This window comes from Corallococcus sp. CA054B (assembly GCF_003611625.1).
In the GTDB taxonomy this organism is placed as follows: Bacteria; Myxococcota; Myxococcia; order Myxococcales; family Myxococcaceae; genus Corallococcus; species Corallococcus coralloides.
Genome location: NZ_RAVY01000053.1, coordinates 1 through 49621, shown reverse-complemented (window position 1 = coordinate 49621; position 49621 = coordinate 1). Strand labels below are relative to the sequence as shown.

Below are 49621 nucleotides of genomic sequence, written 5' to 3'. Positions count from 1 at the left end.
CCTCCCGCCCCCCGGTGCTCGCGGAGTCCGACAAGCCGCCCATCCGGGGAGGCTCCGTCTCCGACGCGGACCGCCCGCCGCAGCTGCCGCCCCGCGCCGCGGCGCCGCCGCCCGTTCCTCGCCAGGGGCCGCCGCCCCGGCTGAACCCCACGCCGCCCGTGCTGAAGCCCTCCGCGTCATCCGACGACGAGCCGGAGGAGATCGCCGCCGACGAGGCCCAGTCCCTGGACGACGACGCCGGCAACACGCCCTCCAACGCCAGCGCGGCGCTGGACGAGGCGGAGGAGATCGCCGCCGACGAGGTCCACGACGCGGACTCGCTCGAAGTGGAGGCCGCGGAGGCCGTGGATGAAGGGCCTCCCCCCGCGCCCCCCGACTCCACCCTCAACCCGTGGTTCGCCCAGCTGGCGCACGGGTACTGTCCCCCCGAGGGCGCCCGCTTCGCCCGGCACACCCCGCCCACCAACTTCCCCGGGCGGGATCCGGAAGCAGACGTGCCCCCCGGGTCGGTCCCGCCTGTCGGGCAGGGAGCGGTTCGCGGCAAGAACTCGTGAGGCAGCCGACCGAGCACCGCTCGGAAACTTCCCAAGCCTTGCGCCCGCCCGATAGGATGTGGCGGTTTTCACTGCACTTTTTGCTGGGTGAAGGGCTTCATGGAGCGTCGCGTCCTCATCGTCGAAAGCCAGAACGACTTCGCACTCAGCATGGCCTCCGTGCTCAAGAGCGCGGGCTACAACACGGCCATGGCCACCACTGCGTCAGACGCGCAGCGGGAATTGGAGAAGCGCCGACCGGACCTCGTGGTCGTGCGCGCGGAGCTGCCGGACCAGTCCGGCTTCGCCCTCTGTGGGCAGATCAAGAAGGGCAAGTGGGGCCAGAACCTGAAGGTCCTCCTGCTCTCCTCCGACTCCGGTGTGGAGGGTCTGAACAAACACCGTGAGACGCCGGCCGCCGCGGACGGCTACCTCGTCATCCCATTCGAGATGGGCGAGCTGGCCTCCATGAGCGCTGGCATCGTGCCGCCCGGCTCCGACGAGTCCGACGCGGACCTGGACGCCGCGCTCTCCGGTGCCCCGCGCGAAGCCCCGCCGCCCATGCCCGGCGTGCGCACGGGCGCTCCGCCCAAGCTGCCCAAGCGCGAGCGCCGCAGCGCGATGACGGACGAGGACAAGTCCTTCATGGACCGGGCCTTCTCGTCCATCGCGGACCGCAAGGCGGAGCTGCTGGCGGAGTCGCGTCAGCTGAAGCGCCCGCCCCCGCGCCGCGAGCTGATGGGCACGCCCGAGGGCAAGATCCAAATCCTCCGGGACGAGCTGAAGACGCGCGAAGCCCAGCTCGCGCGCCTGTCCGAAATCTGGAGCGTCCGCGAGCGCGAGCTGCTCTCCGTCGAGGACCGCCTCCACGAGAAGGACGTGGAGCTGCAGGGCCTGAAGATGCAGGTCGACGACCTGCTCAGGCGCTTCAATGACGCGCAGCAGTCCATCGTCCAGAAGGAGCGCGAGCACGGCGCCACCGTCGACGACCTGCTCCTCCAGAAGTTCTCCTCGGAGAAGGACCTCATCGAGGTCGTCGCCTCCAAGGAGAAGGACATCAACGTCCTGCGCAAGGAGGTCAACCTCCGCGACGAGGAGCTGTCCCGGCGCGGCGCCGACCTGGAGTCCTGGCGCAACGAGTTCGACAAGCTGGAGAAGCACCTCGGCGTCGTCACGCTGGAGTTCGAGGTCAAGGAGCAGAAGCTCCAGGACACCGTCCGCGCCAACGAGGCGGACATCCTCCAGCTGCGCGAGCGCGGCGACCAGTTCGAGTCCGAGCTGTCCCGCACCGTCAGCGAGCGCGACCAGCGCTATGCCGAGCTGGACGGCGAGCTTCAGGCCCTCCAGGAGCGGCTGACGCAGACGGAGCAGGAGCGCGACGCCACCGTGCGCGGCCTGGAGGCCCGGGCCACGACGGCGGAGGAGCACGCCAGCCGCTCGGACGCGGAGATCGAGCGCCTCAACGCCGAGCGCGCCGCGCTGGAGCAGCGCCTCAACCAGCAGGTGGCGGACCTGGAGTCCGACATCGCGCGCGTGACCGGCGAGCGCGACCAGCTCCGGCTGGACAAGGACGCCCTGGAGGCGGACCTCACGCAGCGCGTGGAGGAGCGGGAGGCGAAGATCTCCGCGCTCGACCGCGAGCTGCAGGAGACCATCGCCCGCAACGAGAACAGCGAGGCGGAGCTCAACGCCACCATCCAGCAGCACCGCGAGCGCATCGGTGAGCTGGAAGGCGAAGTCGAGGCCGTCAAGACGCACCTGGAGGACCGCGAGAACGAGCTGAACGCGGAACTCCAGGCGCTGCAGCAGGCCAAGGACGCGCTGGAGCAGGACCTCACCAGCCAGCTGGAGGACCTGCGCGCGGCGAAGGACGCCCTGGAGGCGGACCTCAACGGCCAGATTCAAGCGCTCACCGAGCAGCTGGACGCGTCCCAGCGCCAGGGCGAACAGCTCTCTGCGCGCGTGGCCTCGCTCGAGGACACCGTCGCCCAGCGCGACGGCACCATCGAGGGCCTGCAGACGGACGTCTCCGACCGCGACGCCCGCATCGCCGAGCTGACCGGCAACCTGGAGGCCACGAGCCAGCAGCTCTCCGAGACGCAGAGCACGCTCTCCAGCACGGAAGCCACCCTCGCGGAGACGCGCGGCGAGCTGGAGGCCACCAGCCAGCAGCTCTCCGAGACGCAGGGCACGCTCTCCAACACGGAGGCCACCCTCTCCGAGACGCGCGGCGAGCTGGAGGCCACCAGCCAGCAGCTCTCCGAGACGCAGACGCGCCTGGCGCAGACGGAGGAGACGCTCTCCACCACACGCGGCGAGCTGGAGGCCACCAGCCAGACGCTGGCCACCACCGAGGCGACCCTCGCGGACACGCAGGGTACGCTGGCGCGCACGGAGGCCACGCTCGCCGACACGCAGGCGACCCTCTCCAGCACCGAAGGCTCGCTGGCCGAGACGCGCGGCGAGCTGGAAGCCACCAGCCAGACGCTGGCGGAGACCCAGTCCAAGCTCGCGCAGACGGAGGAGACGCTCTCCACCACGCGCGGCGAGCTGGAAGCCACCAGCCAGACCCTCTCCGACACGCAGGCCACGCTCTCCAGCACGGAGGGCACGCTCTCGGAGACCCGTGGCGAGCTGGAGGCCACCAGCCAGACGCTGACGGAGACGCAGGCCAGGCTCGCGCAGACGGAAGGGACGCTCGCGTCCACCCAGGGCGAGCTGGAGGCCACCAGCCAGACGCTGGCCACCACCGAGTCCACGCTCGCGCAGACGCAGGACACGCTGGCGCGCACGGAGGCCACGCTCTCCGAGACGCAGGCGACCCTCTCCAGCACCGAAGGCACGCTCGCGGAGACGCGCGGTGAGCTGGAGGCCACCAGCCAGACGCTGACGCAGACCCAGGAGACCCTGGAGTCGACGCGCGCCGACCTGGCGAAGGTCACCCAGCACCGCGACGAGCTGGACGCGGAGCTCCACGAGACGCGCGACCTCCTCCAGGAGACCAACGGCCTCCTCGCCCGCACCACCGAGGAGCGCGACGCGCGCATCGCGGACCTGGCGGCGCTCAACGCGGCGAAGGACGCGCTGGAGCAGGACCTCACCGGCCAGATTGGCCAGCTGCACGCGGACCTGTCGGAGACCCAGGGGCTCTACGACGCGGAGCGCACCGCCCACGCGGCGCTCGCGGAGGAGACCACCGCGCGCATCAACGCCCTCACCGGCGAGCGCGACAACCTGACCGCGGAGCTGAACGCCACCTCGCAGCAGCTGGCCGACACGCAGGGCCAGCTCGCCAGCACCCAGGACGCGCTGGCCCGCGAGGAGCAGGCCCACGCGCAGTCCCGCCAGGCCGCCGCCAGCACCCAGGCGGAGCTCACGCGCCAGCTCACCGAGGCCCAGGCCAACGGCGAGGACCTGGCCGAACAGCTCATCGTCACCAAGCACGAGCTGGGCACGCGCGTGTCGGAAGTCACGCAGCTGTCCTCCACGCTCGCGCAGACGGAGGACGCGCGGCACCACCTGGAGGACCGCCTCCAGACGCTCACCCACGAGTCGCAGCGCCGTGAGGAGCTCCTCCAGAACGAGGTCGACACCAAGGGCAAGGAGCTGTCGGACACGCTCCGCAAGCTCACGCACGTGACGCAGGAGAAGATGCGTCAGGCGGAGGTGCTCAACCGCGAGGTCTCCACCCGCACGGAGCAGGTGAAGCAGCTGGAAGGCCAGCTGGAGCACCAGGCCTCCGAGGCGAAGAAGCAGGCGGACGCACTCAACCAGCAGCTCGCCAACGTCTCCGGCGAGCTGGACGGGGCGCGCAAGGCCATCGCGGACCGCGACGGACAGCTCCAGCAGGCCGCGAACCAGCAGAAGAAGCTCACCAGCGAGCGCGACGGACTGGCCGGCCAGCTCCAGCAGGCCCAGGCCCAGGCGCAAGCGCAGGCCCAGCAGGCGCAGGCCGCCGCCGCCGAGGCGAAGAAGCAGGCGGACGACCTGGCCGCGAAGCTCGCGAAGGCGGACCAGCGCATCGCCCAGCTCTCCCAGGAGGCCCAGAAGTTCGCCGCCGACACGGAGGCGAAGCTCAAGGACGCCCAGGCCCAGCTGCAGGCCCGCACCAAGAAGGCCCAGGACCTGGAGCTGGCGCTGGAGAACGCCCAGAGCACCCGCGCCCGCGCGGAGAAGGACCTCAACGCCCGCGTCGCCGCGGCGGAGACCAAGGCCAACGAGGCGGCCGCCCGGCTCGCCACGGCGCAGAAGGAGCGCAAGGACCTGGAGGCCCGTCAGGCCAAGGAGCTGGAGGACCTCAACGCCAAGCAGAAAGCGGAGCTCGAGCGCCGCGAGGCCATCAAGGCGCAGGAAGTCGCCCGCCTCCAGACGTCCGTCCAGGAGAAGAGCAAGGCGCTCAAGGTCGCCGAGCTGGAGCTGGCCCGCTACAAGACCAAGGCCCCGGCCGCCGCCCCCGCCGCGAAGGCCAGCGCCAAGGCCTCCGAGGAGGAGCACCTGGCCGCCACCGTCCAGGCGAACCCGGTCATCCCGGCCGCCGCCAAGCCCCCGGCCAAGGCCGCCAAGCCCGCCGCGAAGAAGGCCGCTGCCGCGCCCACCCCCGTCCCCGTGGACGAGGAGGCCCCGGAGCGCACCATGGTGATGCAGCTGCCCACCGCCCCTGAAGCCGGTGAGGACGACTGGACGGCGCTCGTCGACGAGCTCGACAAGTAGCCTTGCGCCAGGGCCCTCCCCTCACCCGGGAGGGCCGCACCGCCGGAAACGACAAGGGCCCGCGCACTCCGTGGAGTGCCGGGCCCTTCGTCCATCTCAAGACGGTCCCTGCGTCGCTTACAGCGCCGTGGCCGCCCGCGCCTCACGGATGAGGTCCCGGAAGTGCAGCGCGCCCACCACGTCCCGCACCACCGACACCGGGCGGCCCTCTTCCCGGGCCTGCGCCTGCGCCACCCGCCAGCGCTCCAGCAACGTCCGTGTCGCGATGTACGCCAGCACGAGGGGGAAGCCCCCCGGCATCACCACCACCAACACCGCCATCGCCAGCTTCAGCCACGCCCACATGACCCGCGACCTCGTCGTCCTGAGATACGCCCGCATAGATGCACGGTGCATGCCCGCGGTGCGAAAATAATTACGCACTCTGATTCCGCAGGGTTACAGCTCCCACGGCCCTCAAGAGTGCGGACGGCGCCCCCACAACCCTGGCATTTTTGCCGCAGTCGGCGGGAAACCGTCGGTTAAGTTGACGCGCGTGAGCCCCCCTCAACTGACTTCGGAGATCCGCTCGTTCACCAGCGTGGAGGACGCGGCGCGTCGCCTGGAGGCGGTGGGCTACCTGTCGTCCCCTGAAATCGCCACGGCGGTGTTCCTCGCGGACCGCATGGGCAAGCCCATCCTGGTGGAGGGCCCGGCCGGCGTGGGCAAGACGGAGCTGGCCAAGGCCCTGGCGCAGGCGCTGGATCGGACCTTCCTCCGCCTCCAGTGCTACGAGGGCCTGGACGAGGCCAAGGCCCTCTACGAGTGGGAGTACGCCAAGCAGCTGCTCTACACCCAGCTGCTCAAGGACAAGATTGGCGAGCTGACCCAGGGAACGTCCACGCTGGCGGAGGCCGCGGACCGGCTCGCGTCCGGGGACGCGGTGTTCTTCTCCGAGCGCTTCCTCCTCCCCCGCCCCATCCTCCAGGCCCAGCTGTCGGACACGCCGGCCCTGCTGCTGGTGGACGAAATCGACAAGGCGGATCCGGAGTTCGAGGCCTTCCTCCTGGAGGTCCTCTCTGACAACGCTGTCACGGTGCCGGAGCTGGGCACCATCCGCGCGAAGCATGTCCCGCGCGTCATCCTCACCAGCAACAACGCCCGCGAGCTGTCGGACGCGCTCAAGCGCCGCTGCCTCCACCTGCACATCGACTTCCCGGACCGCGAGCGCGAGCTGCGGATCGTCCGCTCGCGCCTGCCGGAGGTCCCCCAGGTGCTGGCCGAGCAGGTGGTGGAGGCCATCGCCGCCATCCGCGCGCTGGACTTGAAGAAGGCCCCGTCCATCAGCGAGACGCTGGACTGGGCGCAGAGCCTGGCGCTGCTCAACGCGGAAGCGCTCAGCGCGGACGTCGTCGCCGCCACGCTCAACCTCGTCCTCAAATACGAAGGCGACATCGAGAAGGCCCGCGCCAACCTGCCCACCATCGCGCAGGCCTGACGCAGAGCGCCGCGGATAAAGGGCACCGGACAGGCGATCGTTGGCGTTTCACGCTTTGCGCTCCCGATGTGCCTGGGTACAAGTTCCTCAGCTGTCCCACACCTAGCCCGAGAGGAACACCCCGATGAGCTCGACCTCATCCACCGTGCTGCGCGCCGAACACATCTGGCTCGATGGGAAGCTGATGAAATGGGACGAGGGCAACGTGCACGTGATGACGCACGCCCTCCACTACGGCCTGGGCGTCTTCGAGGGCATCCGCGCCTACAAGACCCATGATGGCCGGCTCGCCGTCTTCCGGCTGCGCGAGCACATCCGCCGCCTGCTCGACTCCGCGCACATCATCATGCTGCAGATTCCCTACAGCGAGGATGAGCTGGTCGAGGCCACGGTGGACCTGCTGCGCAAGCAGAAGCAGCAGTTCGCCAACGGCGCCTACCTGCGCCCGGTGGCCTTCATGGGCGACGGCGCCATGGGCCTGGGCGCGGTGAACCCCACCCGCGTGGGCATCACCGCCTGGGACTGGGGCGCGTACCTGGGCGACAAGGGCATCAAGGAAGGCATCCGCGCCAAGGTCAGCTCGTTCACGCGCAACCACGTGAACGTGAACATGGTGCGCGGGAAGATCACCGGCCAGTACGTGAACTCCATCCTCGCCAAGCGCGAGGCGGTGCTCGCCGGCTATGACGAGGCCATCCTCCTGGACATCAGCGGCTTTGTCGCGGAGGCCTCCGGGGAGAACATCTTCCTCGTGAACAAGAAGGGCGTCATCAAGACGCCGCCCCTCTCCTCCCCCGTCCTGGACGGCATCACCCGCGACACGGTGCTGAAGCTGCTACGCGACGCCGGCCACACCACCATTGAAGAGGTCACCGTCACCCGTGACGCCCTCTACATCGCCAACGAGGTCTTCTTCACCGGCACCGCCGCGGAGATCACCCCCGTGCGCGAGGTGGACAACCGCCAGATTGGCGACGGCAAGCCCGGCCCCATCAGCAAGTACGTCCAGGACATGTACTTCCGCGTCGTGCGGGGCCAGGAAGCCCGCTATGCGGACTGGCTGACCTACGTTTGAGGACAGTCGGCGGTCGCGAAGTCCCGGCGGACGGGGGAATCGGGTAGAACCCGTACCCGATGCCTCCCGCCGGCTACGCGTACGAAGACAATCCCTTCAAGCTGGAGAACCCGTCCGTCCTCGACATCGCTCCGGGTGAGCCGAAGTCGCTGGAAGACACGGGACTGAGGATGGGTCTGCTCGCGGACCTGGGCCTCAAGTTCCTCTACTACGCCGGCACCGGGACGGGCGTGGCCATTGCCGAGAGCATGTGCCTGCCCTGGTCCGGCGTGGTGGAGCACGTGGTGGACTTCCTCGCCGCGGAGAAGCTGGTGGACCTGCGCGGCGGCAAGGGCTTTGGCCGCGCGTCCGTGGAGTTCGCCCTCACGGAGAAGGGCCGCGAGTACGCGCGTGACGCCCTCACCCGCTCCACCTACGTGGGCCCCGCCCCCGTCCCCATCGAGCAGTACAACGCCCTCATCGGCAGCCAGACGGAGGAGACGCCCGTCGTGGGCCAGGAGGACCTGGTCGCCGCCCTGGGCCACCTCACCGTCTCCGCGGAGCTGATGGACAAGCTGGGCCCGGCGGTGAACTCCGGCCGCTCGCTCTTCCTCTACGGCCCGCCCGGCAACGGCAAGACGAGCCTGGCGGAGGCGATTTCCCACATGTTCGGCGGCGAGGTCTTCGTCCCGCACTGCCTCGAAATCGACAACCAGATCATCAAGGTCTTCGACCGCATCATCCACACGCCCGTGTCGCTGGAGATGGGCCGCGACGCCAACGGCCGCCGGCAGACCTTCGAAATGGACAAGCGCTGGTCGCTCTGCCGGCGCCCCGCCGTGGTGGTGGGCGGCGAGCTGACGCTGGAGACGTTGGATCTCATCTACTCGGAGAGCACCCGCTTCTACGAGGCGCCGTTCCAGGTGAAGGCCAACGGCGGCATGCTCCTCATCGACGACTTCGGCCGCCAGAAGGTCCACCCCACGGACCTGCTCAACCGGTGGATCGTCCCCCTGGAGAAGCGGGTGGACTTCCTCACCCTGCACACCGGCAAGAAGTTCGAGATTCCGTTCGATCAGCTGCTCGTCTTCTCCACCAACCTGGACCCCAAGGAGCTGGTGGACGAGGCCTTCCTGCGGCGCATCAAGTACAAGATCGAGGTGGGCAATCCGGACGAGGAGTCCTACCGGGAGATCTTCCGCCGGGTGTGCGAGGCGGCGGGCATCCCCTACGTGGACCAGGCCATCACCTACCTGGTGGAGCACTATTACAAGCCGCGCAGCATGGAGATGCGCTCCTGCCACCCCCGGGACCTCGTGTCGCTCATCCGGGACGCCGCCCGATACCGGCAAATCCCGCCAGCCCTTTCAAAAGACCTGCTGGACCAGGCGTGCGAGGTGTTCCTGGTGAATCTCTAGTCGGGTTTTATTTGTTCCAACCGCGCGGAATTTCTAGACTCCGCGTGCCGTTGTACCTCCCGGCGCAGCCTCTGAGAACCAGCGCCCGGGGCGGGCCGGAGCGAGAAGGAGCCGCAGTCCGTGAAGGAACGCTACCAGGACATCGACGAGAAGAACGAGCAGCTGCGCGAGTACCTTGAGATCTACAAGGGCAAGCCGCCAGCGCGTGAGTACCTCGACCGCTTCGAGATGTCGTGGATCTACCACGACGCCGCGCTCGAAGGCGTCGTGTACACGCACCAGGAGCTGATGGCCGCGCTCTTCCCGGAACGCACGGCGGCGGAAGCCTCCATGATCCCGGTGGTGCTGGAGATCCGCAACCACAAGGCGGTGGCGGACTTCATCCGCGAGGAGGCCGCGGGCGCGAAGAAGCAGTCCGCGCTCACGCTCACCACCATCAAGCGGATGCACGACCTCTTCCTGGGCAACACGCCGGAAGCCCTGGCCGAGCGTGCGCGCATGGAGCGGCGCGAGCGCACGGAGAAGGAGCTGGCCAAGGAGCGCGACCGCGCGGGGCTGCGCAAGGACATGCCCCTGCACCGCACCTACTTCCACGACATCACCCAGCCCGCGAAGATCCAGGCGCGGCTGGAGAAGCTCGTGGACCACACCGCCAGCGCGGAGTTCCGCGAGTTCCACCCCATCAAACAGGCGGCGGTGGTGCAGCACGAGTTCCTGCAGATCTTCCCCTTCACCGAGCACAGCGGGAAGGTGGGGCGCATGTGCAGCAACCTCATCCTGCTGCGCAACGGCTACATGCCCGCGGTCATCCACTCCATCGACCGGCAGCGCTACTACGAGTCCTTCCGCGCGCCCGTGGCCACGTTCCGCACGGTGCTGATGGACGCGATGGAGAACTCGCTGGACAACGGCGTGAAGTACTTCCGCGACCTCGGCCGCAAGTACAAGACCGTCGAGTAGCGGCCGAAGAGGGACGAAGTCGAAGCCGTGCGCATCGGGGCTCACGAATCCATCGCCGGAGGCGTGAGCCAGGCCTTCCAGCGAGCCGAAGCGCACGGCGCTCGCGCCCTGCAGATCTTCACGAAGAACGCGCGGGGCTGGAGCGCCCCCGCCCTGACGGACGCGGAGACCGAAGCCTTCCGCGCCGAGGCCCGCCGCACGGGCCTCCCCGTCATCGCCCACGGCAGCTACCTGGTGAACCTGGCCGGTGAGGCGCCGGAGGCCCGCGAGAAGTCGCTCGCGTGCGTCACCGAGGAGCTCACCCGCTGCGAGCGCCTGGGCATCCCGCTGCTCATCCTCCACCCCGGCTCCCACCCGGACGAAGCGCGGGGCCTGCGCCTCATCGCCGAAGGGCTGGACGAGGTGCACCGCCGCTGCCCCGGCTACACCGCCCGCGTCTGCCTGGAGGTGACGGCGGGCCAGGGCAACGCGCTGGGGTGGCGCTTAGAACACCTGGAGGAGCTGCTCTCGCGCGTCGCGGATGAAGCGCGACTGGCGGTGTGCCTGGACACGTGCCACCTCTTCGCGGCGGGGTATGACTTGCGGACGCCGAAGGGCTACGCGGCGGTGATGGACGAGTGCGACCGGCGCGTGGGCCTGCACCGGGTGCGCGCCTTCCACCTCAACGATTGCAAGAAACCCCTGGGTTGCCGGGTAGACCGGCACGAAGAACCGGGCAAGGGGGCGATCGGCCTGATGGCCTTCCGCTGCCTCATGAAGGACGCGCGGTTCGTCGACACCATTGGGGTGTTGGAAACACCCTTTCCGGAACGTTACGGGGAGAACATCCGACTTCTCGAATCCCTGTGCCGGAGGAAGTAAAAGAAGAGTCCCCATGCCTGTGACCCCGTCCCTCCAAAGCCGCCGCGCCCAGCTTTCCGCCGGGAGCGAGCTCACGGAGCCTCCGCCAGCGCGGTTGGCGAAGCTGCCCGCCGCCGACAAGCTGGCCCGCCTGCTCCAGGTGGCCAAGGGTCACCGCCGGGCGCTCATCCTCACGCACGACAACCCGGACCCGGACTCCATGGCGGCGGCGGTGTCGCTCGCCCACCTGCTGGAGCGCAAGGCCGGCATCGAGGCCCACGTGGGCTACGGCGGCATCATCGGCCGGGCGGAGAACGTCGCCTTCGTGCGCGTGCTCCGGCTGCCGGTGTCGCACGTGTCGCAGATCGACTTCAGCCAGTACGACCTCTTCGGCCTGGTGGACACGCAGCCGCCGGTGCGCAACCACTCCCTGCCGGCGCGCTACCGCGCGGACCTGGTGGTGGACCACCACCCGCTGCGCGAGGAGAGCCTGCTGGCCCCCTTCGCGGACGTGGGCGGCGACTTCGGCGCCACCTCCACCATGCTGGTGGAGTACCTGCGGGCCGCCCGGCTGGAGCCGTCCGTGGAGATCGCCACCGCGCTCTTCTACGGCATCAAGGCGGACACGCGGGACCTGGGCCGAGAGACGACCCAGACGGACGTGGACAGCTACCTGTGGCTGTTCCCCCGCTGTGACAAGCAGCTCTTGGGACAGATCGAGCACCCGGAGCTGCCGGCGCGCTTCTTCCAGCTGTTCCACACGTCCATCGAGAAGGCGAAGGTCTACGGCACCGCCATCATCACCGACCTGGAGGAGGTCTACTCCCCGGACCTGGTGGCGGAGGTCGCCGAGCGGATGATGTACCTGGAAGGGATGAAGTGGTCCCTGGCCTACGGGACGTACCGCAACCAGCTCTTCTTGAGCCTGCGCGTGAAGGACCGGCGCATGAACGCGGGCCGCCTCATCCGCGAGCTGTGCGAGGACCTGGGCGGTTCGTCCGGCGGCCACGGCAGCATGGCGGGCGCGCGGCTGCCCCTGTCCGGCAGCGCGAGCAAGCGCAAGGCGCTCAAGCGCGAGGTGGTGTCGCGCTTCCTCGAAGCCTTCGGTGTCTCCGAGGAGCGGCCGGTGTCGCTGCTGTCCGCGCAGGACACGTGATCTACTGGGACCACAACGCCGCCGCGCCGGTGCGCGCGGAGGTCGGCGCGCTGCTCGCCAGGGCCTTCACGGAGGGCGGCTTCGGCAACGCGTCCAGCGTGCACGGTGGCGGGCGCGAGGCCCGGGCCCGCTTGGACGCGGCGCGAGCGAAGGTGGCCCGCGTCCTGGGCTGCGAGCCGAAGGAGATCACCTTCACCGCGTCGGGCAGCGAGGCGGATGCGCTCGCGCTGGTGGGAGCGTACGCGGCCCGCCCGGTGAAGGACCGCCGCCGCGTGGTGTCCACCACGGTGGAGCACCCGTCGGCGCTGGGTGCGCTCGCGCAGCTGGAGAAGGACGGCGCCCAGGTGGTGCGGCTGTCCCCTGACGCCAGCGGCCGTGTCCCGCTGGAGGCCGTGCTGGAGGCGCTCACGCCGGACACCGCGCTGTGTTCGCTGATGTGGGCCAACAACGAAACGGGCGTGCTGCAGCCGGTGGCGGAGACCGCGCGCGCGTGCCGTCAGCGAGGCATCCTCTTCCACACGGACGCCGTGCAGGCCGCGGGCAAGGTGCCGCTCACCTTGCGCGAAGTGGACGCGGACCTGCTCTCCCTCTCCGCGCACAAGTTCGGGGGCCCCCAGGGCGTGGGCGTGCTCGTCGTGCGCAAGGGCGTGGACGTGCGGGCACTGACGCCCGGACACCAGGAGGGAGGCCGCCGCGGAGGCACGCAGAACGTGCCCTATGCCGAGGCCCTGGCCCTGGCCCTGGAGCTGGCCGCCGCGGATCAGTCCAGCACCGCCGCGAGGGTCGCGGACCTGCGCGACACCTTCGAACAGCAGGTGCTCCAGCGGCTGCCCGGCGTGACGGTGAACGGTGCGGGCGCGCCCCGGGTGCCCAACACCAGCAACCTGCGCTTCGAGGGCGTGGAGGGCGAAGCGCTGTTGATGGCGCTGGACCTGGAGGACATCCGCGTCTCGTCGGGAGCGGCCTGCGCCTCCGGCACGCTGTCCCCGTCCCACGTGCTGCGCGCCATGGGCCTCTCCCCCGCCGAGGCGCGCGCAAGCCTGCGCTTCAGCCTGGGCCCCAGCACCACCGGCGCGGAGGTCTCCCGCGTCGTGGACGCCCTGTGCACGCATGTGCCCCGGGTGCGCGCCCTCGGAGGCTGAGTCCCTCGGGACAGCTCACCACTTCTGGTCCGGCAGGTTCTTCTCGCGGACTTCCGGGTCGGGCTGTCCGTAGCCGGGCATCCCCTCCTTGGCCTCGTCGGCCTTGGGCGGAAGCCGCTCGTCGCCATGCCGCGTCTCGCGGGTGGGCTGCTCCTGCTCGGGCTGCTGCTGCTTTCGCTCGGTCGCCATGGATTCCTCCCGGTGCATGTTCGCGGGAGGAAAGGTCATCATCCGGGGCAGGCGCCGCAGCGGGCCCCACCGGCTGGGAGCCCGAGTGACAGGGCCCTGCCCGCCTGGCTACCCGTTGTCGTCGGAGGAGGGGCCGTTGGGCGGCGAGCCCCGGTACGCGGGCATCTCGTCCGTGGTGCCGAACAGGCCGCGCACCACCGCCGCGATGGCCAGCGGCGTCCCCACGTTCTCGTCGAAGTGCGGCGACAGCGCCTTCGCGTACTCCTCCGCGGACGGGAAGCGGTCCTCGGGGTTCTCCGCGAACGCGCGCGCCAGCACGTCGTCCAGCGCCTGCGGGATGTCCGGACGCACCGAGCGCAGGAGCCGGTACTTGCGCGACAGGATGCCCGCGAAGACCTCTTCCGGCGTCGAGCCCACGAAGGGCCGGCCCAGCGTGAGCAATTCGTAGAGCACCACGCTCGCGGCCCACAGGTCCGCCTCCGGCGTGACGGCGCCCTGCAGCGACTCCGGGGACAGGTAGTACGGCTTGCCCAGCACCTCGCCGCCCTGGAGCTTGCCGTCCACCAGCACGCGCGACACGCCGAAGTCGCCCAGCTTGATCTCCCCCACGCGGGAGATGAACAGGTTGGACGGGGACACGTCGCAGTGGACGATGCCCAGCGGCTTGCCGTCCGGGCCGGTGGCGGTGTGCGCGTAGGCGAGCGCCTCCAGCAGCACCTTCGCCAGGTACACCGCGAAGTCGACGGGGAGCGGAATCCCGCGCGCCTTGCACCGGCGCAGGATGTGGCCCAGGTCGCGCCCGTCCACCAGGTCCATCACCAGGAAGGACACGTCGTCCAGCATCCCGGCGTCCAGCACCTTCACGATGTTCGGATGGTCCAGCTGGCGCGACAGCTGCGCCTCGCGGCGGAAGAGGTCCACCGACGCCGGGTCGCGGGTGAGCGCGGGCAACAGCCGCTTGAGCGCGACCGTCCAGCCTTCGTAGGGACCGGAGCGCACGCGCGCGCGGTACACCTCGGCCATGCCGCCCTTGCCCAGCAGCGATTGGATTTCGTAGTTGCCGAAGACGCGGATGGGCTTCGACACGGGAGTCGGCGCGTTCACGGGCTGGCGCTTCCAGCTCCTTGCGGATCACGGCCCTGGACCCGCTTGCGACCGCGGGCCAGCTTCAACTGCGCCTCGTACACCGCTCCCTCTTTGGCGAACTGCTGGAGCTCGCGCTCCACCAGCGCATTGCCCTCCGGCGGAGACCAGCCTTCCGTCAGCGCCCGCCGCAGCGCTTCCTGGGCCACCCGCGTCTCCTGGGCCGCGCGCTTCACGCACGCCATCCAGAACCAGGCCTCCGCCCGCGCCGGTCCAGGACCCACGCTGCGCGCCTGCTCCAGGTACTTGAGCGCCTCCGGCTGCTGCTTGCGCAGGTAGTGCGACACCCCCATGCCCGTCAGCGCCCAGGCGTTGTTCTTCTCCTTCTCCTGGGACAGCACCAGCTGGAACTGCTGCGACGCGCCGATGGCGTTCTGGGACGCCAGCATCGACTGGCCCAGCTTCAGGGTGGCCGCCGCGTCCAGCGGCTCCAACCGGCGCTGCGCCGCGATCTGCGCGGCCCCACCGGACGGAGGGGGAGGCACGGGAGCCTGCGCCTGACGCTGCTCAGGTGCCTGCGCCGACGCGGGCGTCAGCGTCGGAGTCAGCGCGGCCCCCTGCTCCGTCGCCCGGAGCACCAGCATCCGGTTCTTGGGCAGGGCCGGGGAGTCGCAGCTGTCCTCCAGCTTCACCACGCCCCCCAGCGCCCGCTCCTCCACGTTGTAGACGAGCATCACCGGGAAGCTGCGCGACGGGGTGCAGGTGTCTCCCGTCTGACAGAGCGTGAGCTCGCCCAGGAAGACGTTGCCCTGGAAGTCTCCGGTCAGGATCTGCTCGGCGACCGGGCGCTGGCAGGGCCCCCCGGCCGGCGCCGTGCCGACGAGATGCTCCCCGTCCGAGCGCAACTCGATGGGGCCGAAGGCATCTGCCTGGTAGGTACTGTTCATCTGCGGACCCGCCCAGGCGAATCCGGAGGCGAGGCAGGCTACCGCCGCGAGAGCCAATGTTGGGGTCGGGAGCGACATGTCGGGGACCCGGGCATCATAGAAGTCCACGGGGCGGCTTGTAAACGCGCGAGGACGGCTTGACCGCACGCTTCTCCATCCTTATCATTTTCCCAGAACGCCCTGGGATTTTCCCAGTAATTCTAAGGACTTGCAGCACGATTTGAGTGGTAAAGGTCTGTTCCCTGCGGGGTGCGTGATGCCCAGCAGAAATTCGAACCGATACGTCCATTCCGGGGTCCGTTTCGGTCGCCATGTGCAAGCCCTCCCCCTTCACCGGGGATGAGGGAAGCCTGCGGTGACATGATTTCGGTCCCCACCTGGCTTCTAAGGGTTCAATGGACGCTGGACACACGGCTCGGCGGGGGACTCTTTCTTTGGAGCGGCGGCGGTGAGCGAGACGGCGGTGGATACGGCGGCGGCGGCGGAGAAGAAGGTAACGCTTCGTGAGGAACTGACGGCGCGCCGCAAGGCGATGACCAATGACCTCATCGACGAGCGGGGCCTCAAGGTCCAGTCTCGATTCCTGGCATCGCCCTATTACGACAAGGCGCGGACGGTGGCGCTCTACGCCCCCATCCGGGGCGAAGTGCCCACCCGGGACATCCTCATCGCGGCGTTGCAGGACGAGAAGATCGTCTGCTACCCGCTGTCCCACGTGCACGGGCGCATCCTGGCCTTCCGGGCCATCAAGTCGGAGAGCGAGCTGGAGCCGGGACGCCTGGGCGTCCGTGAGCCCACGAACTCCTCGGACCTGATTCCGGTGGATCAAATCGACCTGTTCGTGGTGCCCGGCCTGGGCTTCAGCCCGGACGGCAAGCGGCTGGGACGCGGCGGTGGCTACTACGACGCCACCCTCAAGGCGGCCAGTGCGCGCAGCCGCCGGGTGGGCCTGGCCTTCAACGATCAGATCGTCCAGGCGCTGCCCACGACGAGCGACGACGTGGACATGGACCAGATCGTCACGGAGAGCCAGACGCTGCGCGGCCTCTACCGCAGCTTCGACTTCCTGGATACCTGACGACACCTGAGCGGTACCCGGGTCCAGGACAGGCAGGGTGACAGCCACGGGTGGGGCGGACATGGAAGTCCCGCCCTGCCCGTCGTCTTTTTTGGGCTAGTGTCCGCGGCGCCATGAACCCGGACGCACTGCGCAAGGCGACCCCCGAAGAGCAGTTCGAAGAAGTCACTCGCGGCACCGTGGATTTGCACGTGCCGGAGGACCTGAAGAAGAAGCTCCAGCGCTCGTATGACAAGGGCAAGCCGCTCATCATCAAGGCGGGCTTCGACCCCAGCCGTCCCGACCTGCACCTGGGCCACACGCTGCTGCTCACGCGCATGCGGCGCTTCCAGGAGTTCGGTCACACGGTGGTGTTCCTCATCGGTGACTTCACCGCGCTCATCGGGGACCCGTCCGGCAAGAACGCGGCCCGGCCTCCCCTCACCCGCGAGCAGGTGAAGGTCAACTCGGAGACGTACAAGCAGCAGGTCTTCAAGGTCCTGGACCCGGACAAGACGGTGGTGAAGTTCAACTCGGAGTGGCTCGACGCGCTGGGCACCGAGGGGATGATCCGCCTGGCGGCGCGCTACTCCGTGCAGCGCATGCTGGAGCGCGACGACTTCAAGAAGCGCTACCGGGAGAACACCTCCATCGCCATCCACGAGTTCCTCTACCCGCTCCTGCAGGGCTACGACTCCGTGGCGCTGAAGGCGGACGTGGAGCTGGGCGCGACGGATCAGCTCTTCAACCTGCTCGTCGGCCGTCAGCTGATGAAGGAGGAGGGCCTGGAGCCGCAGGTCATCATGACCGGCCCCATCCTGGAGGGCCTGGACGCGAAGCTGGTGGACGGCGTCATCACCGGCAACAAGATGTCCAAGAGCCTGGACAACTACGTGGGCATCGACGAGCCGGCGGACAACATCTTCGGCAAGTTGATGAGCATCACCGACGACCTGATGTGGCGGTACTACAAGCTCCTCTCCTCCATGCCGCTCAAGCAGGTGCTGGAGCTGGAGGAGAAGACGAAGTCCGGCGAGGCGCACCCCAAGGCCGCGAAGGTGGCCTTCGCGCAGGAGATGGCCGCGCGCTTCCAGGGTGAGGAGGCCGGCCGCAAGGCGGCGGAGGACTTCGAGAAGCGCTTCGCCAAGAAGGAGCTGTCCACGGAGGACCTGCCGCTCGTGGAGATTTCGCTCGCGGGCGCGGAGAAGCTGCTCGTCACGAAGCTGCTGCCGGAGACGAAGTTCGTCGCCTCCGCCACCGAGGCTCGCAAGATGATGGGCCAGGGCGGCGTGAAGGTGAACGGGGAGAAGGTCACCGACCCCAAGGCGGAGCTGGGGGCCGGCGAGTACACCGTGCAGGTGGGCAAGCTGAAGGTCACGCGGGTGAAGCTGTCCTGACGTGCCGCGACGGACGCCGCCCGGGCCTGATTCAGGGCGCGGGCGGCTCCTTCGGCAGCGCGCCTTCGTACAGCGCGGCCGAGCGCCCCATCATGAAGCCGTGGGGCAGCAGCTTCATCAGCGTCGCGAGGAAGCGGTTGAGGACGCCGGGCACGGAGAGCTCGCGGCGGTGCACGAACGCCTCCACGGCGATGCGCGCGCAGGCCTCCGCGGACATGATGCCCACGTCGCCCGCCTTGAACTTCCGGTCCAGGCCGGACACCGACAGCATCTCCGTGGCGATGCCGCCGGGAGCGAAGACGGTGACGGACACGCCCGCCTTGCGCAGCTCGTAGGCCAGGCCGCGTCCGTAGCTGATGACGAACGACTTCGTGGCCGCGTAGGCCGTCTGGTACGGCAGCGGCGCGAAGCCCGCCGTGCTGGCGACGAGCATCAGCGCCCCGCCCCCGCCCTGCTTCGCGAAGTGCGCGCCGAAAAGCTGGGACATGCGCACCACGCTGGTGATGTTGGTGGCGAGCATCGCGTCGAAGGACTCGGGCTGCTGCTCCAGCGCGTGGCCGAAGTAGGTGACGCCGGCGTTGAGGATGACGCCGTCGACGGTGCGGCCCGCGGTGGCGGTCTCGAAGACGCGCGCGGCGTCGCCGGGCTTCGTGAGGTCCGCGGACAGGGGCAGCACCTGCACGCCGTGCGCGGACTCCAGCTCCGCCTTGAGCGCGGTGAGCCGGTCCTCGCGGCGGGCGACGGCGATGATGTGGGCGCCGTGCTCCTTCGCGAGCAGGCGGGCCATCTCCAGCCCCAGGCCGGACGACGCGCCGGTGATGAGCACCCAGCGGCCTCGGAAATTCATCGGTTTCATATCGGGCGCGTTTATTTCGCGGTGCGGCGCCGGGCGCAACCGGGGAACAGCGGGCTTCGGGCACCCCTGTTAGAGTCCGGCCACCATGCGCCTCTCCGGGTCGCTCGCCTGCTTCTTCCTGGCCCTCTCCACTGCCCCTGCCGCCTTCGCGGGGAGCGGCGTCTTCGTCACCGACGATGCCGTGGACGCGGTGGACCAGCCCGAGTCCTCCAAGGTCGTCTTCTCCGTGCAGCCGGGCGTGTCCTATCCGCTCATGAAGAAGGGCGGCCCCGACCGCGCGTGGTGCAAGCTCCAGGGCCCCAAGTCCGAGGGCTGGGTGCTCTGCGATGGCACGCCCACGGAGGCCGCCCAGAAGGCACCGGGCACGGACGCGCTCGTGCGCGCGGACCATGAGAATACGCGCCAGCAGCAGGCGGCCCGGGTCGACAGGGCCGCTGACCCTGATGAAGAGACGGTGGCGGTGCGTGCTCCCGCGGGCCGTGCGGCGGCTCCGGCTCCTGGCGATGCGGCGGCCTGCGCGAGCACGTGTGATCAACCGCCCCTCTTCGCCAAGGCCCCGGCGCTGTCCGCGATGGACCGGGAGGTGCTGGACCTGTGCCCCGCGCGCCCCGACGCGAGCGTGAGCGCCGGAGACGTGCAGCGCTTCTTCGCGAAGCACTACGACGACGCGCGGGTGCAGCGCGCGCTGTCCGCGGCGGGCCGCCCGGGCTCGCGGCAGGCGAACATCGAATGGCTCACGAGCCTGTGGGTGAGCACCGGCCCGCGCAACGCGTTCACGCACGTCTTCTGCGGAGACGACTGGCAGCGCGGCCCGATTGGCGGCCTCCACTTCCTGCCCCGCTACGCGCAGCTCGAGGCGGAAGGAAAGGTCTGCTACCAGGGCCCGGCCAGAGGCGAAGAAGCGGTGCGCGGTGAGCAGTACCTCATCCGCTTCAAGGGGCTGTCCCCCTGGTCCTGCGGCGTGAAGCGCACGGGCGGCTTCTCGACGTCACAGGACGCGGTCTCCATCGCCGCCATCGGAACCCGGGCGTTCGCGCGCTGCTGTGCGCGCGGCGGGGCGAAGAAGGAAGGCGGCGTGTACTCGGCGCCGGACGTGGGTGGCGGCAACTGGCGCATCTGGTGCGGCACGCGCAACGGCACCTACGGCATCGCCACGCTGCACCCCACCGACGAAGCCGCCACCTGCGCGGAGTAGCGGACCGGCGCCACGAAGGAACGCCGGTCCCCTGCACTGCTGAGACCTACTGCGCCTTGTCCACGGTGAGCATCGTGCCCGTGGAGTACGCGGTGAACTCCGGCGCGTACATGGACTGCACCGTCGCCGGTCCCACGCGGAAGGTGCCCGCCATGTTCGCGCGCAGCCGGTACTTGAAGTTGTACTCACCGGCCGGCAGCGCTTCGAAGAAGAAGTTCGTCCCCGAATCGCGCGTCTCCTCGTACCAGACGATGCCCAGGTCCCACTTGTGGCGGGACTGCGCGTTCTCCGGCTCCAGGCCCGCGGCACGCGGGTCCCTCAGGTGCACGTACTCCGCCGCGTGCTTCGTGCGCAGCGACAGCTGCACCTCCACCTCGTCGCCGGGCCGCAGTCGCGCGCCGTCGGCCAGCGGGCGCAGCAGCGTCTGGTTGCCTTCGCGGATGCGAACGAAGTAGCGGCGCGACACCTGGAAGAAGTCACCGCGCTCCTCCTTGGGCAGCTGCTCCGTGGAGAAGTGCCACGTGGCGGACGCGATGGCGAAGCCCGGCGTCGTCTTCTCCACCACCGTGGTCGCCGTGGTGGCGTTCACCTCCGGGCCAGGGACGACCACCTGGTTCTTCTTCCCCGTGTACACGTCGGGCGAGAAGCTCATGGTCACCGCCTTGGAGCCCACCGTCACCTTCAGCTCCTCGCGCGCGGCCAGCGAGCCCTCCGCCTCCATGTAGTTGACGAGCGCGTAGAGGGCCTCCGCCGTGGCGCGCGTGGACTTCCAGTGGTTCACCTTCTTGTCCAGGAGCAGCCACTGCACCAGGCCCGCGCGGCGAGGGTCCTTCGGGCGCAGCTCCGACAGCGTGCGCAGCGCGAAGGCGTGCGTCTCCGTGGAGTCGTTGTACCAGAGCCAGCCGCGGTCCTCCGGCGCCCAGTAGGTGCCCAGGTCCTGCGTCGTCTTCGCGGAGTCCATCACGCTGTCCCAGACCTTCTGCGCGTCCTTCGTGCGCTTCGACCGGTTCAGCGTGAGGGCCAGGTACCCCTTGAGGTACGGCGAGTGCTCCTTCCAGTGCTTGAAGGAGAAGTCGAGCATGCGCTTCCGCTCGGCCGCCGTGAGCGCCTCGCCCGTGTAGCTCGCGTCCGGATACGCCGACGCCACGAAGTTGAGGAACGTGAGGAACTCCCAGCCCAGGTCCTTCTTCATCAGCCGGTTCGCGTAGTCGTCCCGGAAGTGCTTCGCCAGGTAGCCCCACGCGGGCTCCGTCATGCGGGGCGACACCTCCACCCCGTGCTCCATGGCGCGCGACAGGCCGTGCAGGATGTAGAGCGTCATGTACGGCGACGACGGGCCGCCCGGCCACCAGGGGAAGCCACCGTCCGCGTTCTGCGCCTTGCGCAGCTTCGCCTGCGAGGACACGCGCTGGGCCTGGGCCACCTTCGGGTCCAGCACGCGCAGGAGTGCCTGGTCGGACTCCGCCCCGCCCTTTGCCTCGTTGAGCCAGGGCGTCTCCTCCAGCGTCATCTTCCGGTTCGGGTCCACGTCGTCGAAGGTCTCGAAGCGCGTGCTGCGCTCGCTCAGGTCCTTGGCCACCTTCGCCACCGCCGGATACTTGTTGAAGAGGCTGGAGACGATGCCCGTGGACACGAAGCGGTTGAGCGTCTGCTCCGTGCACTCGTAGGGGTAGTCCACCAGGTACGGCAGCGCCTGGAGCACGGAGTAGAAGAGCTGCGCGTCCACCGTCACGACAAGCTGCTCGTTCACCCGCGTGGGGTCGTCCGACTTCTTCAGGTCCTCGAACGTCAGCGTCCGGCGGTCCGTGTTGTTCAGCATGGCGAAGCGCGACTGCGACAGGTGCATGCGGCCGGGCAGCACCGGCAGGGGCCGCAGCTCGCCGTCGCTGAACGCGCCCGTCTTCGCGACCACGCGGAAGGCCACCGGCCCCACCCGCGCGGGCGTGGTGATGGGGAAGCGCAGGTTCGTGCCCTTCCCCGCCGCCACCGTGAAGGCCTGCGAGGCCGTCTTCACGCCGAACTCCGCGAGCAGGCTCTTCTGCGTGTCCGGATCCACGATGTCGAACGTGAGCTGGCCCTGCTGCGTCTGGGTCCCCGCGTTGTTCACCACGACCTCCAGCTCCGCGCGGTCGCCCTCGCGCAGGAAGCGCGGCAGGTACGGGCGCACCATCAGCTCCTTCACGCTGCGGGTGGCGCGCTGCGTGGAGCCCCCGCGCAGATCCCGCGTGAGCGCGTGCACCCAGACGTCCCACGCCGTCACCGAGTCCGGCACCGTGAACTCCAGCACCGCCGACCCGTCCGGCCCGGTGAGCAGCTGCGGAATCCAGAACGCCGTCTCCGCGAAGTTGGAGCGCAGCGGCTCCTCCGGCCCCTCCTCCGGTTCCGGGGCACCGGGAGCCCCCTTGATGATCTGGATGATCTCGCGCCGCTTCTGCTCCAGCACCCGGCCGGGCTTCGGCGCGGACTCCGCGGCGGACGGCGCGGGCGACGGCGGCGGTGGCGGAGGCGGTGAAGCGTCTGCCTCCCGCTGGACGGCGCCGGGCTTCGCGGCCATGGCGCGCATGCGGCGGCCGCCGTAGTAGCTGCGGTAGCCCGGACCGCCCAGCCCGTAGCCGTCGCCGAACTTCAGGGTGTCGTCGCTGAGATTCGGCGAGGAGGGTCCTTCCCTCAGGAGCTCATCGAAGAGCCAGTCCGCGCCGAAGACGCCACCGGAGGCCCGGAAGTCCATGTACACCGTCTGCTGCGGATACAGCTGCGCCACCTGCGGCGGCGTGTGCGGCCCGAAGACGTTGAGCGACTGATCGTACATATACGCGAGCAGCTCCGCGGCCCCCGCCTCCAGCTTCGCGCCCTTCGGCCCCTTCACCGTCACGCGGAAGGACTCCTTCGCGCCGGGCCGCAGCGTGTCGCGGAACGTGGCGAACTCCAGGCTGAGCTCCTTGTCATCGAAGGGCACGGCCACCGTCTGCTGGAAGCTCAGCGTCTGCCAGTCGCGCACCATCGAGAGCACCACCGTGAAGCCGCCGCGCAGGGACTCCGTCACCGGGAGTTCCACCACCGCGCGCCCCTGCCCCGCCGTCAGCTGGCGGTGCTCGACGCGCTGGCGCCCCTGGTACACGTCCATCACCAGCGGCTGGCCCTCGAAGCCGGAGGCCACCATCAGCCGCGCCACCTCGCCCACGCGCACGGAGGCGCGCTCCGCCGCCAGCACCGCGGGCAGCCCCGCCGGGGCGTGGGCCCCCGCCACCACGAAGTCCCGTTGCGCGGTGGCCTTCTGGCCGAACGCATCCGCCGTCTCGTAGCGCAGGCGGTACGTCCCCGCGCGCAGCGCCGGCAGCTTCACGGTGGCGACACCGTCCGCGCCATGCGTCACCGCCGCCTGCGCCACCTCCGCGCCGTCATCCCAGCGGCGCAGCGTCTGCTCCACGTCGTAGGCCGTGTCCCAGCGCCCCTTCTGCGAGTCACCCGGCGTGGGCGAAGCCTCCTTGGCCGACAGCGCGTCCGCGTCCAGGGGCTTGGGATGCTCCACCGGAACCTCCGACGGCATCAGCGGACGCCCCGGCGCCTTCAAGGCGATGAGCCGCCAGCGGCCCGGTCCGGCCTGCGGCGCCCCATCCAGGTTCGAGCGCACGAGCCGCACCTCCGACGGGAAGTCCTCGCGGACGAAGCCCACGTCCGAGTCCACGCGGCCCTCCACCGACACGAAGCCCAGGCGGAAGGCCCGGCTCGCGGAGCGCGTCTCGCCGCCCTCGTCCGTCAGGTCCGCCTCCACGCGGTAGCGCCACGACATGCCCTGCGCCTTCGCGAGCCGCTCGTCCGCTTCCGGGGTGAACGCCACCGTGAAGCCGCCGTCCTCGCCCACCGTGGCCGTCCCGGAGGCCACCAGCTCCGTGGTGGCCGGGATGCGCTCCCAGAACCACCAGCGCGGCAGCACCGGCTCGCGCGACACGCGCCACTTCACCGCGCCGCGCGTCACCGGCAGGCCGAAGTAGTAGCGGGCCTCGCCCTTGAACGTCGCGCGCCGGTTGAGCCGCAGTGCTTCCGGCGCGTCCTTCAGCGTCACCTCGAAGGTGGGCCGCTTGTACTCCTCCACGCGCACGGCCGCGTAGCCGTTGGGGCTCGTGCGCACCGTCCACTGGCCCAGGGGCCGCCCCGAAGGAATGTCGAACTCGCCCGCCACCGAGCCGAACGTGTTGGTGCGGGCCTCGCGCTTGGACACCTCCTGGCCGTTGGGGTCGATGAGCGACACCGTCACCGGCGAATCCGGCAGGACGCGGTAGCGCTTGGACACCTCCTCCGGACGGTAGGCCACCACCTTCCACAGCAGCTTCTGCTGCGGCCGGTAGACGGCGCGGTCCGTGTAGATGAGCGTCTGGTCCTGCGGGCCCCACTCGTGGGGGGTGGACAGGTACAGCGAGCCCGGGAGCACCATCACGCCCTTGCCCCGGCCAAACACCAGCTCCAGGTCCTCGTAGCGGTTGGCGTTCGTGCCCGTGAGCAACAGGTCGCCGTTCGCGTCGGTGCGGCGGCTGACGATGCCGAAGCGGCGGGTGCTGTAGTCCGACTTCACCAACCGCACCTCCACGTTCGGAGCCCCCACCCCCGTGGCGCCGTCCACCACGTGGACCTCCGCCTGGTTGGGGTTCGACTTGCGCACCGTCACCGCCCAGGGCGACACGGACATCCGAAGGGAGAGGATCCGGTTGTTCTTCTTCGCGAAGTCCTCACGGGTGGATATCGCGATGATGTACGCGCCCGCCTTGAGCGCCGGCGGGGTCACGAACGTCTGGTGCCGCTGGAAGTCCGGCGTGGGCGGCAGCGCCGCGCTCCAGGTGGCCTCCGGCTTGCGCGACGCCACCATGCGGAGCATCTCCTCGGTGGAGGGGAACAGCGACAGGTCCTCGCCGGGCTTCGCGAGCCGCGCCTCCACATCCACCGCGTACGCCCGGAAGTACACCGTGCCCACGTTGCGGTGGCCCACGAGGATGGAGCGCTTGCCCGGCCCGTCCACCTGCATCCCGGTCGCGTACAGCTCCGGCGCCTCCAGCCTCGCCACCAGCACCGCGCACAGCACGCCACCCACCGACTTCGGCCACGCCTCCGCGCCCGCCTTCGCCAGGGCATGCGCGGTGATGGCGCGGCCCGCCTCCGCCTCCATCTCCGCGAGCTGGTTCTGTCCCTTGGACCACCACGGCACGTCCCGGAAGCCCTTCAGGTGCGCGGCCAGGTGCTCCCGGATCCGCCGCTTGTCCGCGGCGTCCTTGAACGACGTCGACAGCACCTCGTAGCGCCGCAGCCGCGCCTCCAGCGCCGCCTCACGCCGGCCCGCCGCCTGGTGCCACGCCTCCAGGTCCCCCAGCACCGCCGCCACCTTCAGCAGCGGGTGCGCGGAAGGGTCCTTCAGCTCCACCTTCGGCGTGCCCTCCAGGAGCGCGCCCAGGTCCAGCCGGTACACGCCCTGCTCCTGCTCCGGGCGCCACAGGTCCGTGTCGTCCAGCGAGTCCACCCACAGGTACGTCACCGCGTCGCGCACCGTCGAGCGGATGCCCTCCGGATACGTGTTGGGCCGGATGTACTCGGACAGCCCCTTCACGGGCTCCGTGCCGAACTTCTGCCGCGACTCCCAGACGGCGGCGTACGTGCGCTGGATCTCCGCCGAAATCTGATCCTTCGTCCACGCCTTCAGGTCCACCGGCCCGGAGGACACCACCTGCTCGCGCTGGGCAATCTCGTAGCTGTACGCCTGCTGGTAGCTCGCGAGCACCGCCGCGTAGAACAGGTGGAGCGTGGCCTGCTGCCGCAGCCCCTCCGGCCAGGGCTGCTCGCGCAGGAAGCGCACCGTCGTCTCATGGCCGTGCAGCCGCGTGCGCAGTTGCACCGTGCGCACCAGCGCGCGCGTCCACTCGTCCGCGTCACCCTGGGCCTTCGCCGCGGCGAGCCGGGCCTCGGCCCCCTGCGCGGCGGACTCGACCTTGTCGTCCTCGACGAGCGCGTCGATGGCCTTCCACGTCGGGGGCGCCTTCGCTGCGGGGGCCGCCACGGACACGGAGGACAGCGCTAGGGACAGCAGGCACAGGACGACGGCGGCGGTACGCGGGCGCGGTGGAGAAGACATAGGGGCGGCACTCTAGACGCCGCCCGCGCCCGTGGCGTTCCCTTCGCTGTTTTCAGGTCGCCGGGGTCGCCGGGGCCCTGCGCCGCAGCCCCACCACGTAGACCTCCATGCTGGCGCCGCGCGTGGCCTCCGGACGGACGATCTTCACCTCTTCGAAGTGCTTGCGCACCTCGTCACGGAAGGCCTCGAAGTCGCCCCCCATGAAGACCTTGGCCACGAACGTGGCGCCGGGCCGGCCGCGCGCGGCGGCCACCTCCAGCGCCTTGCCCGCGAGCCGCAGGCTGCGCGCCTCGTCCGTGCCCTTGATGCCGGACGTCTTGGGCGCCATGTCGGAGATGACCGCGTCGTAGGGACCGTCGTACAGCGAGGCCAGCTTCGCGTCGAAGTCGTCCGCGAGCACGTCCAGCACCGCCGTCGTCACCCACTTCTGGGAGAAGGGCCGGATGGCCGCGATGTCCACGCCGATGACGCGCCCGTTCATCCCCACCGCGTCCGCCAATATCTGGAGGAACCCGCCCGGCGCCGCGCCCAGATCCAGCACCGCCGCGCCCTTCTTCACGGACCCGGGGAAGCGCTTGAGGATCTCATCGACCTTGAACGCGGAACGCGCTCGCAGTCCCTCTTGCTTGGCTTTCTGGAAATAGTGGTCTTTAGGACGGTAGGGCTTGCCCATGTCAGAAGCCGTCCCTAGCATCCGCTACTGTCTTCGGAAAGCCGGAGCAGTCGCGGCCTGTCGGCTGGCCGCGCCCACGGACTTCGCCGGAGGGTTGGTGGCATGGGCACCCGGAGCGTGACAGCGGCCTTGTGCATCTCCCTGCTCTTCGCGGGCGGGGCGGCGTTCTGCTACGCGCGCGCGGAGGCCCTCCAGGCGGAAGGCCGCTGGCTGATGGCCCGGGGCAGCGCCCAGGCCTCCGACTTCGCCCAGAAGCTGGACGGCACCTCCGTGGATGCCCAGCTGAAGACCTTCAAGGAGCGCCGCGGCGTGATGGAGCAGGCCCACCGCTGGCAGCGGGGCATGCTGCTGGGCATCATGGCCGCCGTCCTCTCCGGCCTGTCCGCCTACGTCCTCTTCCTCCTCAAGCGGCTGGACGACCAGCTCCTGGACGCCACCGGCGAGCTGCGCCGGCCCCAGGAAGCCTCCTCCCTGTCCGCCCCGGCGTTCGCGCCCAGCGTCCAGCGCTAGGCGGGACTCTGGCAGGATGCCCCCCGTTGGATTCTGACGGGGAGGACCGCCATGCCCGGCTGCGCGCACTGCGGACACGCACTCGACATCATCGCGAATCAAGTGGGCCGGAGCGCCACGTGCCCCAGCTGTGAAGAGGACCTGCGCTCGTGCCGCAACTGCCGGCACTTCGACGAGTCCGTGGCCAAGGCCTGCAAGGAGCCCTTCGCGGAAGTGCCCCGCGACAAGGACGAGGCCAACTTCTGCGAGCTCTTCCAGCTGGGCGAAGGCGGCCTGCACCAGAAGGCCTCACGCGACGCGATGCTCAGCGCCGCGGAGGCCCTCTTCGGCAGGAAGTAGCTAGAAGCCGTACAGCTTGGAGATGATCTCCTTCATCACCTCGGAGGTGCCGCCGCCGATGGTGATGAGCCGCACGTCGCGCCACATGCGCGCGATGGGCGTCTCCTCGATGTAGCCCATGCCGCCGAAGAACTGCTGGCAGTCGTAGGCCACGCGCTGGGCCAGGTCTCCGGCGAACAGCTTCGCCATGGAGATCTCCTTCACCGGGTTCTCCTTCCGGTCGTAGAGGTCCACCGCGTAGTAGTTGAGCCGCCGCGCCGCCTCCACCGCCGTCAGGTGCTCCACGAACTTGTGGCGCCACACCTGGAACTTGATGAGGGGCCGGCCGAACGCCTCGCGCTCGTTGCCGTACTGGAGGGCGTCCTCCAGCATCCGGTCCATGCCGCCCACCGTGGTGATGGCGCCCACCAGGCGCTCACCCTGGAAGTTGGTCATGATGTGGTAAAAGCCCTGGTTCTCCTCGCCCAGCACGTAGCGCGCGGGGATGCGGCAGTCCTCGAAGTAGAGGATGGCCGTGTCCGAGGACAGGTTGCCAATCTTGTCCAGCTTCTTGGAGATGCTGAACCCCTTCACGTCCGTGGGGAACGTCACCAGGGAGATGCCGCCGTAGCCCTGCTCGCCGGTGCGCACCGCCAGCGTGATGAAGTCCGCGCGCGTGCCGTTGGTGATCCACATCTTGCTGCCGTTGATGACGTAGTCGTCGCCGTCCCGGCGCGCCGTCGTCTTGATGCTCGCCACGTCCGAGCCGCACCCCGGCTCGCTCACGCCCAGCGCCGCGATGCGGTCGCCCTTGAGCGCGGGCTCCAGGAACTCGCGCTTCTGCTCGTCGGTGCCAATTTCATTGATGATGGGCGTGGCCATCTGGCTCTGCACCAGGAGCGCCATGTTCACGCCCGCGTTGCGGCTGCGCGACAGCTCCTCCGCGAACGCCGTCACGTACCAGTAGTCCAGGCCGCTGCCGCCGAACTTCGGGTCGTGGCTGATGCCCAGGAAGCCCAGCTCGCCGCACTTCTTGAACAGCTCCTTGGGGAAGATGCCTGCCCGGTCCCACTCCAGACCGTAGGGCGCCATCTCCTTCTCCACGAAGGCGCGCACCGACCTGCGAAACGCCTCGTGCTCCTCGGTGAACGGGTTGAGCATCGCAAGTCCTCTTGAGGGGTTGTCCCGCTGTGGGTTGATTCGCGAGTCAATAACAGGCCCCTGGCGTCAGCCACAAGCGACGCCCTGCGTCCCCACCGCGCCCGACGCCCGCCTTCCTGGTGACGCAGCGCGCCGGCAGCGGTGTTGTGAAGAAGATTGAAGGCCTGCCGGGCAGGCGGCCAACCCCGCGGGATGACTGGGGAGTGGATAGTCCGCACTCCGGAGTATCCTCTTGACAGATAATCGAGTGTCGGTAATTTCTAGCCCACAAAGAATTAGCCGGAGCAGGAGCCAGGGCGGGTGTCCCGCCGGCGAACCGGCAGGAGTTCGGACGCGTGAATCAGCGAATCTTGGCTGCCGTGGTGGCCGTGGCGGTGTCGACGGCGGGGTGCTCGAAGGCGGGCGCGGAGAAGGCGCAGCTTCCGACGCAGCAGGAAGGCTCCAACGCGCTGGGCGTCAAGGCGATCACCCCGGCCACGGAGCTGGAGCAGAACGTGACGCGCGTCACGGGCCAGGTCCGCTCCAAGCAGGAGGCCGTCCTGGGCCCCCAGGCGACGGGCACGCTCGCGAAGGTGAACGTCCGGGTGGGCGACAAGGTGAAGAAGGGCGACGTGCTGGCGCAGCTGGACACGTCCAACGTCTCCATCGCGGTGGATCAGGCGAAGGCGGCCAAGGACATGGCGGAGGCCGCGCTGCAGCTGGCCACCAGCAACCTGGAGCGCACGCGCAAGGTGGCCGAGTCCGGCGGCGTCGCGGCCAACGCGCTGGAGCAGGTGGAGATTGGCCAGAAGCAGGCCGCGGCGCAGGCGGCCCAGGCCGGCGCGGCGTACCGGCTGGCGGTGGAGAACCTGCGCGACCACAGCATCGTGGCGCCCTTCAACGGCATCATCACCGCGCGCACCAAGAACGTGGGTGACTCCGTGGCGATGACGCCCTCCACCCCGGTGTTCTCCATCGTGGACACGGACGGGCTGGAGATCCGGATGCTGGTGCCGGAGTCCGTCATCGACAACGTGACGCCGGGCACCGTGACGCCGGGCACCGTGAACCCCAGCGGCATGCGCTTCGAGGCGAAGGTGGCCAACGTGGGCGCCGTCATCGACGCGCAGAGCCGCACCGTGGAGGTGCTGGCGGACGTGACGGGCAAGACGGAGCACCCGCTGCGCCCCGGCGCGCTGGTGGAGATGGACTTCTCCAAGGCCGGGGGCGACGTGGGCAACGGCCTGTTCCTGCCGGCGCAGGCCGTCAGCAGCAAGGGCCAGGATGGCTTCGTGTGGGTGGTGCAGGACGGCACCGTGCGCAAGCGCGACGTGCGCGTGCAGCGCGTGCTGCCGGGCTACGTGAAGGTGCTGCAGGGCCTGACGGCGGAGGAGCGCGTGCTCGCCGACGCCTCGTTGGACGTCAAGGAGGGGACCGCCGTGCGCGTCGCGCAGTAGCGGTCCCTCCTCCCCTCTTCTTCCCTGGGTATCTGAATGCTCAAGACCTTCATTTCACGGCCCATCTTCACCGCCATGCTGATGCTGGCGGTGGTGGTGTTCGGCCTGTTCGCCTATCCGAAGATCGGCGTGGATCAGTTCCCCGACGTCGACTTCCCCGTCGTCACCGTGACGACCATCCTCCCGGGCGCGGACCCGGAGACCATCGAGAAGAACGTCTCCGACCCGCTGGAGGAGGCGCTCAACACGCTCAACGGCGTGGACACGCTCAAGTCCATCAACGTCGAAAGCGTTTCGCAGATCGTCGTGCAGTTCAAGCTGTCCACCAAGGTGGACATCGCGGCGCAGGACGTGCGCGACCGCGTGCAGGCCACGTTGAGCAAGCTGCCGGACGAGGTGGAGACGCCCGTCGTGGAGAAGTTCGACATCGGCGCGGCCCCCATCATCACGCTGGCGCTCGCGGGCGCCCTGCCGGTGGAGGAACTGACGCGCGTCGCGGATGACATCGTGAAGCCGGCCCTCCAGCGTCAGCAGGGCGTGGGCAGCATCGACATCGTCGGTGGCCGTGAGCGGGAGATCCAGCTCGTGGTTGACCCGCAGCGGCTGCGCGGCTTTGGCCTGGCCATCAGCGACGTCAGCCAGGCGCTCAAGGCCCAGAGCCTGGACGTCCCGGGTGGCCGCAGCATGGACAGCGGCCGTGAGCGCATCGTGCGCCTCACGTCCGAAGCGAAGAGCGTGGAGGAGATCCGCAACATCATCATCACCAGCGCGGGCGGCTCTCCCATCCGCGTACGCGACATCGCGGAGGTGGTGGACGGCCCCGCGGAGCAGCGCTCGGGCGCGAAGAGCGGCGAGCGCAGCGCGGTGGCGCTGGTGGTGCGCAAGCAGTCCGGCTCCAACACGGTGCAGGTGGCGGACCTGGTGCAGGAGTCGCTGGGCGAGATCAACAAGTCGCTGCCCGCCGGAGTCCAGGTGGAGACGGTGACGGACAACGCGCGGTTCATCCGCTCGTCCATCCACGCGGTGCAGGAGGACCTCATCCTGGGCGGCGTGCTCGCGGTGCTCATCGTGCTCGTGTTCCTGCGCAACCTGCGCTCCACCATCGTGGCGGCCATCGCGCTGCCGGTGTCCGTGGTGGGTACGTTCGCGGTGATGGCGGCGCTGGGCTTCACGTTCAACATGATCACGATGTTGGCGCTGACGCTGTCCATCGGTCTGCTCATCGACGACGCCATCGTGGTCATCGAGAACATCGTCCGTCACATGGAAGAGGGCGCCTCGCCCATGCAGGCCGCGCTGGAGGGCGCCGGACAGATTGCCCTCGCGGTGCTCGCGGTGACGCTGGCCATCGTGGCGGTGTTCATCCCGGTGGCCTTCATGGACGGCATGATCGGCAAGTTCTTCTACCAGTTCGGCGTCACGGTGGCGGTGGCCACGCTCATCTCCTACGTGGTGTCCATGACGCTCACGCCGATGCTGTCCTCGCGCCTTTTGCGTGAGCACGGCCACCCGACGGGCATCTCCGCGGCGGTGGAGAAGGTGCTGGTGGGCATGGAGAACGGCTACCGGAAGATCCTGGGTGGCATCCTCCGTCATCGCGCGCTCACGATGGTCGTCGCGGTGGTGGTGCTCTTCGCGACCTTCGGCCTGGCCCGCTTCCTCAAGTTCACGTTCATCCCGGAGCAGGACAACGGCAACATCAAGCTCACGGTGGAGCTGCCCATCGGGTCCACCATCCAGGAGACCCAGACGCAGTTGGACACCTTCGCGGCCCAGGTCCGGGCGCTGCCGGGCATCGCCTCCACGTTCACCACCGCCGGTGGCGGCGTGCAGGAGGAGGTCCACAAGGGCGAGGTGCTCATCAACCTGAAGCCGGTGAAGGACCGCGCCTTCAAGCAGAGCGAGCTCAAGGCCTACCTGCGCCAGAACATCCACCCGCCCCAGGGCATCACCGTGGCGGTGCAGGACGTGACCGCGGTGTCCGGTGGTGGCGCGCGCTCGCAGCAGGTGCAGTTCAACCTGCGCGGCGACAACTGGAAGGAGCTGACGGAGTCCGCGGAGAAGATGCGCCAGGCGATGCTCAAGAACCCGGGCCTCACCGACGTGGACATGACGTACCGCTCCGGCAAGCCGCAGTACGACGTGCAGGTGGACCGCGACCGCGCGGCCACGCTGGGCGTTCCGGCCGCGTCCCTGGGCCAGACGCTGCGCGCCTACCTGGGCCGCGACAAGGTGCTGGACTACCGCGAGGGCGGTGAGACGTACGAGGTGAAGCTGCGCCTGCCGCCGGAGACGCTGGCCTCCGCGGACGCGCTCGGTCAGCTGGCCGTGCGCTCCCCCACGGGACAGCTGGTGGAGCTGCGCAACCTGGCCCGCATCATCCCCGCGGAAGGGCCGGTGCAGATCGACCGTCAGTCGCAGAAGCGGCAGGTCACCATGCTGGCGAACCTGAAGGAGGGCTACGCACTGTCGGACGCCATCACCTACATGCAGGGCTACGCCGCCAAGGAGCTGCCCAAGAGCGTCACGGGCGAGCTGGAAGGCAACGCGAAGGAGCTGGGCAAGTCCGTGGCCGCGTTCGGCACGGCGCTGCTGCTGGGCATCATCCTCATCTACATGATCCTCGCGGCGCAGTTCGAAAGCCTCATCCACCCGTTCACGATCATGCTGTCCTTGCCCTTCGCCTTCATCGGGGCCATTGGCGGCCTGCTCATCACCGGCCAGTACATGTCCATGTTCGCCCTCATCGGCGTCATCATGCTCATGGGCCTGGTGGTGAAGAACGGCATCCTCCTGGTGGACTTCACGCTGCAGGTCCGTGAGAAGGGCCGCACGGCGCACGAGGCGCTCCTCGAGGCCGCTCCGGTGCGTCTGCGTCCCATCCTGATGACGACCATCGCGATGATCGCCGGCATGATCCCGGTGGCCATCGCCAAGGGCGACGGCGCGGAGACGCGCGCGCCCATGGCCATCACCATCATCGGCGGCCTCATCACCTCCACGTTCCTCACGCTGGGCGTGGTGCCGGTGGTGTACTCGCTGCTGGATCAGCTGGCCGCGCGCTTCAAGCGCAACAAGGGCAGCGACCCCGGCTTCGCGGGTGGCTCTGGCACGGCGCACGGTCCGTCCAACCAGGACCGTGAGCGGGAGGCCGCGGCGGCCGCGGCCCGGGTGGAGACGGCCTGATGCGCCGCCCCACCTCCATCACCTCCCCCTCGGAGTCCGAAGTGCGCTCCGAGGGGAAGGACGAGGCCGCTGACGAGAAGGCCGTGATGGAGCGCCTGCTCCAGGAAGGGGACCAGTCCACGCCGGACTCACGCCGCTTCATGGGGCTCATCCGGGAGCTGGCCCACTTCCGCTCCCTGAGGGACCCGCTGGCGAGCCTCTGTGACGACATGCGGCTGACCCCCACCCAGGTGCACGCGCTGGGGTGGCTGGGCATGGACGGCCCCATCCAGGTGGGGGTGCTGGCGCAGCGCATCGGCATCACCAAGAAGACCATCACCGGCGTGGTGGACCGCCTGGAGGACATGGGCATGGTGGAGCGCGGCCGGGACGCGGAGGACCGCCGCGCCGTCACCGCGAAGCTCACCGACCGGGGCTGTGAAATCTACAAGGTCATCCAGCTGATGACGGACGCGGGCATCCGGCGGTTGATGGGCCTGCTTCCCGAGGATGACCGCGAGGCGCTGTTCGGCATCATCGAGCGGATGCTCGCCCGGATGAAGGCCAGCGCCCCGCCGCGCTGAAGACGGCCCCCAGGTGCGTGGACGGGCGCGGGCTGCGACACTGCCCGCGCCCATGCTCCCCTCCTTCGTGGCCCTGCTCGGGCTTGGCCTGAGCGCCGCTCCCCCGCCCTCCCCTCCCTCCGCGTCCGCGGTGCTCCACGAGCAGTGCCGCGCGCACGCGGCGGATCCAACCAGGCCCTGGGCGCTCGCGCACGGCATGGACCTGGACGGGAAGGCCTTCCGTGCGCGGGATGGCCGCGCGGCCTCGGACGCCATCGTCGCGGGGTTCCTGCGCCGCGACGCGCCTGACGCGGGAGGCACGGCCCGCTACTTCTTCGACGCCTTCACCCCGGACGGCACGCCCGTGGAGCCCCACCCGGCGCTCCAGGTGAAGACCTTCCTGCTCGCGGGCTACCCGCGCTCGCAGGCGTTTCCCACGGCGTGGGGCAAGGTGACGCTGGGGGAGCTGGTGGCGTCGCTCCAGCACGACTTCCGCCCCGCGCTCGCCGCGTCGCCGGATGGAGCCTGGGCGCTGGACGCGCTGTCGCACGTGCTGAAGCCCGGGGACTCGTTCGTCAACGGCGCGGGGGAGACGGTGCGCATGGACGCGGTGATGGACACCGCGCTCGCCACGCTGGAGTCCGCGAACGCGGAGCTGCTCCGGGGCATGAAGGCGGGCCTGCCGCAGGTGCCCAAGAACAAGCAGGGCATCTACGCGCACCCGTGTGGCGGGCTCCACTTCTTCCAGGCCGTCGCGGGGTGGGCGCGGTTTCCCGCCGTGCGCAAGGCGTGGGGCCCGCGGCTGGACGCGCAGGTGGACGTGCTGGTGTACCGGCTGGGCTCGGAGGCGAAGCAGTACGAGGCCGCGCTCACCGCCGCGCCCGCGTACCGCGTCCCGGTGCTGGTGCAGATGGTGAAGTTCTACGGCCACTTCCTGGAGGCCCTGGGGCGCTACCGGGACGAGACGGGCTGGAAGCCCACGCCCGCGCAGGCCCGCGCGGTGGCGGAGGCGAAGGCCGCGCTGGAGCACGCCACGCGGAGGCTGGAGGCCACGGGCGCCTTCCGCGACACGGAGGCGCTGTCCCGGACGCAGCCCCAGCTCGCCCTGGACCTGGTGGGCGATGCGTGCCACGCGGCGCGCGGCTGGGACCTGTGGGCCTCCGCGAAGGCCCGCTGAGTCACGGGCTCAGGGCCCGTCCTGACGCTGGCCCCCCGGCTTGAACCGCAGGAGCCCCGCGGAGAGCGCCGCCTTCCCGGAGGCCATCCACCGCCGGCCCCGCTGCCGCGCGACCATCACCGAGCCCAGCACGAGCCGCTGCGCGCGCATCTGGAGCAGGTCCGCGCGCAGCTCCCTGGGCGTCACGGTGCGGATGCGGCCCTGCGCGTAGGCCTCGGCGATGGCGCGGCGCTGGAGCTTGCCGCTGCTCGTCTTCTGGAGCTGGCCGTAGCGGATGAAGAGGACATCTTGCGGCGCGAGCGTCACGCCCACCGTCTCCAGCACCGACTGGCAGACCTGCTTGCGGCTGTCCTCCAGGCGCTCCAGCGCGGACGGGTGGTTCACCTCCGCCAGCACCACGATGCGCCCCTGCGCCTGGATGACGGCGGTGCGGCCCGGGCGGATGAAGCCCAGCCGCTCCACGGCCTGCTCGAAGTCCCCGGAGAAGAAGCTCTGGCCGTTCACCTTGATGCGGTCGTTGATCCGCCCGGTGATGAAGAGCTCGCCCTCCTTCTGGAAGCCCAGGTCGCCCGTGGCGAAGAAGCCGTCGTCGCCTCCAAGGGGCCGGTCGTCCAGGAAGTACGACGGCGCCAGGCTGCCGCCGCGCAGCTCGACCTCCCCCAGCTCACCTTCACCGCACAGCTGTCCATCCTCCGCGCGCAGCCGCACCTCGAACTCCGACAACGGACGGCCCACGGAGATGGCCGGCTGGCCGTTGGGCGCGGTGATGACGCTCACCTTCTGGCCCCGCGCCACGCTCGCGACAATCAACACCGTCTCCGCCATGCCGTAGCAGGGCATGAACACGTCGCGCCGCAGGCCACACGGGGCGAGGATGTCCAGGAACTGCTCCAGGTTGGGGATGTTGATGGGCTCGCTGCCCAGGTAGATGCCCTGGACGCTCGACAGGTCCAACCGCTTCAGGTCGTCCGCGTCCGCCGACTTGAGCGACTTCAGCGCGTAGTCGATGGCGAAGTTGGGGATGACGGAGCCCGCCACCCGTTCGGAGGAGATGAGCTCCAGCCAGCCCATGGGGTCCATCAGGAACGACGCGGGCTGGGACAGCAGCAGGTCATTGCCCGCCGCGAGGCAGGTGAGCAGCCCGCCGATGAGCCCCATGTCGTGGTACAGCGGCAGCCAGCTCGTCACCCGCTCGTCGACCGTGCGGTAGTCGTGCCGGATGATCATCCGCAGGTTCGCGGCCAGGTTCTCGTGGGTGATGGGCACGCCCTTGGGGAACGACGTGGACCCTGACGAGAACTGCACGAACGCCAGCTCCCCGGGCGCCACCTCGCGCAGCTTCGCACCGGGGCGCTTCGCGCCCGCGGATGGCAGCGGCAGCCGCTCCAGGGGCAGCTCCAGCCCGGCCAGGCTTGGCACGTCCAGCACCACCGAGGCGCTGTAGCGCTCGCGGATGCGCGCGAGGAAGTCCCGGTAGGGCCCCTTCGGCGTGCTCAGGATGTACGGCTTCACGGACAGGGGCACCGCGCCCAGCTCCATCAGCCCCAGGAAGGAGAAGATGACGGACGAGGAGGTTTCGAAGGGCAGCACCACGCGCGTGCCCGGCGCCACGCCGCGCGCGCGGAAGTGCTCCGCCGCCCCTGCCACCCGGGAGGCGAACTCCCGGTAGGGCACGAACTCCGACGGCGCGACGAAGTCGTCGTAGAGAAACAGGCCGCGCCGCGGATCCACTGACTCCAACCGCTGGATGATGTCGAGCATTCGAAAAACCTCCCCTCCTCCGGGTCCTTCAGTGCGCGGGCGCCACCTGACGCATCCACGCGAGCACGCGGGGTAGCACCTCCGCGCGGGCGCGCTCCCCGCGCACCACGTCGAAGTGGCCCGCTTCCCAGCTCAGCCCCTGCGCGCGCCCCAGGACGAACAGGTCCTTGCGGGCACTGCCCAGGTGGGCCACCAGCTTCTCCACGCGCTGCGGTGACGCATGGAACATGTCCGCCGCGCCCACGCCCGCGAACACCGGCAGCGTCACGTTGCCCAGCGCGCGCCAGTAGTCCGTCGCGCCGTCCGCGCTCCGGAACGCGCCCGTGGGCGCCCAGTCCGTGAACTGCCGCATCACGCCCGCCGGTTCGTCCCAGGGCCCCTGCCTCAGCGCCTTCGCCGGGAAGCGTCCCAGCATCCCCGCCACCGCGGCCGAGAAGCCCAGCTGGAAGCGCTTCTTGAACCCGCCGTCGCTGTAGTCGTTCACCGCCGAGGACAGCGTGCACACGCCGGACAGCGATGCCTGGAGCGAGGGGTCCACGCCCAGGGCCGCCAGCGCCGCGTAGCCCGCCATGCTGTGGGCCAGCAGGAACAGCGGACCGGCGTGACGTGCGCCCACGGCCCGCACCAGGTCCGGGATGTCGTGGCGCACGTACGTGTCGAAGCTCCAGTCGTACGCGCGCTTCGCCGGCCAGCGGCTCTTGCCATGCCCGCGCAGGGATGCGACGTACGCCACGCAGCCCGCGTCCACGAACGTGCGCGCGGCCCCGTCGCCCTGCCCGCCCAGGAAGAAGCGGCCGTCGGAGAACAGGCCCGGCACGAAGAGGACGCCGGGCGCGGAGTCCGGCGTCCCGGACATTCTCGCCTCCACGACGTGCAGCGCGTGCTCCTGGGACGTGGGCACCCAGAGGTCCTGCGACGTGAACTCCGGCTTCACGTGCGTGCTCATGGAAGCGACTCCTCGACGGGAGCCACCGGAGCGCGCGCGGCGTCCAGGAACTGCTGCAGCGACGCGAGCGACCGCTCCCGCGCGTCCAGGAAGGCCACGCTCACCAGCGCCTCCACCGCCACCCGCCCGTCCGCCGCCAGGAACACGCGCTGACGGAACCGCGCGCGGTAGTGGATGCCGTCCGGCTCCAGCTCGTCCGCCGCGGGCGACTCCAGCTCCGTGCGCACCACCACTTCGCCCGGGGGAATCTCCCGGCGGTAGTCCACCTCCACGCGCGACACCACGGCCACCACCGGCCCTCCGCGCCTCAGCCCCTGCCGCTCCAGCCAGGCCCAGCGGCCGGCCTCCAGGTACTCCAGCGTGGTGGCGTTGTTCACGTGCCCCAGGGTGTCCAGGTCATTGGGACGTACGCGCAGCGTGAGCGACGACTCTTCGAAGTGCACGGGGGGATGTCCTTCGGCTGTCGGGGGAGGACAGCGACTTCAGGGGGATGGAGCGCGCGTCACGATGACCACCGTCGAGACGAACCCTCCGCTATGCGACAGCGATACAGCGACCTGCAGGCCCTCGCGCGCCAGGTGCGTCGCGAGCGTGCCGTGAAACCGGAAGCGCGGCGCGTGCCGGGCGTCGTGGACGAGCTCCGCGTCCGTCCAGAACCAACCGTCGACCGCGGGCAGCGCCTTGAAGAGGGCCTCCTTCGCGCTGAAGCCCGCCGCCAGGCTCTGCAACGGATCCACCGCGCGCTCGAAGTGGGCGAGCTCCGCGGCGGTGAAGAAGACGTCCGGCTCCCGCAGGGCCCGTGCGGCCTCCAGCTCCGAGATGGCCTGGAGGTCGTGGCCCAGGCCCATCAGCACCCGACGAGGTCCATCCAGGTGTTCTCCAGCTCGTCTCGCGACGTCACCGTGATGCCGGTGATGCGCTTGAGCGCGTGGAAGATGAGCTGCTCCTTCTTGCGCAGCGCGTCCGGCGCATAGAAGCCCTCGCGGTGCCGCACCTGATCCCACCAGTTGACGTGCGTCTCGCGGGACTCCACATGCTCGCGCTTGCTGCCGTGCACTTCGCCGCCGTCGCGCAGGAACAGGTGCGCCACCGCGAACGCCTCCTTCGCCTTGTACGCGCCGCTGTCCACCAGCGCCTTGGCGAAGGCGATGAAGTAGTTCATGTGCTGCACTTCGTCCGCGGCCACCTGCTTGAACAGCGCGCGCAGGCCCGGGTCCTGGACCATCTGCGAGCACTGGCCGTAGTCCACCGCCGCCACCACCTCGGAGATGGACAGCAGCGTGAGCGTGCGCAGCATGTCGTCGTCCGGGAAGACCTTGCGGAACTCCATGAAGGTGGCGTCGGTGATGGGCTCCAGCCGCAGCACCGTGGACAGGCGGTTGAACGCCGTCTCGTGGTGCGCCTCCTCCTCGTTCCAGTAGCGGCTCCACGTGCCGCACGCCTGCATGATGGCGGCGACGGTGGGGTTCTGCTCCTGCCACCGGCGGCACTCCTGGTCCGCCAGCCGCTCCAGCCGGTCCGCGCCCGGCTTCGTCGTCAGCTCCGCCCGCCCCGCGTTCCACACCATGTGCCGGTCGGCTTCGCCCACGTGCGCGAAGTCCACCTGGGCCAGCATCTCCACGACGCTCCAGCGCCGCGATTCATGCAGCCGCTGCTGCTCCCAGGTGATGTCCACCAGCGACAGGCCCCGCCGGGTGAGGGCTTCGTACAGCTCCGTCAGGATGGCCGGGCGGCCTTCGCGCGGGTGGAGGGGGGAGGGAGCGACCGTCGCTTCTTCGTGCTCGAGGATGCGCACCAGGACGCTCATGCCGATTTCCGCTCCGGGTTCGTGACTTCGCCCATGAACACCGCCAGGACCTTGGACACCGGCGTGTCCAGCGACAGCGCCGGCAGGCGGACCCGGAGTCCAAAGTCCTTGCGCAGCCCGTTGGATGTGCGGGCAAAGGCTTCCATCAGGTCCACGCTGTTGGTCATTCGCTCGGAGCGTGTAATCAGCGCCGCGAGTGTGAGGTCCTCGGAGAACAATTCCAACTCCGTGAGTCCCACGTTCTCGGCGAACTTCCGCCGGATATATGACTCGAGCTCCTGCGCGTCGGGCACGGAATACCTTCCTTCCCAGGGCTTGAAAGTCGATTTCCAGTCCGAAAACCGGAAAAGATCTAACTGTGGCTCCAGAGCTGTCAATCAGCAACGGGTCACTTTGGATCCGCGCACGAACCCGCCCTCACAGGTTCGTTTCACGCGTCATTCATGCAATCAGGCGCGAGATTTCCTCAGCCGTGAAACCCGCGTCTTCCAGGATGGCGCGCGAGTGCTGTCCCAGCGTGGGCGGTGGACGCAGCGGGACGTCGCCCATGCGCAGGGGCGTGAGCAGGTGCGTGACGCGGATGCCGCGCTGCGCATCGTCCGTCTCCACGAAGAGGCCGCGCGCGCGCAGCTGCGGATCCGCGAGCACCTCGTCGCCTTCCGCCACCGGCTCCACGCAGAACTCCGCGCCGGAGAGCTGCTCGCGCCAGTGCGCCAGGGGCTGGCTCGCGAAGATGCGGGTGAGCTCCGCCTTCACGCGCGCGCCGTCCTCGCCGCCCGAGTACGCGTCATCCAGCAGCTCCGGACGGCCCAGCTTCGCGCAGAGCGCGCCGAAGAACTTGGGCTCCAGCGCGCCCACCGCGAGCCAGCGGTCGTCCGCGGTGCGGTACAGGCCATAGCTGGGATAGCCGCCGTTGAGCGGCTCGCTTCCGCGCTGGAGCGGCGCGCCCTCCTTCCCCATGAACAGGCGCGAGGCCAGGTGCAGGTGGAGGAACGCCAGCGCGCCGTCCGTCATGGACACGTCCACGAAGCGGCCCACGCCGGTGCGCTCGCGCTCGTGCAGCGCGGCCAGGATGCCCACCAGCGCGAAGAGGCTGCCGCCGCCAATGTCCGCCATCTGCACGCCCGGGAACGCGGGCGCGCCACCGGCCTCGCCGCCGTAGCCCAGCAGGCCCGCGCGGGCCACGTAGTTGAGGTCATGCCCCGCCTTGAGCCGGTCCGGCCCCGTCTGGCCGTAGCCGGAGATGGCGCAGTAGATGAGCCGCGGGTTCTTCTGGCGCAGCACCGCTTCGCCCACGCCCAGCTTGTCCATGACGCCGGGGCGGAAGCTCTCCACCAGCACGTCGTAGTGGGACACGAGGCGCAGGAGCGCTTCACGGCCTTCCGGCGCCTTGAGGTTCAGCGTGAGCGAGCGCTTGTTGCGGTGCAGCCCGTAGTAGAGCGCGCCCTCCCCGTCTCGGTGCGGCGGCATGTGGCGGGTGGCGTCCCCCACGTCCGGGTCCTCCACCGTGTCCACGGTGGCGCCCAGGTCCGCGAGCACCAGCGTCGCGTACGGGCCGGGCAACAGGCGCGACAGGTCCAATACCCGCAGGCCTGCGAGGGGGGAAGACGGCTCGGACATGGGAGGGGGCTCCAGGGGGAAGTGGAGACATGCAGACGGCGCGTCCCCACAAGGGTGACGCGCCGTCGGTACGGCAAGCTACGGAGAGGCTCAGGCCAGCAGCTTCGCCAGCTTCATGGCGAGGCCCATGTCCATCGGCTTGAACTTGAGCTTGCCCTGCATGGCGGCCATCTGCGGGTTCAGCTTGCCCTCGCGGATCTTCACGAAGTCGTCGTTGCTGACGGTGACCGTCATCTTCGACGCGCCGTTGAGACCCTCGGACACCCAGCCCTCGGACTTGGTGGTGTCCAGCGTCCACTTGCCGCCACCGTCACCGGAGACGTCGAAGTGGATGATGGCGTTGATGTCCTTCGCCAGCTCCGGCTTCGCCTGAAGCTTCTCGGGAATCTGCCCCTCGATGATGTCCTTCGCGGTCGCCATGACTCGCTCCTTGGTATTCAGCGTTGATTGGTGAATCAGGCCTGCGCGGACCGTAGTGGCGCCCCACCGTCGGGTCAAGCACGGCCACGGGGTGCATGCTCAGACGCGCGAGGTGTCCGCCGAGGGGTTGAGGGACTGTCGCACCATCGACAGCAGGTCGTTGAGCTCGAAGGGCTTGGCCAGGTGGCCCATGGCGCCAATGTCCTTCGCCTTGCTGCCGACGTTGCGGTCCGCGCTGAGGACGATGATGGGGATGCCCGCGAAGTCCGGCTTCTGGCGCATGCGCTGGGCGAACTCCCAGCCGTCCATCACCGGCATCATCAGGTCCAGGAGGATGAGGTGCGGAGGGTCCGGCTCCAGGCGCTCCAGGGCCTCCTTGCCGTTGCGCGCACGGCGGATCTCGAAGCCTTCGGCCTCCAGGATCTCCGAGAGCGCCTCCAGGATGTCGGGATCGTCGTCCACGACGAGCACCACGGGTGCGTCAGTCTGCTGTGCGTTGAGCGAGGTCAGAGTTGTCTCCTCGATACCGCTTCCGGAGATGGATCATCCACCATCACTGGCCCCCCGGGTGCAAGAAATCAAGGGCCCCGCGGACGGAGCCGGAGCCCGTTGCAAAACCGACAGTCACTGCCCACCCTTCCGTTGATTCGAGGCACGGCCAGGGGAGGTCCGCGTGACGTGGATGGGGGAGACGCCTGGAGTCAACGAAACCGCGCCGGGGCTCGCGCTGCTGCCCCGTCAGGGGACACCTCGCCTGCTCGGCCCCCTGCTCCTGGACTACCTGGGGCTGGAGGCCCTGCCTCCCATGTCGGCCGTGACGGGCATCGACGGGCTGATGGCCGCCGTGGGCTTCCGACGCAAGAACGGCGAGCGCAACCTGTGGGAGCGCCAGGACCGCACCCTGCTGGTGGGCGAGGAGCCGCTGGAGGACGGCGGGCGCCTGGTCTGGGCGCTGCCGGTGCCCTGGAGCACGGAGCCGGCTTCACCCAAGGTGCCCCAGGCTTCACCGCCAGGCGAGCGCGTGGAGGACCGCGTGCGCTTCCTGTCGCTCGCGTCGCACGACCTGCGCGGGTCGCTGGCCAACATCCGCTCGTACGCGGCGCTGCTGCTCAACGGGCGCATCCCGCTGGAGCCCAAGGCGCAGCGCGGGCTGGAGACCATCCTGCGCAACGCGGACCGGGCGCTCTCCTTCGCCCAGGACTTCTTCGACTCCAGCCGCGCGGACCTGGGCGCGCTGGCGTGTGAGCGCGAGCGCCAGCCGCTGCTGCCCATCCTGGATGCCGCGGTGGAGCGCACGCGGGCCGCGGCGGCCGCCGCCAACGTGGGGCTGGAGCTGGACACGCTGCCGGAGCTGCCGGACGTGACGGTGGACGCGGGCCGCATCCAGCACGCGGTGGAGGCCTTCGTGCATCACCTGCTGGCACGCGCGCAGCCGGGCGAAGCGCTCCACGTGCGCGCCGAGCGCCTGGGGCACCAGGTGCGGGTGGAGGTGCGCCGCGACGGCGCGGCCGCTCCGGAAGAGGACATCACCGCTGTCTTCCAGTGCGAGGAGCGCGCCTTCCGCGAGCGCAAGCTGGAGGATCCGCTGCGCGTCTTCCTGGCCCGGCAGGAGGTGGAGGCCCACGGTGGACAGGTGGGCGCCCAGGCGGACGCGGGCGGCACCACCCTCTTCCTCACGTTGCCCTTATCGGTGCCAGCGGAACTCGGGCAGCCAGCGGGCTGGCAGGCGTGAGCCCCGGCCAGCGGAGTTGCTAGCGCGACCCACCTCCCACCGGTATGCTCCCCCGCGCATTTCGTGAGGAGCGAAGCCATGGGATTGAAGCTTCCTGAGATTCTTCTGATTTTCGCGGCGCTGCTGCTGCTGTTCGGCGGCTCGCGGTTGCCGCAGCTCGGCTCGTCCCTGGGCAGCGCGCTCCGCAACTTCAAGCGCGGCTTCTCCAGCGACGAGGAGAAGGACGACGCTGGCGACAAGAAGACCGGCACGCTGTCCGCGTCCACCACCGTGGACAAGGACGTCGCCGCCAAGTCGCCCAGCTCGCACGCCTGAGCGCGGGCCCGTCCGGGTGGGCCCGGGAAGGCCCCGCCCCTGACGTCAAGACATCACTGAACGTTCACCCGTGACGCCCGTACCGTGACCGCTCGAAAGCGGCCAGGGACGGGCGTCGGGCTTTGGTGCGTCAGTCCATGACCTTGGCGCCTTCGTACATGGCGTCGATGGTCTTGATGTACTTCTGGCTGGCGACCTTGCGCTTCACCTTGAGGGTGGGCGTGAGCTCACCGGACTCCTGCGTGAAGTCCGCGTCCATGACGGCGATCTTCTTGATGCTGGAGTACGGGGGGATCTCCGCGTTCACCTTCTTGATGATCTCCTCGACGGCCACCTTGATCTCCGGCCGCTGGGAGTTCTGCGCGTAGGTGCCCACCGGGATGCCCTTGTCCTCCAGGAGCTTCTTGGCCGGCTCCTCGGACACGGTGATCAGCGCCACCAGGAACGGCCGCTTGTCGCCGTACACCATGGCCTGGCTGATGAGCGGGAAGGTCTTGAGCGTGTTCTCGATGTTCTGAGGCGCCACGTTCTTGCCGCCCGCGGTGACGATGATGTCCTTCTTGCGGTCGGTGATGCGCAGGTAGTTGTCGGAGTCCACCTCGCCAATGTCGCCGGTGTGGAACCAGCCGTCCGGATCCAGCACCTCCGCGGTGGCGGCGGGGTTCTTGTAGTAGCCCTTCATCACGCAGGGGCCACGCACCAGGATCTCACCGTCCGAGGCGATCTTGATCTCCGTGCCCGGCACCGGCGGGCCCACGGTGCCGATCTTGATCTTCTCCACGCGGTTGGCGTTGCACGGCGCGCTCGTCTCCGTGAGGCCGTAGCCCTCCAGGACCTTGAGCTCGAGCAGGTCGAAGAAGTACGCGATCTTCCGGGACAGCGGCGCGCCGCCGGAGATGAAGATGCGCATGTTGCCGCCCAGCTTCTCGTCCAGGGTCTTGCGCACCTTGGAGAACACCAGCTTCTTGGCCAGGCTGAACTGGAGCGAGCTGTACTCGCGGCCCTGTCCCTTGGCCTCGGCGTACTCGTCGAAGAGGCCGAAGGCCCACTTGAAGAGCTTGCCCTTCACGCCGGGGGCGGCCGAGCCGTTGGCCACGACGTTGTTGTAGACCTTCTCGAACACGCGCGGCACGGACGGCAGCACCGTGGGGCGCGTCTCCGCCAGGTTCGCGAGCAGCTTGTCCACCGACTCCGCGATGATGAGGCGGAAGCCCATGGACAGCCACGCGGCCTTCACCACCTGGGCGAACACGTGCGCCAGGGGCAGGAAGAGCATGACGGAGTCGTCCGGCTTCATCATGCCCATGGCCTGGGTGGCCTTCGCTTCGTAGGCCCAGTTGCCGTGGGTGAGGATGACGCCCTTCGGGTCGCCCGTGGTGCCGGAGGTGTAGACGAGCATGTTGGTGTCGTCCAACTTCACCTGCGACACGCGCTCGGTGAACGCGGACTCGGCGGCCTGGGGGATGCCCTTGCCGGAGGCCACCATGTCCGCGAGCGACATCTCCTTGTCCCCGGAGATGGGGCCTTCGAAGACGACGATCTTCTGCAGCGTGGGGATGTCCCCCAGCTTGGAGCGAACGCGCGACAGGCGGCCCGCCTGCTTGGCGTCCTTCTCGTCGTTGTCGACGAGCAGCAGCTTCGTCTCCGAGTGGTTCAGGACGTAGCGGCACTCATCCGGCGTGTTGGAGCCATAGATGGGCACCGTGATGGCCTGGGCCGCGCTGATGGCCAGGTCCGCGATGATCCACTGCAAGCTGGTATTGGCGAAGATGGCGACCCGGTCCCCGGGCTGAACGCCCTGGGCGATGAGGCCCGCCGCCTGCGCCTTCACGTCCTCCAGCACCTGCGCGAACGTGACGTCCTGCCAGCGCCCGTCCTTCTTGTGCGTCACGCCTACCTTGGAGGCGTTCTGGGCCCGCTGAACGAGCAACTGGACGAGGTTCTGCTCCTGCGTCCCGCTCGCCGCGGGAGCCGTCGTGACCTGACTCTCTGCCCTCACTTGAGCTCCTCCTGGATGTCGGCATCCACCTTCTTGGCCCACTGCTGCACGCGCTGCCCCTCAGCGGGGTTGTACGCGGTGCTTCCCTGCTTGACCTTCTCGATTGCGGCGCTCGCGTCCTTCGCCTTGCCGTCCTTCAGCAACGTCTCGGCAAGGTAGTAGTGCGCGCGCAGCGACTGCGGAAACTTGGCGATGGCCTTCTGGTAGTACTCGGCGGACTTGCCCAGGTCGCGCTTGGGCCAGGGCAGCTCATAGAAGTAACGCCCCTTCACCAGCCAGGGTCCGCCGTACTCGTACGTGGCGTCGAGCTTCAGCGCGGTGTCCAGGCGCTCGTTGAACTTGCCCTCCAGCCCGTCGCCCAGCGCCTTCATGATGCCCACGGCCTGCGAGTAGGAGCCAATGCCGCAGGCGGCGAAGTAGTAGCCCTCCACGCGCGCCGGCTGGAGCTTTGCGGCCTTGTCCCCGGCCTCCCAGGTCTGCTTGCCCAGGACCATCTTGAGCTTCTTCTCCGTGGCGCCGTCCGCCTGCCACTGGAGGATGCGCGCCTTGCGCCACGCCAGGTCGAAGTCGTCCGGCGCGGCCTTCAGCGCCTCGGACACTTCCTTGTCCAGCGCCTTCACGGACTCCGCGTCACTGCGCTTCGCGTACAACGCGTCGAGTTGGTCGAGCAGCGCGGGATCCGCGGCGTTTGCCGGGATGGCCCAAAGCACCCAAAGGGCAAGCAATTTCAAGCGCATCGAAAAGCCTTAGCACGCACGCTCGCCTACCATCAACCGAACGTACCAGACGCAGCGCGGCAAAAACGAAGACGGGACCGGCAAGGTGCGAACACCCCGCCAGGTCCCGTCAGCGACGCAACAGATGCTGCCTTTTCCGCTTCCGCTTCAGGCCGCGTCGGCCGTGGCGGTGTGCTCCTCGTTCTCGTTGAACGCGATGAGGTAGCGCTCCAGGAAGTTCTTCGTCTTCAGCTCCACCTGGCGCACGCGCTCGCGCGACACGCCCCAGCGCTGGCCCAGCTCCTCCAGCGTCAGCGGCTTGTCCTGCGTGAGGCGCTCCTGGAGGATGTCCCAACCCAGGTCGCCAATGCGCTTGCGCACCTTGGCCAGGGCATCCTGGATTTCGGTGTCCTGCTCGCGGGAGAGGAACGACTCCTGCGGGGAGGGGCCGCCGTCCTCCAGCCGGTCGAGGAAGGTCGTCTCGCCCTCCTCGTCGATGGTGGCGTCCAGCGAGAAGTCCACCATGCTGCCGCGCTCCGCCTCACCGCCGCGCACCTGGCTGCGGTTGTCCTTCAGGTAGCGGGTGATGTAGGCGCGGATCCACCAGACGGCATAGGTGGCGAAGCGCACGTTCTTCTTCGGGTCGAAGTGCTCGATGGCCTTCATGAGGCCGACGTTGCCTTCCTGGATGAGGTCATCCAGGCGGGCCCCGCGGTTGGCGAACTTCTTCGCCACGGCGACCACGAAAGCGAGGTTGGAGCTGGCGAGCGTCTGTCGGGCGCTCTCGTCACCCTTGCGGGCCTGGCGGGCCAGCTCGTACTCCTGCTCACGCGTGAGCTGCTGGTGCCCGCCCAGGTGACGCAGGTAATGCGAAAGGCCCTCTGCCGCGAACTTCGTCGAGTTGGCCATGATTTCCCGTCCTTCCGTTCGTAACTGCCGGACGCGATGAATCCCCCGACGAACCGCGTCCATCTGTCACTAGGACGCGCAACGGCGGAAAGGGTTTCTCATTCCTTCCAAGAAGGGCATTTCCCCCTCTTACCCTTGTCAAAAGCCCGTCACGCACTCGCACTTCCGGGCCCTTGGCAGCGCGCGACGCGACGGGTGGGACAGCACCTACGTTTCCGGTCACGAGGTCTTCAACGCTTGAGCGCGGGGAAGATTTTCTCGGGATTGAGCAGACCTGATGGATCGAAAAAGGCCTTCAGGCGGCGCTGAAGTTCCAACAGCGCGGGCGCCTGCTCCAGCGCCAGATATTCCCGCTTCGCGTGCCCCACGCCGTGCTCACCGGTGATGGTGCCTCCCAGCTCCACGGTGAGCACCAGCATGCGCCGCAGCGCCTCGTCCACGAGGGGGCGCTGGCTGGCACCTTCGTAGAGGATGTTGGCGTGCAGGTTGCCGTCGCCCGCGTGGCCATATGTGGCCACGGTGAGCCCCAGCTCCTCCCCCATCTTCTTCAGCCGCTCGATGATCTCGGGAATTTTCGAGCGGGGCACCACGATGTCCTCGGAAATCTTGGCGGGCTTGAGCGCGCGCAGCGCCGGGGAAATCACCCGCCGCGCCGCCCACAGCTTCTCGCGCTGGCTGTCGTCCTGGGCCACCAGGGTCTGGGTGGCCCCGTGCTGATTGCAGAGGTCTCCCAACAGTTGGAGCTCCGCGAAGACGCCTTCGGAGGTGTTGCCGTCGACCTCGGCGATGAGGGCGGCGCCCGCGTCCGGGGGGAACTGGAAGCTGCCCCGGTGCACGATGGCCTGGACGGCCACCTCGTCGATGAGCTCCAGGCAGCGCGGCAGGAGGCCGGCGGCGAGCACCGCGGAGACGCCTCGCGCCGCGTCCAGCACGGAGGGGAACACCACCAGCGCGGTCATCACCTGACGGGGCAGTGGAATCAGCTGCACCGTGATTTCGGTGGCCACGCCGAGCGTGCCCTCGGAGCCCACGAAGAGCCCCACCAGGTCATAGCCGGCCACGCCCTTGATGGTGCGCCGGCCCACACGCAGCACCTCGCCGTCCGGCATCACCCACTCCAGGCCGATGACGTAGTCGCGCGTGACGCCGTACTTCAGGGCGCGCGGGCCGCCGGCGTTCTCCGCCACGTTGCCGCCCAGCGTGCAGAACTCCCAGGAGTTCGGATCCGGCGGGTAGAAGAGGCCCTGCGCCTCCACGGCCTTCATCAGGTCGCCCGTCACCACGCCTGGCTCCACCACCGCGGTGAGGTCCTCCCTGGAGATGGAGCGGATCTTGTTCATGCGCTCCAGGCTGACCGCCATGCCGCCCTTCAGGGGCAGCGAGCCGCCGCTCTTGCCGCTGCGCGCGCCGCAGGGGGTGAAGGGCACGCCGTGCGCCTGGCACGCCTTGAAGATGGCGGACACCTGCGCGGTGGTCTCCGGCAGGAGGACGGCGTCGGGCCGGTACACGCCGCTGTCGGACTCGTCGCGCGCGTAGGCGTCGAGCGTGGCCTCGTCGCGCTTCACCTGGCCCTGGGACAGCACGTCCGCCAGGGCCTCCAGCACCTTCGCCACGCGCTCGGGCGCCACGCGCTCGAAGGCCTGGGAGGCGGGGTTCATCGGCCCGCCCCCGTGCGAGCCCCCAGCCGGGCCCACAGCTCGCGGCGCAGGGGGCCGTCGCGGCGCAGGCGCCCTTCATAGGCCTCCGCGTGGGTGACGGCGTCGCGCTGGTGGTCGGCCCTCAGCCGCAGGCACGCCTGCTCCGCCTCCAGGATGCAGGCGGTGGCGGGACTGTCGAGCACGCGGGCGAGCGACCGCGCCACCTGCCGCGCCAGGTCCTCCTGGAGGATGAGCCGGTGCGCGAAGAGGTCCACCAGCGCGCCGATGCGCCCGAAGCCCACCACGCGCGAACCCGGCACGTAGGCCACGTGCGCGCGGCCGGTGAAGGGCAGGAGGTGGTGCGGGCACATGGAGTGGAAGCGCAGGTCCGTCACGACCACCAGCTCGCCGGAGGAGTCCGCGGGCGCGGGGTAGGTCTTCCCAAGCGCCTCCTCGGGCGTGCGGCCGTAGCCGTCGAGGAAGCCGTTCGCCCACACGTCGGCCACGCGCGTGGGCGTGTCCAACAGGTTCACGTCCTGGAGGTCGAGCCCCGCGGCGGTGAGGAAGTCGCGGACCGCCCGGGCCATGCCGGCGGGGTCGGGGCGCACGGCGCGAGGGGCCGGGGCC

41 protein-coding genes, 1 other RNA gene and 1 pseudogene are annotated in these 49621 nt (G+C 69.4%); 21 read left to right on the top strand and 22 right to left on the bottom strand.

What is annotated here, in order from left to right:
* Both D7V80_RS15650 and D7V80_RS15645 read left to right on the top strand, forming a co-directional pair.
* Positions 1-554: pseudogene (locus D7V80_RS15650) on the top strand (glycosyl transferase family 1); the annotation flags it as partial.
* A 99-nt stretch (positions 555-653) separates the two neighbouring features.
* Positions 654-5243, top strand: a complete 4590-nt coding sequence (locus D7V80_RS15645) for a response regulator (RefSeq protein ID WP_120588922.1) — start codon at positions 654-656, stop codon at positions 5241-5243.
* A gap of 117 nt (positions 5244-5360) precedes the next feature.
* Here D7V80_RS15645 and D7V80_RS15640 read toward each other — a convergent pair whose 3' ends face one another.
* Entirely contained in the window at positions 5361-5588 is a 228-nt protein-coding gene (locus tag D7V80_RS15640; RefSeq protein ID WP_014397861.1) for a hypothetical protein, read from the bottom strand.
* 190 nt (positions 5589-5778) lie between these two features.
* Here D7V80_RS15640 and D7V80_RS15635 point away from each other — a divergent pair, with 190 nt between their 5' ends.
* The 7 genes from D7V80_RS15635 (at position 5779) to D7V80_RS15605 (ending at position 13290) form a co-directional block, all read left to right on the top strand.
* On the top strand, positions 5779-6720 hold the full coding sequence (locus tag D7V80_RS15635) for a MoxR family ATPase (protein ID WP_120588921.1): 942 nt from the start codon (positions 5779-5781) through the stop codon (positions 6718-6720).
* Between the two features lie 124 nt (positions 6721-6844).
* Positions 6845-7795 (top strand): branched-chain amino acid transaminase, encoded by a 951-nt coding sequence (locus D7V80_RS15630; RefSeq protein WP_120588919.1) that lies wholly within the window; start codon positions 6845-6847, stop codon positions 7793-7795.
* 59 nt (positions 7796-7854) lie between these two features.
* Positions 7855-9192, top strand: a complete 1338-nt coding sequence (locus D7V80_RS15625) for an AAA family ATPase (RefSeq protein WP_120588918.1) — start codon at positions 7855-7857, stop codon at positions 9190-9192.
* 120 nt (positions 9193-9312) lie between these two features.
* Positions 9313-10152: a Fic family protein gene (locus D7V80_RS15620; protein WP_014397865.1), complete on the top strand. Its 840-nt coding sequence runs from the start codon at positions 9313-9315 to the stop codon at positions 10150-10152.
* A gap of 27 nt (positions 10153-10179) precedes the next feature.
* A complete protein-coding gene (locus D7V80_RS15615; protein ID WP_120588917.1) occupies positions 10180-11013 on the top strand; it encodes a deoxyribonuclease IV in 834 nt (277 codons plus the stop codon).
* A gap of 13 nt (positions 11014-11026) precedes the next feature.
* Entirely contained in the window at positions 11027-12148 is a 1122-nt protein-coding gene (locus tag D7V80_RS15610; protein ID WP_120588916.1) for a bifunctional oligoribonuclease/PAP phosphatase NrnA, read from the top strand.
* Positions 12145-13290 carry a cysteine desulfurase family protein gene (locus D7V80_RS15605; RefSeq protein WP_120588915.1) on the top strand — a complete coding sequence of 382 codons (1146 nt, stop codon included), beginning with the start codon at positions 12145-12147 and terminating at the stop codon, positions 13288-13290. The genes D7V80_RS15610 and D7V80_RS15605 overlap by 4 nt, the downstream gene beginning before the upstream one ends.
* A gap of 15 nt (positions 13291-13305) precedes the next feature.
* Here the strand turns inward: D7V80_RS15605 and D7V80_RS42250 are convergent, their stop codons facing one another.
* The 3 genes from D7V80_RS42250 to D7V80_RS15590 all read right to left on the bottom strand — a co-directional run bounded on the left by D7V80_RS42250 (position 13306) and on the right by D7V80_RS15590 (position 15509).
* Positions 13306-13479: a hypothetical protein gene (locus tag D7V80_RS42250; protein WP_199738654.1), complete on the bottom strand. Its 174-nt coding sequence runs from the start codon at positions 13477-13479 to the stop codon at positions 13306-13308.
* A 108-nt stretch (positions 13480-13587) separates the two neighbouring features.
* A complete protein-coding gene (locus D7V80_RS15595) occupies positions 13588-14583 on the bottom strand; it encodes a serine/threonine-protein kinase (RefSeq protein ID WP_120588913.1) in 996 nt (331 codons plus the stop codon).
* Positions 14580-15509, bottom strand: coding sequence for a hypothetical protein (locus D7V80_RS15590; protein WP_120588912.1), 930 nt, complete (start codon positions 15507-15509; stop codon positions 14580-14582). The genes D7V80_RS15595 and D7V80_RS15590 overlap by 4 nt, the downstream gene beginning before the upstream one ends.
* A 236-nt stretch (positions 15510-15745) precedes the next feature.
* Here D7V80_RS15590 and ssrS point away from each other — a divergent pair.
* The 3 genes from ssrS to tyrS all read left to right on the top strand — a co-directional run bounded on the left by ssrS (position 15746) and on the right by tyrS (position 17963).
* A non-coding RNA gene (ssrS, locus tag D7V80_RS15585) (6S RNA) lies at positions 15746-15938 on the top strand.
* Between the two features lie 19 nt (positions 15939-15957).
* A complete protein-coding gene (locus tag D7V80_RS15580; protein ID WP_014397872.1) occupies positions 15958-16587 on the top strand; it encodes a 5-formyltetrahydrofolate cyclo-ligase in 630 nt (209 codons plus the stop codon).
* Positions 16588-16700: 113 nt separating this feature from the next.
* Positions 16701-17963 carry a tyrosine--tRNA ligase gene (gene tyrS / locus D7V80_RS15575; protein WP_120588911.1) on the top strand — a complete coding sequence of 421 codons (1263 nt, stop codon included), beginning with the start codon at positions 16701-16703 and terminating at the stop codon, positions 17961-17963.
* Between the two features lie 31 nt (positions 17964-17994).
* Here tyrS and D7V80_RS15570 read toward each other — a convergent pair whose 3' ends face one another.
* Entirely contained in the window at positions 17995-18819 is an 825-nt protein-coding gene (locus tag D7V80_RS15570; protein WP_120588910.1) for an SDR family oxidoreductase, read from the bottom strand.
* Positions 18820-18904: 85 nt separating this feature from the next.
* Here D7V80_RS15570 and D7V80_RS15565 point away from each other — a divergent pair, with 85 nt between their 5' ends.
* Positions 18905-20014, top strand: a complete 1110-nt coding sequence (locus D7V80_RS15565) for an EndoU domain-containing protein (RefSeq protein ID WP_120588909.1) — start codon at positions 18905-18907, stop codon at positions 20012-20014.
* Between the two features lie 46 nt (positions 20015-20060).
* Here the strand turns inward: D7V80_RS15565 and D7V80_RS15560 are convergent, their stop codons facing one another.
* A complete protein-coding gene (locus D7V80_RS15560) occupies positions 20061-26129 on the bottom strand; it encodes an alpha-2-macroglobulin (RefSeq protein ID WP_120588908.1) in 6069 nt (2022 codons plus the stop codon).
* Positions 26130-26181: 52 nt separating this feature from the next.
* Positions 26182-26823, bottom strand: coding sequence for an RlmE family RNA methyltransferase (locus D7V80_RS15555; protein WP_120588907.1), 642 nt, complete (start codon positions 26821-26823; stop codon positions 26182-26184).
* A gap of 81 nt (positions 26824-26904) precedes the next feature.
* On the opposite strand from D7V80_RS15555, the gene D7V80_RS15550 reads away from it, so the two are divergent.
* Complete coding sequence (locus tag D7V80_RS15550; protein ID WP_120588906.1) at positions 26905-27312, top strand: hypothetical protein; 408 nt, start codon at positions 26905-26907, stop codon at positions 27310-27312.
* Positions 27313-27363: 51 nt separating this feature from the next.
* Positions 27364-27651: a hypothetical protein gene (locus D7V80_RS15545; protein WP_120588905.1), complete on the top strand. Its 288-nt coding sequence runs from the start codon at positions 27364-27366 to the stop codon at positions 27649-27651.
* Here D7V80_RS15545 and D7V80_RS15540 read toward each other — a convergent pair whose 3' ends face one another.
* Positions 27652-28791 carry an acyl-CoA dehydrogenase family protein gene (locus D7V80_RS15540; RefSeq protein WP_120588904.1) on the bottom strand — a complete coding sequence of 380 codons (1140 nt, stop codon included), beginning with the start codon at positions 28789-28791 and terminating at the stop codon, positions 27652-27654.
* A 335-nt stretch (positions 28792-29126) separates the two neighbouring features.
* On the opposite strand from D7V80_RS15540, the gene D7V80_RS15535 reads away from it, so the two are divergent.
* From D7V80_RS15535 to D7V80_RS15520, 4 genes are read left to right on the top strand one after another with little or no spacing between them, the layout of a single operon-like run.
* Positions 29127-30227 (top strand): efflux RND transporter periplasmic adaptor subunit, encoded by a 1101-nt coding sequence (locus tag D7V80_RS15535; RefSeq protein ID WP_120588903.1) that lies wholly within the window; start codon positions 29127-29129, stop codon positions 30225-30227.
* Between the two features lie 36 nt (positions 30228-30263).
* Positions 30264-33413 carry an efflux RND transporter permease subunit gene (locus D7V80_RS15530; protein WP_120588902.1) on the top strand — a complete coding sequence of 1050 codons (3150 nt, stop codon included), beginning with the start codon at positions 30264-30266 and terminating at the stop codon, positions 33411-33413.
* The gene (locus tag D7V80_RS15525; protein ID WP_120588901.1) at positions 33413-33976 is read left to right on the top strand and encodes a MarR family winged helix-turn-helix transcriptional regulator; all 564 of its coding nucleotides are present in this window, start codon (positions 33413-33415) and stop codon (positions 33974-33976) included. Before D7V80_RS15530 ends, D7V80_RS15525 begins: the two co-directional genes overlap by 1 nt.
* Positions 33977-34028: 52 nt before the next feature.
* Positions 34029-35132, top strand: a complete 1104-nt coding sequence (locus D7V80_RS15520; protein WP_120588900.1) for a hypothetical protein — start codon at positions 34029-34031, stop codon at positions 35130-35132.
* Between the two features lie 9 nt (positions 35133-35141).
* Here D7V80_RS15520 and D7V80_RS15515 read toward each other — a convergent pair whose 3' ends face one another.
* The 9 genes from D7V80_RS15515 to D7V80_RS15475 form a co-directional block, all read right to left on the bottom strand.
* Positions 35142-36893 (bottom strand): AMP-binding protein, encoded by a 1752-nt coding sequence (locus D7V80_RS15515; protein ID WP_120588899.1) that lies wholly within the window; start codon positions 36891-36893, stop codon positions 35142-35144.
* Positions 36894-36921: 28 nt separating this feature from the next.
* A complete protein-coding gene (locus tag D7V80_RS15510; RefSeq protein WP_120588898.1) occupies positions 36922-37839 on the bottom strand; it encodes a serine aminopeptidase domain-containing protein in 918 nt (305 codons plus the stop codon).
* Positions 37836-38282, bottom strand: a complete 447-nt coding sequence (locus tag D7V80_RS15505; RefSeq protein WP_120588897.1) for a thioesterase family protein — start codon at positions 38280-38282, stop codon at positions 37836-37838. The genes D7V80_RS15510 and D7V80_RS15505 overlap by 4 nt, the downstream gene beginning before the upstream one ends.
* A gap of 39 nt (positions 38283-38321) precedes the next feature.
* The gene (locus D7V80_RS15500) at positions 38322-38687 is read right to left on the bottom strand and encodes a holo-ACP synthase (protein ID WP_233585375.1); all 366 of its coding nucleotides are present in this window, start codon (positions 38685-38687) and stop codon (positions 38322-38324) included.
* Positions 38687-39646 carry a ferritin-like domain-containing protein gene (locus tag D7V80_RS15495; RefSeq protein ID WP_120588895.1) on the bottom strand — a complete coding sequence of 320 codons (960 nt, stop codon included), beginning with the start codon at positions 39644-39646 and terminating at the stop codon, positions 38687-38689. The genes D7V80_RS15500 and D7V80_RS15495 overlap by 1 nt, the downstream gene beginning before the upstream one ends.
* The gene (locus D7V80_RS15490) at positions 39643-39939 is read right to left on the bottom strand and encodes a hypothetical protein (protein ID WP_120588894.1); all 297 of its coding nucleotides are present in this window, start codon (positions 39937-39939) and stop codon (positions 39643-39645) included. Before D7V80_RS15490 ends, D7V80_RS15495 begins: the two co-directional genes overlap by 4 nt.
* Positions 39940-40087: 148 nt before the next feature.
* Positions 40088-41266: a CaiB/BaiF CoA-transferase family protein gene (locus tag D7V80_RS15485; RefSeq protein ID WP_120588893.1), complete on the bottom strand. Its 1179-nt coding sequence runs from the start codon at positions 41264-41266 to the stop codon at positions 40088-40090.
* A gap of 90 nt (positions 41267-41356) precedes the next feature.
* Positions 41357-41686, bottom strand: a complete 330-nt coding sequence (locus D7V80_RS15480) for an SCP2 sterol-binding domain-containing protein (protein ID WP_014397892.1) — start codon at positions 41684-41686, stop codon at positions 41357-41359.
* A gap of 99 nt (positions 41687-41785) precedes the next feature.
* Positions 41786-42160: a response regulator gene (locus tag D7V80_RS15475; protein WP_014397893.1), complete on the bottom strand. Its 375-nt coding sequence runs from the start codon at positions 42158-42160 to the stop codon at positions 41786-41788.
* Between the two features lie 208 nt (positions 42161-42368).
* Here D7V80_RS15475 and D7V80_RS15470 point away from each other — a divergent pair, with 208 nt between their 5' ends.
* A complete protein-coding gene (locus D7V80_RS15470) occupies positions 42369-43418 on the top strand; it encodes a sensor histidine kinase KdpD (RefSeq protein ID WP_120588892.1) in 1050 nt (349 codons plus the stop codon).
* Between the two features lie 78 nt (positions 43419-43496).
* On the top strand, positions 43497-43733 hold the full coding sequence (locus tag D7V80_RS15465; protein WP_014397895.1) for a twin-arginine translocase TatA/TatE family subunit: 237 nt from the start codon (positions 43497-43499) through the stop codon (positions 43731-43733).
* A 130-nt stretch (positions 43734-43863) separates the two neighbouring features.
* Here the strand turns inward: D7V80_RS15465 and D7V80_RS15460 are convergent, their stop codons facing one another.
* The 5 genes from D7V80_RS15460 to folE form a co-directional block, all read right to left on the bottom strand.
* Positions 43864-45732: a long-chain fatty acid--CoA ligase gene (locus tag D7V80_RS15460; RefSeq protein ID WP_120588891.1), complete on the bottom strand. Its 1869-nt coding sequence runs from the start codon at positions 45730-45732 to the stop codon at positions 43864-43866.
* Positions 45729-46469, bottom strand: a complete 741-nt coding sequence (locus D7V80_RS15455) for a tetratricopeptide repeat protein (protein ID WP_120588890.1) — start codon at positions 46467-46469, stop codon at positions 45729-45731. The genes D7V80_RS15460 and D7V80_RS15455 overlap by 4 nt, the downstream gene beginning before the upstream one ends.
* A 147-nt stretch (positions 46470-46616) precedes the next feature.
* A complete protein-coding gene (locus tag D7V80_RS15450; protein WP_014397912.1) occupies positions 46617-47357 on the bottom strand; it encodes an RNA polymerase sigma factor RpoD/SigA in 741 nt (246 codons plus the stop codon).
* Positions 47358-47587: 230 nt separating this feature from the next.
* A complete protein-coding gene (locus D7V80_RS15445; protein ID WP_120588889.1) occupies positions 47588-49015 on the bottom strand; it encodes an FAD-binding oxidoreductase in 1428 nt (475 codons plus the stop codon).
* The coding region (gene folE, locus D7V80_RS15440; protein WP_370452497.1) for a GTP cyclohydrolase I at positions 49012-49621 on the bottom strand (610 nt) is incomplete at its 5' end. The genes folE and D7V80_RS15445, both read right to left, overlap by 4 nt.

What these genes read in the sequence shown, in the direction of transcription:
- D7V80_RS15645 (WP_120588922.1), top strand. Translation starts at nt 654, where the DNA reads ATGGAGCGTCGCGTCCTCATCGTCGAAAGCCAGAACGACTTCGCACTC.
- D7V80_RS15640 (WP_014397861.1), bottom strand. Translation starts at nt 5,588, where the DNA reads ATGTGGGCGTGGCTGAAGCTGGCGATGGCGGTGTTGGTGGTGGTGATG.
- D7V80_RS15630 (WP_120588919.1), top strand. Translation starts at nt 6,845, where the DNA reads ATGAGCTCGACCTCATCCACCGTGCTGCGCGCCGAACACATCTGGCTC.
- D7V80_RS15625 (WP_120588918.1), top strand. Translation starts at nt 7,855, where the DNA reads ATGCCTCCCGCCGGCTACGCGTACGAAGACAATCCCTTCAAGCTGGAG.
- D7V80_RS15610 (WP_120588916.1), top strand. Translation starts at nt 11,027, where the DNA reads ATGCCTGTGACCCCGTCCCTCCAAAGCCGCCGCGCCCAGCTTTCCGCC.
- D7V80_RS42250 (WP_199738654.1), bottom strand. Translation starts at nt 13,479, where the DNA reads ATGGCGACCGAGCGAAAGCAGCAGCAGCCCGAGCAGGAGCAGCCCACC.
- D7V80_RS15590 (WP_120588912.1), bottom strand. Translation starts at nt 15,509, where the DNA reads ATGAACAGTACCTACCAGGCAGATGCCTTCGGCCCCATCGAGTTGCGC.
- tyrS (WP_120588911.1), top strand. Translation starts at nt 16,701, where the DNA reads ATGAACCCGGACGCACTGCGCAAGGCGACCCCCGAAGAGCAGTTCGAA.
- D7V80_RS15570 (WP_120588910.1), bottom strand. Translation starts at nt 18,819, where the DNA reads ATGAAACCGATGAATTTCCGAGGCCGCTGGGTGCTCATCACCGGCGCG.
- D7V80_RS15565 (WP_120588909.1), top strand. Translation starts at nt 18,905, where the DNA reads ATGCGCCTCTCCGGGTCGCTCGCCTGCTTCTTCCTGGCCCTCTCCACT.
- D7V80_RS15560 (WP_120588908.1), bottom strand. Translation starts at nt 26,129, where the DNA reads ATGTCTTCTCCACCGCGCCCGCGTACCGCCGCCGTCGTCCTGTGCCTG.
- D7V80_RS15555 (WP_120588907.1), bottom strand. Translation starts at nt 26,823, where the DNA reads ATGCTAGGGACGGCTTCTGACATGGGCAAGCCCTACCGTCCTAAAGAC.
- D7V80_RS15550 (WP_120588906.1), top strand. Translation starts at nt 26,905, where the DNA reads ATGGGCACCCGGAGCGTGACAGCGGCCTTGTGCATCTCCCTGCTCTTC.
- D7V80_RS15545 (WP_120588905.1), top strand. Translation starts at nt 27,364, where the DNA reads ATGCCCGGCTGCGCGCACTGCGGACACGCACTCGACATCATCGCGAAT.
- D7V80_RS15540 (WP_120588904.1), bottom strand. Translation starts at nt 28,791, where the DNA reads ATGCTCAACCCGTTCACCGAGGAGCACGAGGCGTTTCGCAGGTCGGTG.
- D7V80_RS15530 (WP_120588902.1), top strand. Translation starts at nt 30,264, where the DNA reads ATGCTCAAGACCTTCATTTCACGGCCCATCTTCACCGCCATGCTGATG.
- D7V80_RS15525 (WP_120588901.1), top strand. Translation starts at nt 33,413, where the DNA reads ATGCGCCGCCCCACCTCCATCACCTCCCCCTCGGAGTCCGAAGTGCGC.
- D7V80_RS15520 (WP_120588900.1), top strand. Translation starts at nt 34,029, where the DNA reads ATGCTCCCCTCCTTCGTGGCCCTGCTCGGGCTTGGCCTGAGCGCCGCT.
- D7V80_RS15515 (WP_120588899.1), bottom strand. Translation starts at nt 36,893, where the DNA reads ATGCTCGACATCATCCAGCGGTTGGAGTCAGTGGATCCGCGGCGCGGC.
- D7V80_RS15510 (WP_120588898.1), bottom strand. Translation starts at nt 37,839, where the DNA reads ATGAGCACGCACGTGAAGCCGGAGTTCACGTCGCAGGACCTCTGGGTG.
- D7V80_RS15500 (WP_233585375.1), bottom strand. Translation starts at nt 38,687, where the DNA reads ATGGGCCTGGGCCACGACCTCCAGGCCATCTCGGAGCTGGAGGCCGCA.
- D7V80_RS15495 (WP_120588895.1), bottom strand. Translation starts at nt 39,646, where the DNA reads ATGAGCGTCCTGGTGCGCATCCTCGAGCACGAAGAAGCGACGGTCGCT.
- D7V80_RS15485 (WP_120588893.1), bottom strand. Translation starts at nt 41,266, where the DNA reads ATGTCCGAGCCGTCTTCCCCCCTCGCAGGCCTGCGGGTATTGGACCTG.
- D7V80_RS15480 (WP_014397892.1), bottom strand. Translation starts at nt 41,686, where the DNA reads ATGGCGACCGCGAAGGACATCATCGAGGGGCAGATTCCCGAGAAGCTT.
- D7V80_RS15470 (WP_120588892.1), top strand. Translation starts at nt 42,369, where the DNA reads ATGGGGGAGACGCCTGGAGTCAACGAAACCGCGCCGGGGCTCGCGCTG.
- D7V80_RS15465 (WP_014397895.1), top strand. Translation starts at nt 43,497, where the DNA reads ATGGGATTGAAGCTTCCTGAGATTCTTCTGATTTTCGCGGCGCTGCTG.
- D7V80_RS15455 (WP_120588890.1), bottom strand. Translation starts at nt 46,469, where the DNA reads ATGCGCTTGAAATTGCTTGCCCTTTGGGTGCTTTGGGCCATCCCGGCA.
- D7V80_RS15450 (WP_014397912.1), bottom strand. Translation starts at nt 47,357, where the DNA reads ATGGCCAACTCGACGAAGTTCGCGGCAGAGGGCCTTTCGCATTACCTG.
- D7V80_RS15445 (WP_120588889.1), bottom strand. Translation starts at nt 49,015, where the DNA reads ATGAACCCCGCCTCCCAGGCCTTCGAGCGCGTGGCGCCCGAGCGCGTG.